The organism is Rhizobium sp. CRRU65 (assembly GCF_048551595.1).
Taxonomy (GTDB): Bacteria; Pseudomonadota; Alphaproteobacteria; order Rhizobiales; family Rhizobiaceae; genus Rhizobium; species Rhizobium leguminosarum_J.
This window is the reverse complement of sequence record NZ_JBLYZH010000024.1, coordinates 1-57,465: the sequence shown is the minus strand read 5'-3', so window position 1 is coordinate 57,465 and position 57,465 is coordinate 1. Positions and strand designations below refer to the sequence as shown.

General features: G+C 61.8%; 48 protein-coding genes, 1 tRNA gene and 1 riboswitch. Of the genes, 18 read left to right on the top strand and 31 right to left on the bottom strand.

Going from position 1 to position 57,465, the window contains the following annotated elements:
* Positions 1-146 precede the first annotated feature (146 nt).
* From ACM5SV_RS33460 to serA, 4 genes are all read left to right on the top strand, one after another.
* On the top strand, positions 147-386 hold the full coding sequence (locus ACM5SV_RS33460) for a hypothetical protein (protein ID WP_017995081.1): 240 nt from the start codon (positions 147-149) through the stop codon (positions 384-386).
* A 293-nt stretch (positions 387-679) separates the two neighbouring features.
* Complete coding sequence (locus ACM5SV_RS33455) at positions 680-1,516, top strand: outer membrane protein (RefSeq protein WP_012758844.1); 837 nt, start codon at positions 680-682, stop codon at positions 1,514-1,516.
* A 188-nt stretch (positions 1,517-1,704) separates the two neighbouring features.
* Positions 1,705-2,883, top strand: coding sequence for a phosphoserine transaminase (locus tag ACM5SV_RS33450; protein WP_017995079.1), 1,179 nt, complete (start codon positions 1,705-1,707; stop codon positions 2,881-2,883).
* Between the two features lie 84 nt (positions 2,884-2,967).
* Positions 2,968-4,563 (top strand): phosphoglycerate dehydrogenase, encoded by a 1,596-nt coding sequence (serA, locus tag ACM5SV_RS33445; protein WP_012758842.1) that lies wholly within the window; start codon positions 2,968-2,970, stop codon positions 4,561-4,563.
* Positions 4,564-4,634: 71 nt separating this feature from the next.
* Here serA and ACM5SV_RS33440 read toward each other — a convergent pair whose 3' ends face one another.
* Positions 4,635-4,898, bottom strand: coding sequence for a hypothetical protein (locus tag ACM5SV_RS33440; RefSeq protein ID WP_113548287.1), 264 nt, complete (start codon positions 4,896-4,898; stop codon positions 4,635-4,637).
* Between the two features lie 163 nt (positions 4,899-5,061).
* On the opposite strand from ACM5SV_RS33440, the gene ACM5SV_RS33435 reads away from it, so the two are divergent.
* The 3 genes from ACM5SV_RS33435 (at position 5,062) to ACM5SV_RS33425 (ending at position 9,075) form a co-directional block, all read left to right on the top strand.
* Positions 5,062-7,215 (top strand): putative bifunctional diguanylate cyclase/phosphodiesterase, encoded by a 2,154-nt coding sequence (locus ACM5SV_RS33435; protein ID WP_419425484.1) that lies wholly within the window; start codon positions 5,062-5,064, stop codon positions 7,213-7,215.
* Between the two features lie 448 nt (positions 7,216-7,663).
* A complete protein-coding gene (gene mnmA / locus ACM5SV_RS33430) occupies positions 7,664-8,863 on the top strand; it encodes a tRNA 2-thiouridine(34) synthase MnmA (protein ID WP_017995076.1) in 1,200 nt (399 codons plus the stop codon).
* A 135-nt stretch (positions 8,864-8,998) separates the two neighbouring features.
* A tRNA-Met gene (locus tag ACM5SV_RS33425) sits at positions 8,999-9,075 on the top strand.
* Between the two features lie 447 nt (positions 9,076-9,522).
* On the opposite strand, the gene ACM5SV_RS33420 is transcribed toward ACM5SV_RS33425, so the two are convergent.
* The 7 genes from ACM5SV_RS33420 to pobA form a co-directional block, all read right to left on the bottom strand.
* Complete coding sequence (locus ACM5SV_RS33420; RefSeq protein WP_280801296.1) at positions 9,523-10,371, bottom strand: VCBS domain-containing protein; 849 nt, start codon at positions 10,369-10,371, stop codon at positions 9,523-9,525.
* Positions 10,372-10,760: 389 nt separating this feature from the next.
* A complete protein-coding gene (locus ACM5SV_RS33415) occupies positions 10,761-11,477 on the bottom strand; it encodes an ABC transporter ATP-binding protein (protein WP_221968635.1) in 717 nt (238 codons plus the stop codon).
* A complete protein-coding gene (locus ACM5SV_RS33410) occupies positions 11,458-12,222 on the bottom strand; it encodes an ABC transporter ATP-binding protein (RefSeq protein WP_012758835.1) in 765 nt (254 codons plus the stop codon). Before ACM5SV_RS33410 ends, ACM5SV_RS33415 begins: the two co-directional genes overlap by 20 nt.
* Positions 12,222-13,223 (bottom strand): branched-chain amino acid ABC transporter permease, encoded by a 1,002-nt coding sequence (locus tag ACM5SV_RS33405; RefSeq protein WP_222014695.1) that lies wholly within the window; start codon positions 13,221-13,223, stop codon positions 12,222-12,224. Before ACM5SV_RS33405 ends, ACM5SV_RS33410 begins: the two co-directional genes overlap by 1 nt.
* Position 13,224: 1 nt before the next feature.
* Entirely contained in the window at positions 13,225-14,088 is an 864-nt protein-coding gene (locus ACM5SV_RS33400; RefSeq protein ID WP_128406034.1) for a branched-chain amino acid ABC transporter permease, read from the bottom strand.
* A 75-nt stretch (positions 14,089-14,163) separates the two neighbouring features.
* Complete coding sequence (locus tag ACM5SV_RS33395; RefSeq protein WP_221968633.1) at positions 14,164-15,336, bottom strand: ABC transporter substrate-binding protein; 1,173 nt, start codon at positions 15,334-15,336, stop codon at positions 14,164-14,166.
* A gap of 156 nt (positions 15,337-15,492) precedes the next feature.
* The gene (pobA, locus tag ACM5SV_RS33390) at positions 15,493-16,665 is read right to left on the bottom strand and encodes a 4-hydroxybenzoate 3-monooxygenase (protein WP_017995069.1); all 1,173 of its coding nucleotides are present in this window, start codon (positions 16,663-16,665) and stop codon (positions 15,493-15,495) included.
* Between the two features lie 127 nt (positions 16,666-16,792).
* Between pobA and ACM5SV_RS33385 the strand changes: the two genes are divergently transcribed.
* A complete protein-coding gene (locus ACM5SV_RS33385; RefSeq protein WP_017995068.1) occupies positions 16,793-17,683 on the top strand; it encodes a helix-turn-helix domain-containing protein in 891 nt (296 codons plus the stop codon).
* A 31-nt stretch (positions 17,684-17,714) separates the two neighbouring features.
* Here the strand turns inward: ACM5SV_RS33385 and ACM5SV_RS33380 are convergent, their stop codons facing one another.
* From ACM5SV_RS33380 to ACM5SV_RS33370, 3 genes are all read right to left on the bottom strand, one after another.
* Entirely contained in the window at positions 17,715-17,993 is a 279-nt protein-coding gene (locus tag ACM5SV_RS33380; protein WP_017995067.1) for a hypothetical protein, read from the bottom strand.
* A 79-nt stretch (positions 17,994-18,072) separates the two neighbouring features.
* Complete coding sequence (locus ACM5SV_RS33375) at positions 18,073-20,457, bottom strand: phosphoketolase (protein ID WP_222014694.1); 2,385 nt, start codon at positions 20,455-20,457, stop codon at positions 18,073-18,075.
* 71 nt (positions 20,458-20,528) lie between these two features.
* Complete coding sequence (locus tag ACM5SV_RS33370; protein WP_222014692.1) at positions 20,529-21,707, bottom strand: acetate/propionate family kinase; 1,179 nt, start codon at positions 21,705-21,707, stop codon at positions 20,529-20,531.
* A gap of 288 nt (positions 21,708-21,995) precedes the next feature.
* Between ACM5SV_RS33370 and ACM5SV_RS33365 the strand changes: the two genes are divergently transcribed.
* Complete coding sequence (locus ACM5SV_RS33365) at positions 21,996-23,597, top strand: inorganic phosphate transporter (protein WP_222014690.1); 1,602 nt, start codon at positions 21,996-21,998, stop codon at positions 23,595-23,597.
* Between the two features lie 70 nt (positions 23,598-23,667).
* On the opposite strand, the gene ACM5SV_RS33360 is transcribed toward ACM5SV_RS33365, so the two are convergent.
* The gene (locus tag ACM5SV_RS33360; RefSeq protein ID WP_012758825.1) at positions 23,668-25,239 is read right to left on the bottom strand and encodes a putative bifunctional diguanylate cyclase/phosphodiesterase; all 1,572 of its coding nucleotides are present in this window, start codon (positions 25,237-25,239) and stop codon (positions 23,668-23,670) included.
* A gap of 457 nt (positions 25,240-25,696) precedes the next feature.
* Entirely contained in the window at positions 25,697-26,251 is a 555-nt protein-coding gene (locus ACM5SV_RS33355; RefSeq protein WP_222014688.1) for a histidine phosphatase family protein, read from the bottom strand.
* Between the two features lie 77 nt (positions 26,252-26,328).
* Positions 26,329-26,483, top strand: a riboswitch (adenosylcobalamin (AdoCbl) riboswitch).
* 1 nt (position 26,484) lies between these two features.
* Between ACM5SV_RS33355 and ACM5SV_RS33350 the strand changes: the two genes are divergently transcribed.
* From ACM5SV_RS33350 to ACM5SV_RS33340, 3 genes are all read left to right on the top strand, one after another.
* Positions 26,485-26,694 carry a CbtB domain-containing protein gene (locus ACM5SV_RS33350; protein ID WP_003542661.1) on the top strand — a complete coding sequence of 70 codons (210 nt, stop codon included), beginning with the start codon at positions 26,485-26,487 and terminating at the stop codon, positions 26,692-26,694.
* 116 nt (positions 26,695-26,810) lie between these two features.
* Complete coding sequence (locus ACM5SV_RS33345) at positions 26,811-27,557, top strand: CbtA family protein (RefSeq protein ID WP_128438522.1); 747 nt, start codon at positions 26,811-26,813, stop codon at positions 27,555-27,557.
* A gap of 50 nt (positions 27,558-27,607) precedes the next feature.
* Positions 27,608-28,240: a hypothetical protein gene (locus ACM5SV_RS33340; RefSeq protein ID WP_012758821.1), complete on the top strand. Its 633-nt coding sequence runs from the start codon at positions 27,608-27,610 to the stop codon at positions 28,238-28,240.
* On the opposite strand, the gene ACM5SV_RS33335 is transcribed toward ACM5SV_RS33340, so the two are convergent.
* Complete coding sequence (locus ACM5SV_RS33335; protein WP_012758820.1) at positions 28,225-28,887, bottom strand: sulfite oxidase-like oxidoreductase; 663 nt, start codon at positions 28,885-28,887, stop codon at positions 28,225-28,227. The genes ACM5SV_RS33340 and ACM5SV_RS33335 overlap by 16 nt on opposite strands.
* Before the next feature lie 191 nt (positions 28,888-29,078).
* Here ACM5SV_RS33335 and ACM5SV_RS33330 point away from each other — a divergent pair, with 191 nt between their 5' ends.
* The 6 genes from ACM5SV_RS33330 (at position 29,079) to ACM5SV_RS33305 (ending at position 37,004) form a co-directional block, all read left to right on the top strand.
* On the top strand, positions 29,079-30,875 hold the full coding sequence (locus tag ACM5SV_RS33330) for a sensor histidine kinase (RefSeq protein WP_409936789.1): 1,797 nt from the start codon (positions 29,079-29,081) through the stop codon (positions 30,873-30,875).
* On the top strand, positions 30,872-32,206 hold the full coding sequence (locus ACM5SV_RS33325; RefSeq protein WP_222014684.1) for a sigma-54-dependent transcriptional regulator: 1,335 nt from the start codon (positions 30,872-30,874) through the stop codon (positions 32,204-32,206). Before ACM5SV_RS33330 ends, ACM5SV_RS33325 begins: the two co-directional genes overlap by 4 nt.
* Before the next feature lie 229 nt (positions 32,207-32,435).
* Positions 32,436-33,419 (top strand): tripartite tricarboxylate transporter substrate-binding protein, encoded by a 984-nt coding sequence (locus ACM5SV_RS33320; protein ID WP_128406041.1) that lies wholly within the window; start codon positions 32,436-32,438, stop codon positions 33,417-33,419.
* A 222-nt stretch (positions 33,420-33,641) separates the two neighbouring features.
* Positions 33,642-34,103: a tripartite tricarboxylate transporter TctB family protein gene (locus ACM5SV_RS33315; protein ID WP_012758816.1), complete on the top strand. Its 462-nt coding sequence runs from the start codon at positions 33,642-33,644 to the stop codon at positions 34,101-34,103.
* A gap of 9 nt (positions 34,104-34,112) precedes the next feature.
* Positions 34,113-35,618, top strand: a complete 1,506-nt coding sequence (locus ACM5SV_RS33310; protein ID WP_012758815.1) for a tripartite tricarboxylate transporter permease — start codon at positions 34,113-34,115, stop codon at positions 35,616-35,618.
* Between the two features lie 216 nt (positions 35,619-35,834).
* Positions 35,835-37,004, top strand: coding sequence for a M20 aminoacylase family protein (locus tag ACM5SV_RS33305; protein ID WP_222014683.1), 1,170 nt, complete (start codon positions 35,835-35,837; stop codon positions 37,002-37,004).
* Between the two features lie 137 nt (positions 37,005-37,141).
* Here ACM5SV_RS33305 and ACM5SV_RS33300 read toward each other — a convergent pair whose 3' ends face one another.
* The 17 genes from ACM5SV_RS33300 to ACM5SV_RS33220 all read right to left on the bottom strand — a co-directional run bounded on the left by ACM5SV_RS33300 (position 37,142) and on the right by ACM5SV_RS33220 (position 57,057).
* On the bottom strand, positions 37,142-37,987 hold the full coding sequence (locus ACM5SV_RS33300) for a metal ABC transporter permease (protein ID WP_222004475.1): 846 nt from the start codon (positions 37,985-37,987) through the stop codon (positions 37,142-37,144).
* Positions 37,984-38,844, bottom strand: a complete 861-nt coding sequence (sitC, locus tag ACM5SV_RS33295) for an iron/manganese ABC transporter permease subunit SitC (RefSeq protein ID WP_025395882.1) — start codon at positions 38,842-38,844, stop codon at positions 37,984-37,986. The genes ACM5SV_RS33300 and sitC overlap by 4 nt, the downstream gene beginning before the upstream one ends.
* The gene (locus ACM5SV_RS33290) at positions 38,841-39,746 is read right to left on the bottom strand and encodes a manganese/iron ABC transporter ATP-binding protein (RefSeq protein ID WP_003542638.1); all 906 of its coding nucleotides are present in this window, start codon (positions 39,744-39,746) and stop codon (positions 38,841-38,843) included. Before ACM5SV_RS33290 ends, sitC begins: the two co-directional genes overlap by 4 nt.
* On the bottom strand, positions 39,743-40,675 hold the full coding sequence (locus ACM5SV_RS33285) for a metal ABC transporter substrate-binding protein (protein ID WP_017995052.1): 933 nt from the start codon (positions 40,673-40,675) through the stop codon (positions 39,743-39,745). The genes ACM5SV_RS33290 and ACM5SV_RS33285 overlap by 4 nt, the downstream gene beginning before the upstream one ends.
* A gap of 315 nt (positions 40,676-40,990) precedes the next feature.
* Positions 40,991-42,778 (bottom strand): adenine deaminase, encoded by a 1,788-nt coding sequence (locus ACM5SV_RS33280; protein WP_419425483.1) that lies wholly within the window; start codon positions 42,776-42,778, stop codon positions 40,991-40,993.
* Positions 42,775-43,695: a nucleoside hydrolase gene (locus ACM5SV_RS33275; RefSeq protein ID WP_026157463.1), complete on the bottom strand. Its 921-nt coding sequence runs from the start codon at positions 43,693-43,695 to the stop codon at positions 42,775-42,777. Before ACM5SV_RS33275 ends, ACM5SV_RS33280 begins: the two co-directional genes overlap by 4 nt.
* Before the next feature lie 107 nt (positions 43,696-43,802).
* Complete coding sequence (locus ACM5SV_RS33270) at positions 43,803-44,846, bottom strand: LacI family DNA-binding transcriptional regulator (protein ID WP_012758806.1); 1,044 nt, start codon at positions 44,844-44,846, stop codon at positions 43,803-43,805.
* Between the two features lie 174 nt (positions 44,847-45,020).
* On the bottom strand, positions 45,021-46,454 hold the full coding sequence (locus ACM5SV_RS33265; protein ID WP_012758805.1) for an efflux transporter outer membrane subunit: 1,434 nt from the start codon (positions 46,452-46,454) through the stop codon (positions 45,021-45,023).
* 150 nt (positions 46,455-46,604) lie between these two features.
* Positions 46,605-49,715, bottom strand: a complete 3,111-nt coding sequence (locus ACM5SV_RS33260) for an efflux RND transporter permease subunit (RefSeq protein WP_017995047.1) — start codon at positions 49,713-49,715, stop codon at positions 46,605-46,607.
* Positions 49,716-49,763: 48 nt separating this feature from the next.
* A complete protein-coding gene (locus tag ACM5SV_RS33255; protein WP_222014678.1) occupies positions 49,764-50,975 on the bottom strand; it encodes an efflux RND transporter periplasmic adaptor subunit in 1,212 nt (403 codons plus the stop codon).
* Positions 50,976-51,144: 169 nt separating this feature from the next.
* Positions 51,145-51,747 (bottom strand): TetR family transcriptional regulator, encoded by a 603-nt coding sequence (locus ACM5SV_RS33250; protein WP_012758802.1) that lies wholly within the window; start codon positions 51,745-51,747, stop codon positions 51,145-51,147.
* A 96-nt stretch (positions 51,748-51,843) separates the two neighbouring features.
* The gene (locus ACM5SV_RS33245) at positions 51,844-52,788 is read right to left on the bottom strand and encodes a phosphoribosylaminoimidazolesuccinocarboxamide synthase (RefSeq protein WP_221991400.1); all 945 of its coding nucleotides are present in this window, start codon (positions 52,786-52,788) and stop codon (positions 51,844-51,846) included.
* A gap of 84 nt (positions 52,789-52,872) precedes the next feature.
* Entirely contained in the window at positions 52,873-54,618 is a 1,746-nt protein-coding gene (locus ACM5SV_RS33240) for an SLC13 family permease (protein ID WP_419425482.1), read from the bottom strand.
* 88 nt (positions 54,619-54,706) lie between these two features.
* Positions 54,707-55,393: a phosphoribosyltransferase gene (locus ACM5SV_RS33235; protein WP_222014842.1), complete on the bottom strand. Its 687-nt coding sequence runs from the start codon at positions 55,391-55,393 to the stop codon at positions 54,707-54,709.
* Positions 55,394-55,407: 14 nt separating this feature from the next.
* Positions 55,408-56,214: a pseudouridine synthase gene (locus ACM5SV_RS33230; RefSeq protein ID WP_222014676.1), complete on the bottom strand. Its 807-nt coding sequence runs from the start codon at positions 56,212-56,214 to the stop codon at positions 55,408-55,410.
* Positions 56,215-56,372: 158 nt separating this feature from the next.
* On the bottom strand, positions 56,373-56,579 hold the full coding sequence (locus ACM5SV_RS33225) for a hypothetical protein (protein WP_012758797.1): 207 nt from the start codon (positions 56,577-56,579) through the stop codon (positions 56,373-56,375).
* 139 nt (positions 56,580-56,718) lie between these two features.
* The gene (locus tag ACM5SV_RS33220; protein WP_011653302.1) at positions 56,719-57,057 is read right to left on the bottom strand and encodes a hypothetical protein; all 339 of its coding nucleotides are present in this window, start codon (positions 57,055-57,057) and stop codon (positions 56,719-56,721) included.
* Between the last annotated feature and the right edge of the window lie 408 nt (positions 57,058-57,465).

The window sequence follows — 57,465 nt, the reverse complement described above, 5'->3', positions numbered from 1 at the left end:
GGGAGCAAGCCTCGCAGCCGCGGCATGTCGGGGCGCAGTGGGCACTGAGACGGCATCCACGGAAATTTGCCGATGTCTTGGTGACGGCGCTGTCAACCTCCACATGCGGATGCTACACGGCGGCGTTTGCATTCAAAGGAAATATCATGAAAAAATTGGTGCGCCTGCTGCTGACGATCGCTCTCGCATTCGTCGTCTTTACCGGTTTCCGCTGGTATCGCTACATTACGAATACCGACAGCCCTTACGATGAAATCGGCATCACGCTCAACAATGCCATGCCAGGCCCGATCAATGCCTGGGGCTGCGCCAAGCTCAAAACGACCTTTGGCACTTCCTTGCCACCGTACGGCTGCGCCGCCGAAAACGCGACGCAATGGAGGTAACGGTAGGATTCGCCGAGTGAAGCCGACCGATTTGATGGCGAAGGAAACCGACTTGGCGATTTGACGGGGCGGGGTTGTTGGCGTTGCGGCTGGCGGTCTTCGGCAATTCCGGGGCTGCCAGCCTTTGGCCGAGCTTCACTATATCGAGGAACTTGCCGCCAATCTCTCTCTTAACGTTTCTTCCTATTTATAGTTAAGCAGCTTTTAACGTTTCCAATTCATTATCCATACGAAGCGTACCAGATTGGCGGCGATTGAGCCTGCCGACGCAACGAGATTTTGGAGTGGGATCCATGAAAAGAAGCTTGTCCGGCATCTTCGCCGCATTGTTGATCGCGACAAACGCCTATTCCGCGGACCTCGCCCCTGCCGAGCCTATCCCGGAGCAGCCGCCTGAGGTGACGGTCACCGAAGCGACCGGCTGGTACCTGCGCGGCGATGTCGGCTATGCCTTCACCGATCTGCGCGGCGCCCGCTATTTCCAGGGCAGCAACGCCACGGAAGTCGATTTCGACGACGCCGACCTGGACGACGCATGGACAGTCGGCGGCGGTGTCGGTTATCAGATCAACAGCTATCTGCGCACCGATCTGACCTTCGACTATCTTACCCAGGCGGATTTCAAGGGCTCGACAGTCGGGCAGTGCGGCTTCCCGCTGGTGGATTGCACCTCGAGCGACCGCTCCTCGCTGACCGCCTATACGCTGCTCGCCAACGCCTATGTCGATCTCGGCACCTACGGCTACGTCACGCCTTATGTCGGCGCCGGTATCGGCGGTTCCTACGTCAAGTGGAAGAACCTGCGCAACGTCGCCTGCGCCGATGACGGCAGCTTCTGCGACGACCAGGTCACCCATGGCGGCAAGGGCAACTGGCGCTTCACCTACGCCCTGATGGCAGGCGCCTCGATCGACGTGACCTGCAACATCAAGGCCGATGTCGGCTACCGCTACCTGCATATCGATGGCGGCAACATGTTCGGCTATGCCGAAAATGGCGGCCCGGGCCGCGACAAGGGTCTCACCGCCCACGAAGCCCGAGTCGGCGCCCGCTATCTCTTCGGCGGCTGCGCCCAGGCGAGCTACGAACCGCCGCCGGAAATCCCGCTGCAGCAGCCGATCTACAAGTAAGTCCGATCTCACTTACATCAGAAGCCGCCCTCCACAGGGCGGCTTTTCGTATTGCGGCCCTACCGCCCTGCGTCAAAATATGTTCCCCCCGCGACACTTCGATCTTGACTATGACGCGCCGGATCCATACACACGGCGGCGGGACACCCTTCCCCAACGAAGGGCTTTCTATCTGAGAGGATAGCATCATGGCGAAGACCGCAAAGCCGGACATCCGTCCGCACAATACCCATTTTTCTTCTGGCCCCTGCTCGAAGCGCCCCGGTTGGTCGCTCGAAGCCCTTTCCGACGCGGCCCTTGGCCGTTCGCACCGCGCGAAGGTCGGCAAGGCCAAGCTCAAGCAGGCCATCGACCTTACCCGTGAAATTCTCGAAGTGCCGGCGGATTACCGAATCGGCATCGTTCCGGCATCCGACACCGGCGCCGTCGAAATGGCGCTCTGGTCGCTGCTCGGCGAACGCGGCGTCGATATGCTCGCCTGGGAAAGCTTCGGCGCCGGCTGGGTCACCGATGTCGTCAAGCAGCTGAAGCTCAAGGATGTGCGCAAGCTCGAAGCCGGTTACGGCGAGCTTCCCGATCTCTCCGCCGTCGATTTCGACCGTGATGTCGTCTTCACCTGGAACGGCACCACCTCGGGCGTGCGCGTGCCGAACGCCGATTTCATCCCTGATAACCGCAAGGGCCTGACGATCTGCGACGCCACCTCGGCCGCTTTCGCACAGGAACTCGATTTCGCCAAGCTCGACGTCGTCACCTTCTCCTGGCAGAAGGTTCTGGGCGGCGAGGGTGCCCACGGTGTCATCATTCTTTCGCCGCGCGCCGTCGAGCGTCTGGTCACCTACACCCCGGCCTGGCCGCTGCCGAAGATCTTCCGCATGACCTCGGGCGGCAAGCTGACGGAAGGCATCTTCCAGGGCGAGACGATCAACACGCCGTCGATGCTCTGCGTCGAAGACTATATCGATGCGCTTGTCTGGGCCAAGCAACTCGGCGGCCTCAAGGGGCTGATCGCGCGTGCCGATGCCAATGCCAAGGTCATCCACGATTTCGTTGCGGCAAACGACTGGATCGCCAATCTCGCCGTCAAGGCGGAGACGGCCTCCAACACCTCCGTCTGCCTGAAGATCGTCGACAAGGACATCGCAGCGCTTGACGACGACGGCCAGGCGAATTTCGCCAAGGGTCTGGTCGGCCTGCTGGAAAAGGAAGGTGTCGCCTATGACGTCGGCCATTACCGCGACGCGCCATCCGGCCTGCGCATCTGGGCCGGCGCCACGATCGAGGCATCCGACATGCAGAAGCTGATGCCCTGGCTTTCCTGGGCCTTCGAAACGCAGAAGGCGCAGTTCACCCAGGCTGCTGCCTGAGGCGATCGCATCCGGCTCCGCCACAGGGCGGAGCCCAGCATTCCCGATTTTATTCATCGCTGAACACTTTTGAAGGAGGCCCTCATGGCACCTCGCGTTCTCGTATCCGACGAATTGTCGGAAACCGCCGTCCAGATTTTTCGCGACCGCGGCGTCGAAGTCGATTTCGAACCGCAGCTCGGCAAGGACAAAGACCGTCTGCTCGAAGTCATCGGCAAGTATGATGGCCTGGCCATCCGCTCCGCCACCAAGGTGACGGAAAAGATCATCGAGGGGGCGACGAACCTCAAGGTCGTCGGCCGTGCCGGCATAGGCGTCGACAATGTCGATATCCCGGCCGCCTCGCGCCGCGGCATCATCGTCATGAACACGCCCTTCGGCAACTCGATCACGACGGCCGAACACGCGATCGCGCTGATGTTCGCCGTCGCCCGCCAGCTACCGGCAGCCGATACCTCGACGCAGGCCGGCAAGTGGGAGAAGTCGAAGTTCATGGGTGTCGAGATCACCGGCAAGACGCTCGGCGTCATCGGCGCCGGCAATATCGGCTCGATCGTCTGCGCCCGCGCCATCGGCCTGAAGATGCACGTCGTCGCCTACGATCCGTTCCTCTCCAAGGAGCGCGCCGAGGAGATGGGCGTCACCAAGGTCGAGCTGGAAGAGCTTTTCGCCCGCGCCGACTTCATCACGCTGCATGTGCCGATGACCGACAAGACGCGGGGCATCCTCAACAAGGAAGCGCTGGCAAAGACCAAGCCCGGCGTGCGCATCATCAACTGCGCCCGCGGCGGCCTGGTCGATGAGGCAGCGCTTGCCGAAGCGATCAAGTCCGGCCATGTCGCGGGTGCCGCCTTCGACGTGTTCGAGGTCGAGCCCGCCAAGGAAAGCCCGCTCTTCGGCCTGCCGAACGTCGTCTGCACGCCGCATCTCGGCGCCTCGACGACCGAGGCGCAGGAGAACGTCGCTTTGCAGGTGGCCGAACAGATGGCGGATTACCTCGTCAATGGTGCGGTTTCCAACGCCATCAACATGCCGTCGATCACGGCTGAGGAAGCGCCGATCCTGAAGCCCTTCATCCGTCTTGCCGACGTTCTCGGCGCCTTCGTCGGCCAAGTCACCGAAGAGCCGATCAAGGAAATCGAAATCCTCTATGACGGCATTACCGCCAACATGAACACCCGGGCGCTGACGAGCGCCGCGCTCGCCGGCCTCATCCGCCCGCAGGTCGCCGACGTCAACATGGTTTCGGCGCCGATCATGATCAAGGAAAAGGGCATCGTGCTTTCCGAGGTCAAGCGCGACAAGACAGGCGTCTTCGATGGCTATATCAAGCTGACGGTGACCACCGAAAGCATGACACGCTCGGTCGCCGGCACGGTGTTTTCGGACGGCAAGCCGCGCTTCATCCAGATCAAGGGTATCAACCTTGATGCCGATGTCGGCTCGCACATGATCTACATCACCAATACCGATGTTCCCGGCATGATCGGCTTCATCGGCACGACGCTTGGTGCTGCCGGCGTCAACATCGCCAACTTCCAGCTCGGCCGTGACAAGCAGGGCGGCGACGCCATCGCGCTGCTCTATGTCGATGGTAAGGTTGATGACGCCGTGCTTGCTGAGTTGACCGCCCACCAGGCGGTTCGCCAGGCAAAGCCGCTGACCTTCAATATCGACTGAGTTTTTCCTCCCGAAGAAATGAAAAACCCGGCGTAGGAGACTGCGCCGGGTTTTTGCTGCGTCAAATGAATTTAGTGGTGCCGGCGTTTCCGGCGGAGGATTTTGCCGTAGCGGGCGACATCGTCTTCAGCCTTGGTGCGGTGAAGGAAGGCGAGCCTGCTGCCGTCGAGGCCCTGAAAGAATTCGTCCCAGGAAATCTCTTCCGGTTCCGAGGAAAAATCGACGCGGACGGTTTCGCTGTCCGGTGCGTTCTTGATCCGGGCGGGATGGCCGCCGCGTGCCTCGATCCAGTGTCTGATTCTGCTGTAATCCGTCGTCGTGCCGAACCTGCCCATGAAACCCTCCTCAGCAATTTCAATGCGACATCGATCACCCGCAACGCACGATCGACGGAATTGTTCCATGACGCCCAAATTATTTTATCGAGGGCCGAGATCGTGATGGCAGACCGCCGCTTTGCACATTCTGAAGGCGGAAGCCTAAAGTTTAACCCTGAGTATGATTCTGATTTTATTTAACTTTTCGCAGTATACCCCTGGCATCGGCATCAACGGCACGCGAAATTCCATGGCCCCCTTGCAGAAGACCGAGCAGACCGAAGCATTAAACGACGACTTCCGGTCATTGTTTGCAACGCATCCGTCGCCGATGCGGGTCTATGATCCGGCATCGCTGCATTTTCTCATCGTCAACGAGGCAGCGGTAGCACTTTACGGCTACGGCGCGGATGAATACCGGCGCATGACGGTTCTGGATATTCGCCCTGAGCATGAGCGGGAACGGATGAGCGACGCCGTCAGCGGCAGAACCGACATGGAAAAGGCGGAACGCTGGGTTCACCTCAAGGCGAGCGGCGAGACCTTCGAAGTGCTGACCTATGGCCGGGAAGTGCGTTTCGAGGGCCGGGCCGCAATCCTGGCGATCGTGCAGGACCGCACCGAGGTCAACGCCGCTAGACGCCAGATGAGCGATACGCGCTCGCTTCTCGACAGCATCGTCGACAACCTGCCGGTCGGCGTCTTCGTCAAGGACATGGAAGCGGACGGGCTTTACGTTCTCTTCAACGAGGCCTGCGGCGACATCGTCGGCATGAAGGCGGAGCATGTGGTCGGCCAAACCGACCGGGCGCTGTTTCCTCCCAGTCAGACAGACGCCTTTCGCGAGCAGGATCGCCGGGCCTTCGAAGCCAATGCGACGATCAGCTTCGAGGAGACCATGCTACGCGCCGATGGCGTGCCGCGCATCCTGCGCACCGTCAAACGCGCTCTGCCGACGCCCGAGGGTCATTCGCCGCGTTATCTGCTCGGCATCTCGCAGGACGTGACGGAGGAGCGCACCGTCGAGGCAAAGCTTGCCCATCTCGCCATGCACGATTCGCTCACCGGCCTGCCGAACCGGGCGGCATTTTCCAACCATATCAACCAGCGGGCGGTCGAAGCGACCGCCGACAGCGCGATCGCGCTGCTTTATATCGACGTCGATCACTTCAAGCATATCAACGACAGCAAGGGACATGCCGCCGGCGACGCGCTGCTTTGCCAGGTGTCGGAGCGGCTGCTGCAGCTGGCGGAGGAGGGTGATCTCGTCGCTCGTCTCGGCGGCGACGAATTCGCCGTCGTGCTGGAGCTCGACGAGCCGGAGCGGGCCGGGCGTTTTGCGCAACGGCTGCTCAAGGCGCTGAGCCATGCCTTCGATCTCGACGGCGCCCGGGAGCATGTCACCTGCAGTATCGGCATCGCCTTGGCGCCCGATCATGCAGGCGACGCGGATGTGCTGATGCGGCACGCGGATCTGGCGCTCTATGCCGCCAAGGAGAGTGGGCGCTCGACCTATCGTTTCTACGAGACGGAGATGCGGCTTGCCGCCGAGCGCCGGCACGTGATGACAGGCGAGCTGTGGGAGGCGCTGGAGAAGCGCCAGTTCGAGCTGCATTACCAGCCGATCGTGCAGCTCGACAATGACGGCATCGGCGGCTTCGAGGCGCTGATCCGCTGGCGCCACCCCAAGCGCGGGCTGGTGGCGCCGATGGAATTCATTCCGCTTGCCGAGGAAACCGGCCTCATCGTGCCGATCGGCGACTGGGTGATCCGGGAAGCCTGCCGCGCCGCCGCCGGCTGGCCCGCCCGTCTGAGGATCGCCGTCAATCTCTCCGTCAGCCAGTTTCGGCATGCGAGCCTGCTTTCGACAGTGGTCGCGGCGCTCGACGAGACGGGTCTCACTGCCGACCGCCTTGAAATCGAAATCACCGAGTCCGTATTCTTGACTGATGCCGACCAAAGCTTGCCGCGGCTCCGCGCATTGAAGGCGCTCGGCGTCCGCATCGCCATCGATGATTTCGGCACCGGTTATTCGTCGCTGAGCTATCTCAGATCCTTCCCCTTCGACAAGATCAAGCTCGACCGCAGCTTCGTTTCGGGCATCGAGACGGATGCCGGCAATCTCGCCATCGTGCGCGCCGTCGTCGGCATCGGTTCCGGCTTCAACGCGACGACGCTGGCCGAAGGGATCGAGACGGAAGAGCAGTTGCAGAAACTGCGTGCAGAAGGTTTCAGTGAGGTGCAGGGTTATCTGCTCGGCCGGCCGATGCCGCAGCACGAGGCGGAGGCGCTGATCGACGGCCGTGCGCTGAAGGCCGCTTCGTCTCGCAGATAGAAGCGCTTAAGCGACAGCTGGGAGTGGCGTCCGAGGAAAGGCATGCCGCCGGATGCCATCAAGCATTCGTCATTTTGAGAAAGGCGGGCGAAGCCGCATAATTGTCGTGGGCTGGAAAGGAGGATGTTTTATGAAACGCTTTTCATTCTCGATGATCGGACTGGCGCTCGTAACCGCCATCATCGCCAATCCGGGCATTGCATTCGCCTGCAACAAGCTGATCGGCACCTGAGCCGCACCCCCGCTCGAGGGCGCGGCCTCGGCTGCGCCTTCTCTTCACGCGGGAATGCGAAATATTGCTGCCTGAATGCTGCCCCTTGCGCCCAAGGGCAATCCTTTCTATATCGGTGCCTCATCGAGAGACGGCGGCCGATCCCGCCGGAGATCAGCAATCCGCCGCAATTGCAGCGCAAGGGCGGATCGTGACCGCGCAGAATTGGCACCATCGTTGAACACACTGGATTTTGACAAGAAGCCGGAAGAGACCCGCGTCGTCGTCGCCATGTCGGGCGGCGTCGATTCATCCGTCGTCGCCGGCCTTCTCAAACAGCAGGGTTATGATGTGCTCGGCATTACGCTGCAGCTTTACGATCATGGCGCCGCCGTTCACCGTGCCGGCTCCTGCTGCGCCGGCCAGGATATCGACGATGCGCGCCGCGTCTGTGAAACGCTCGGCATCCCGCATTACGTGCTCGATTACGAAAAGCGTTTCCGCGAGACGGTGATCAACCCCTTCGCCGAAAGCTATGTGGCGGGCGAAACGCCGATCCCTTGCGTTTCCTGCAACCAGACCGTCAAATTCGCCGATCTTCTGGCGACCGCCAAGGAGCTCGGCGCCGATGCGCTGGCGACCGGCCACTATATCCGCTCGGGCCTGAATCCTTCGCCCGAAAACCCCGGCCGCCGTGCGCTTTTCCGCCCGGCCGATGCCGACCGCGACCAGAGCTATTTCCTCTTCGCCACGACGCAGGAACAGATCGATTATCTTCGCTTTCCGCTGGGCGGCCTGCCGAAGGCCGAAACCCGCAGGCTTGCCGAAGAGATGGGCCTTGTCGTTGCCAAGAAGGCCGACAGCCAGGACATCTGCTTCGTGCCGCAGGGCAAATATTCCGACGTCATTACCAAGCTGAAGCCGAATGCGGCGCTCGCCGGTGAGATCGTCCATCTCGATGGCCGCGTGCTTGGAACCCATGAGGGTATCCTGCACTTCACGATCGGCCAGCGCCGCGGCATCGGCATCGCTACCGGCGAGCCGCTCTACGTCGTCTTTCTCGACGCCCGCTCGCGCCGCGTCATCGTCGGACCGAAGGAGGCGCTGGAAACGCACCGCGTCTACCTGCGCGACATCAACTGGCTGGGCGACGAGACGCTTGCGGAAGCCGCGTCCGGCAAGGGCTTTGCCTGCTACGCCAAGGTCCGCTCGACACGAGCGCCGGCGCCGGCCGTGCTGCATGTCGATGCAACAGGCACCTATGTCGACCTGACGGTCGGCGAGGCGGGCATTGCGCCCGGCCAGGCCTGCGCGCTTTATTCGGCGCCCGGCGACAACGCCCGCGTCTTCGGCGGCGGTTTCATCGAACGCTCCGAGCGTGAACCTTCGGCGGAAGCCTGCCTGAAGGCCCTTTTGGCCAGCCCCGTCGCCGCCTGAAACCCATAGGTAACGACGGCCGGCAAAGCCCACCGTTTTTCTCGATCATGCGCTTGACACAAAGCCGAAGCGCACCTTATAAGCCGCTCATCCCACGAACCGGCATCGCTTCGCGAGCGGGTATCGTTGACCAGTGGCGGAGTAGCTCAGTAGGTCAGAGCAGAGGAATCATAATCCTTGTGTCGGGGGTTCAAATCCCTCCTCCGCTACCATCTCCTCATTGCAGAATTGGCGATTTTTGCAGCTCGATTTTGAGCCGGTTCCGGCGGCCTTGGCAGCGCATTGGTCGCATCGCCAACCGTGGCGGCGAGGGGACAAAACCAGTCCGGCCCTGATCTGCAGGATTCCCGCCAACGCGAGGACAGGCCTATCTGTAGAGCGTCAGAAGCAACAGAGGCATCTTCGTCGCCCAAAGGTGGGATGCGACAGCGATAATAATAGCCCATACGGCGAGCGAGAACATGACCGCCGCTAACCTGATCCCGACTGGCTGCATCATTTCCTCCATCCCAGCATAACCGTGCCTCCTCGCACGATCCAATGCTAGCAAGATCCAGGCCCGTCAGCTATCGCAAGAAATTGGTACCCAGATAGGCGCCGCAGAGCGCAGTCGGTGAAGGCGCACAGATTTCGGTGATGCGGCGCCCTTTCCCCATCCATCAAACGATGAAATGAAAGTTGTCGTATTGCGCGCCGTAATAATCCGGGCCGCTCGTTTCGTTGATGACGGGTTCGGTGTCGAGCACGAGAGAGTCGATTTCGCCGTAGGCGCTGAGATCGATCACTTGCGGGTCATGAATGCTGTCGGCGGTGACGTTGACCGTGACCAAGAATACGGTATCGCCGTCCAGCTTACCTTCGATCGTCAGAACGTTGTCATAGTCCGATGTGCCGTTTGCGACACTGAATTGCTCGATCTGAAAGTTGCCGCCATCGGCGGCTTGGATGGGTGTCCAGAACACGCCTCCTCCCAGATAGTGGTTGCCATCCGCTTCCTCCCGCACAGAAGCGTCGTCACCATCGTACCAGGCGCCCCAATCGAAGCCTTTGTAACCAGTTGGGAAGTCACTTTGGCCAACATCCTCGAAGTTGGCGAACACATCGCCGCGTTCCGGCAGATCTATTGCGATACTGAACGCGCCGACGTCGGTGGCGCCTTTGCCGTCTGATATCTTGAAGGTGAATTTTTCGACCAGCTCATCTCCCGGTCCGAGCGCTGCGACCACCGGGTTGGAGTGATCGAGCGCGTAGGTGTAGCTGCCGTCGGAGTAAACGGTGAGCGTACCATACTCTCCTTCGATCGTCGTGCTTGTGGCCGGGGATCCATTGGCCGGTTGCGGAATGCGCTGTCCATTCACGAAATTGAGGCGTACCGCATCTCCGTCGATATCGGTGGAACTGGTATTTTCGAGGATGTCACCGCTAATCGGGTCGTTGATATCGAAAACAGGCAAGTATACGTCACCTGCGACCGGCTTGTGGTTTGCCATTTCTACCTCCCGTGTGATGTTCAATTCGACTATGCAACCCTATCGGGTATCTGGCAACCGAAATTGATGCAGCGGTAGAGCAATTCCGCCCGTCAATCCAACAGATTTCGATCGGGTACACCTCAAGCATTCAAGTAAAGAAAGCGGCTCGGACGTCGATCCTGTTTATGAACCAGGATTTGCGTCTGGTCTTACGTTGCTGCCGCTTCATCGATCATGGTGTTTCTCGCCTTTTCAGGCGATCCATCAATTCGGCCAGCGGAAAACTTTCGGGCATGATAATAATGACCGCTCAATCATGACGTCGTCATGACGATATACTGCATGAATTGCTCGGCGCGCCAAGAGCAACCTTGAAGACGGAATGGGACCGATCAGCAGAGCCTGAGCTTCTGCCGATCATCCCATCAATGCAGGCCGCCGACCCCGAGCAGGCTTTCGACAGCCTCGTGATCCCTGGTCAGATTTTCCGGCGTTCCGGTCCAGGCCAGTCTGCCGCGTTCGAGAATGACGACCTGATCGGCGAAATCGAGCGCGCTCTGGATGCGCTGCTCGACCAGCAGGATGGTCATGTCTCCCGTCTTGGCGAGGTCGGTGAAGGCCGCCATCAGTTGCTCGCAGATAACGGGTGCCAGGCCCTCCAGCGGTTCGTCGAGCAGCAGGACGGAGGGGCGACCGAGAATGGTGCGAGCCGTGGAGAGCATCTGCTGCTCGCCGCCGGAAAGCTGGCTGCTGAGGTTGCGGCGGCGCTCCTTCAGGCGCGGGAACATCGAATAGGCTTCCTCCAGCGCCGTCTTCGGTCGCGCCTTCAAGCCGACGAAGAGATTTTCTTCGACCGTCAGCGTCGGGAAGACGCAGCGTGCCTGCGGCACATATCCGAGGCCCTTGTGCGCGCGTGCAGCGCTCGGTGCCGTCGTGACATCCGAATCGCCGAGGCGGATGCTGCCCTCGTATCGCCTGGTCTGCCCGGCAAGCGTCGCGAGCAGCGTGGTCTTGCCCATGCCATTGCGGCCGAGCACGGCAAGCCGGGCGCCTGCCGGCACGGAGAAGGAAATGCCTTCGAGCACTCTCGTCGGCCCATATCCGGCCGACAGATTCTCGACCTCAAGCGACAGGGCTGGCATTGGCATAGCTCCCGAGATAGGCCTCGCGCACGCGCGCATCCTTGGTGACGTCTTCCGGCAGGCCATCGAAGATGATCGTGCCTGATGCAAGCACGATGACGCGTTTGGCAAAACGGAAGACGAGATCCATGTCGTGTTCGATCATCAGCACAGCGAGATCGGCGGGCAGATCGGCGAGCGCCTGCTCGATGCGGCCGGTATCGCTCTGCGGCACGCCGGCTGCCGGCTCGTCGAGCAACAGCACTTTCGGCTTCAGCGCCAGCGCCACGGCGATCTCGAGAAGTCGCTGCTGGCCATAGGCGATTTCGCTGACCTTGCGATGCATCAGGAAAGCCAGTCCGAGTTTTCCAAGGAGATCATCGACCTCGGCCATGACATCGGGCATGCGCAGGAAATTGCCGAACATGTGCCCGGTCTTTCCATCGCGCTGAAGGACGGCAAGTCCCACATGTTCGGCCGGCGTCATGTCCTGGAAGAGCCGCGTCACCTGAAAGGAGCGGACAAGGCCGCGTCTGACCCTGCCGATCGCATCGACCTTCGTCACCACCTCGCCGCCGAGACGAACCTCGCCGGAATCGGGCGATAGATTGCCGGTCACGAGGTTGACGAAGGTGGTCTTGCCGGCGCCGTTCGGGCCGATCAGCGCGATGCGATCGCCAGGCGACATCGTGAGCGAGACATTATTGGTGACGGCCAGGCCGCCGAAGGCTTTCTTGAGATTGGCGACTTCGAAGACCGGGCTCATCAGCGCTGCTCCCTGCGGCGGCCAACGAAGGCTGCGGCCGTGCCATAGAGACCTTTCGGCGCAAAGAGCACGACGGCGATCAGCAGCGCGCCGACCATGGTCAGCCAATGGAAGGGATTGGCGGCGGAGACATAGTCCTCGAAGAGCATGAAGATGAGAGTGCCGGAAAGTGCTCCGAAGAGAGAACCGGTGCCGCCGAGCACTAGCATGACCAGCGCTTCGGCCGACTGCGTGAAAGACAGGCTGTCGAGGCCGACGACCTGTGTCGAAATCGCGTTCAAGGCGCCGCCGACACCGGCAACGGCGCCGGAGATCGCGTACATCCTGATGAGAGCTGCCTTCGGCGAGGCGCCCATGGCGCGGATGCGCAGCGGGTCCTGCTTGATGGCGCGGCAGAGCATGCCGAAGGGCGAGCGAACCAGGACCCTCAGCAGCACGAAGACGATCAGCAGCAGCGCCATTCCGAAGAAGAAGGCGGTGTAACCGTAGAGATCGAATTCGAAGAGACCGAAGACCGGGTCCGGCGCGATGCCGGAAAGTCCGTCGCTGCCGCCTGTCCATGACGAGGCCTTGTTGGCGAATTCATGGAAGAGGTTGATCAGCGCAATCGACAGCACCAGCTGCGGCAGTCCATGCGCACGCAGGATGGTGGCGCCGCAGAGCAACCCGGCAACCGCGCCACCGGCAATGCCGGCCAGCATCATCAGCAGCGGGTCATTGATGCCGTAATGCGCCGACAGGATCCCGGCGGCATAGGCGCCGGAGCCGAAAAGTGCTGCATGGCCGAGCGTTGCGACGCCGCAATAACCGGTCACGAGATCGAGAGACAGGACGAGCAACGCGATCGTGATCATCCGGGTCAAAAGTGCGAGATTATCGGGGAAGGCGAAATAGCCGATCGCGGCAACGGCTAAGATGACCGCTATTCCGATAAGATCGCGGCCGATAAACCCGCGCCGATGCTGGAGACCTTCGTTTTCGTTGTTCATGACAAGCGCCATCTTATTTCGCCCTTCCGGCAAGGCCGCGCGGGAAGACGAAGATGATTGCGATCACGGCGAGATAGAAGAAGAATTCGCCGAATTCAGGCATCAGATACCGTCCTGTGGTATCGATCGCGCCCAGCAGCAGACAGGCGATCAGTGCACCTGGAATGGAGCCCGCGCCGCCGACGGAGACGACGACCAGGAAGGTCACCATGTAGCGCAGCGCGTAATAGGGTTCGACGGGCAGGAGTTCGGCGCCGACCACGCCACCGAAGGCGGCAAGCCCGACGGCAACGGCAAAGCTCACCGCATAGATGATCTCGGTGCGCACACCGAGTGCCGCAGCCATTGCCGCATCATCGACGGAGGCGCGCAGCTTGACGCCGAAGCTGGTCCTGTCGATCGCAAACCAGAGGGCGAGCGCCACGACCAAGCCGCAGAGGATGACGAAAAGCCGGTGAACGGGAATGGTGCGGAAGCCGAGATCGGCTGACCCCTGCAGTGCACCGGCAAGCGGTATGGTCTTCAGCGTCGGCCCCATGACATAATTGGCGATGCCGATGACGCAGAAGGTGATGCCGATGGTCATCAGCACCTGGGTCAGTTCCGGCGCGCCATAGATCCGGCGGTAGAGAAAACGCTCGATCGGAATGGCGACGATGATGGTGATGACAACGGCGGCGATGACCGCCGCGGCATAACCAAGGCCAAGGTCGCGGGCGACATAGGAGGCGATATAGCCGCCGATCATCGCGAAAGCGCCATGGGCGAGGTTGACGACACGCATCAGCCCCATGGTCACCGAAAGGCCAATCGAGATCACGAACAGCACCATGCCATAGGCAAGAGCGTCGACGGCTATGCTGAAGACTGTCTGCATGGAAATACCTTGCTTCCAAGCGACGGGCTCGGCCTGATCGCAGGCCAAGCCTGTCACCTGTCTTGACACTCGATGTTACTTGACGGCCGCCAGGCCCGGATCGCCCTGCTTCTCGAAAGTCTGGATCTCCTTGTTGATGTAGGTCCCGTCATCGGCTTTCGTCACTTCGCGCAGATAGATGTTCTGCGTGATGTGACGGCTTTCCGGATCGATCGAAACCGGGCCGCGCGGGCTCGTCCAGGCAAGGCCCTTGACCGCATCGACGGCCTTCTCAGCATCCTGTTTGCCGCCCGTCGCCTCGATCATCTTGTAGATGACATACATGCCGTCATAGGCGCTGACTGAGGGGAAGGAAAGTTCGGCCTTGTTGCCGATCGCTTTGGTCGCCGCCTCGACGAAAGCCTTGTTCTCGGGAGAATCGTGCGACACGGCATAGTGGAAGGTCGTCTGGATGCCGAGTGCGGCATCGCCGAGCGCCGGCAGATCGGATTCCTGCGTCAGGTCACCCGGCGCGAAGAACTTGATGCCGGCAGCCTTCAGGCCATTGTCGTTGTAAGCCTTGACGAAGCCGAGCGTCGTCGGACCGGAGGGCAGGAAGGCGAACACGCCCTCCGCTCCGGAATCCTTGATGCGCTGCATGATCGGGCTGAAGTCGTTGGTCGCAAGCGGCATGCGGATCGCCTCGACCACCTGGCCGCCGGCCTTTTCGAAGCCGGCCTTGAAAGCGTTCTCGGCGTCGATGCCGGGGCCGTAATCGCTGACGACGGAAATCACCTTCTTGACGCCGGCGTCGAAGGCGACCTTGGCAATCGGCGTCGAAGTTTGCCAGGTGGTAAACGAGGTGCGGACGACGAGCGGGCTCTTGGTGACGATCGCCGAGGTGGCGGCGTTCATGATGACCATCGGCACATTGCCCTGTTTCAGGATCGGCGTGACCGCCATGGCATCGGGCGTGAAGTAGAAGCCGGCAAGATACTGGACCTTTTCCTTGACGATCAGTTCCTGCGCCAGCGCCTTGGATTGGGCGGGGTCGGCCTGCGGCACGTCGCGATAGACGATCTCGACCGTATCGCTGCCGACCGTGTTGCCGTTGACCGCCATATAGGCGTCGATGCCGGCCTTGAAGTTCTTGCCCTGCAGCGCGAACGGACCGGAGAACGGGCCGATGACGCCGACCTTGATGGTGTCTGCATAGGCCGTGCCGCTGAGCACGACGGCCGCAACGGCGGCCAGAAATAGCTTCTTCATTCTCTCTCTCCCTTTTTGGCGCACTCCCGCGCCGTATTCGCTAGCCGCTCAAAATTGAGCGTTAGCTTGTCATGCGAAATGGTGATGTAAAATGAAATAAATGCCGTAATCCATGGCCAAACGATTATGAGTGTGGGATGCGGAACTATCCTCGTCTCAGAATGGCAATCCCACATAATTCTCCGCGAGCGCTGTCGAGGCGGCGCGGGAATGGGTGAGATAGTCGAGTTCCGCCTCCTGGATCTTCTGGTCGAAATCACCGGTATCCGGAAAACGATGCATCATCGTCGTCATCCACCAGGAAAACCGCACGGCTTTCCATACACGGGCGAGCGCCTTCTGCGAGTAAGCGTCGATGCCACTATTCGAGCCTTCTCGGTAATGCTCGATCAGCCCGGAGAAAAGATAATGGACGTCGCTGGCGGCGAGGTTCAATCCCTTGGCGCCGGTCGGCGGGACGATATGGGCGGCGTCGCCGACCAGGAAAAGCCGGCCGAAACGCATCGGTTCGGCGACGAAGGAGCGCAGCGGCGCAATCGATTTCTCGAAGGACGGCGCGGTCGCCAATGCTTCGGCATGATGCGTCGGCAGCCGCCGTCTCAACTCGTCCCAGAAACGGTCGTCGCTCCAGTCCCCGATCTTCTCGTCGAGCGCACATTGGATGTAGTAGCGGCTGCGGGTGGCCGAGCGCATCGAACAAAGCGCAAAGCCCCTTGGATGGTTGGCGTAGATCAGCTCATGGCTGACAGGCGCCACGTCGGCAAGGACCCCCAGCCAGCCGAAGGGATAGACCTTCTCGAAACTCCTGATCGCCCGCTCCGGAACGGCCTTGCGGCTGGCGCCGTGAAACCCGTCGCAGCCGGCGATGAAGTCACAATCGATGCGCTTGGCAACGCCGTCTTTCACATAGGTGACGAAAGGAGAATGGCCGTCGAAGTCATGCGGCGCGACATCGACGGCATCGTAGATCGACGGGGAGCCACTTTCTTCGCGCCGCTCCATGAGATCGCGCGTCACTTCGGTCTGTCCGTAGACGGTGACACGCCTGCCGCCGGTCAATTCGTGAAGGTCGATGCGATGGTCGCGTCCGTCGAAGGTCAGTGAGAAGCCGTCATGCGGCAGGCCTTCGGAATGCAGCCTCGCGCCTGATTTGGCCTGATCCAGCAGCCCGACGGTGCCTTCCTCCAGAACGCCGGCGCGAACCCGGCTGAGGATGTAATCCTTGTTCACACGATCGAGAATGACATTGTCGACGCCGGCTTCGGTCAGAAGCTGGCCGAGCAGCAGGCCGGATGGTCCCGAACCGATGATGGCGACCTGAGTTCGCAAATGCTTCCTCCCTGCATTTTTGCGTTTTGCCAGATTCTGCCTTGCCGCGCTTGCCGCAGCAATGGACATTCCAACCTAAAAATTGCACTAATCGAACATTGGATCGGGAGAATTCTCACGGAGCCCCATGAGCAAACATATCCCTACCTATGAACTCTACGGCGAAAAGACCGGGCGAGAGCCGGATTTTTGGGTGCATTGCGAAACTATTCGCTCCCGCAGCAGTTTGCATCAATGGGAGATTAGCCCGCATCGTCACGAGAGTTTCTTTCAGATATTGTACATCGAAAGCGGTTCGGGCGATGCGATCTTCGGCGAAAAGAGCCATGCCATCCTTCCGCCGGTGATCATCACCGTGCCGCCCGGGCTCAATCATGGTTTTCGTTTTTCACGCGATATCGACGGCCTGGTGATCACCCTGTTGAGATCCCATCTCAGCCATCCGCTCGGTGATCGAAGCCAGCTCGGCGAATGGCTGGCGGCGCCGCATCTGACGCCGCTCGATCCCGATAATGCCGAGGCAGTCTATGTCATGCAGACGTTGAAGCGGCTGGGCGATGAATTCGAAAACCGCCGCAGCGGCCGCAACGAGGCGTTGGCCGCCTATGTCGCCCTGGCGCTGCGGCTGACGGCGAGGATTTCCCATGAGGGAAATACGCGCGAGCTTCCGCCCAACGAGAACGAGCGGCGGATGGACATGCTGAGCGAGCTCATTCAGCAACATTTTCGATCCCACAAGCCCGCGTCTTTCTACGCCAGGGAGCTTGGGGTTTCGCCGACACATCTCACCCGCATCGTCCGGTCGATGACCGGCAACACTCCCCATGAACTGATCGCCGGCAAACTTGTCGAAGAGGCGAAACGCCAGCTGGTTTTTACGCTGGGCAGCGTTCAGGAGATCGGATTTCGGCTCGGCTTTGCCGACCCCGCCTATTTCTCGCGCTTCTTCGTTAAATACACCGGAGAAACGCCGCGGGTCTGGCGCATGAAGGAAAAGGTTCGGCTTGAAGGTGTATAGGCCACCCGCAAGGGTTGCTCGGTGCAACTTCTTACCAGGCTTCGGCACCCTCTTCCGTGTTGCGGGCGCGTTCGCCGGCGCGGGTCTCGTATGCGGCTCGTTGCTCAGCTGACTTGACGGCATCGTCTGAGCCATCGCGCTGGGCTTCGGGCGTCATGTAGAAGGCGAGCGCCTTTTCCAGCCGGGCGGCGGTAAGCGTGGCAGCGAAACTTTTCATGTCGTTTCCTCGGTCGACGGCCTTGAAGCTTGCTCGAGACACATAGCCTACGATGCGGTCTTCCAGGAACAGTGCGCCGATGGTTTTCACCAACTTTAGACTTTGCTTGACGATTGTTTCCGCCGGATGATCTCCGCCGACCAGTTCCGTGCGATTCAGTTTGGTTTTCGCTTCACGCCATCGGCCATGTCCAGTTCCGCACCTCCGGCATGTCCTCACCATATTCGCGGACATAGTCGTGATGTTCTGCAAGCTTGCCACGGAAGGCGGCGAGCGCTTCTCCTGCTTTTTCCTTCAGGCCCGGCACGCGCTCGATCGCTTCGATGGCGAGGTGGAAGCGGTCGAGTTCGTTGAGGACGGTCATGTCGAAGGGTGTGGTCGTCGTGCCTTCCTCGATGAAGCCGCGGACGTGGAAGTTGCGGTGGTTGGTGCGTTTATAAGTCAGGCGGTGGATGAGATAGGGATAGCCGTGATAGGCGAAAATGACTGGCTTGTCGGCGGTGAAGATCGCATCGAATGCCTCGTCGGTCAGGCCGTGCGGATGCTGATCCCTGGATTGCAGTGCGAGGAGATCGACGACGTTGACGGTGCGGATCTTCAGTTCCGGAATGGCCTTACGCAGCAGGTCGACGGCAGCAAGCGTCTCCATGGTCGGCACGTCGCCGGCGCAGGCCATGACGAGATCAGGCAGGATGGTGTCGTCCTCGTTGCTCGCCCAGTGCCAGATGCCGATGCCGGCCTCGCAATGTTTCACCGCCTCGTCCATCGATAGCCATTGCGGCTCCGGCTGCTTGCCGGCGACGATGACATTGATGCGGTCATAGGTGCGCAGGCAATGGTCGCCGACCCAGAGCAGGGTGTTGGCATCCGGCGGCAGGTAGATGCGGACGATATCGGCCTTCTTGTTGGCGACGAGGTCGACGAAACCGGGGTCCTGATGGCTGAAGCCGTTGTGGTCCTGACGCCAGACGTGAGAGGTCAGCAGGTAATTCAGCGACGAGATCGGCTTTCTCCACGCGAGTTCCCGCGTCACCTTCAGCCATTTGGCGTGCTGGTTGAACATGGAATCGATGATGTGGATGAAGGCCTCGTAGCAGGAGAACAGGCCGTGCCGGCCAGTCAGCAGGTAGCCTTCCAGCCAGCCCTGGCAGAGATGTTCGCTCAGCACCTCCATGACACGTCCATCCCGGGACAAGTGGACGTCGTAGGGTTCGATACCCTCCATCCAGACACGGTCGGTGACTTCGAAGACGCTGCCGAGACGGTTCGATTCTGTCTCGTCGGGGCCGAAGATACGGAAATTGGCAGCCTTCGTGTTGCGCTTCATCGTGTCGCGCAGGTAATGGCCGAGGATTTCCGTCGACTGCACCATGGCGCTGCCGTGCTTGCCGATATCGACCGCATAGTCGCGGATATCGGGAACGTCGAGCTCCCGGCGCAGCAAGCCGCCGTTGGCGTGCGGATTGGCGCCCATGCGGCGTTTGCCGACAGGGGCGAGCGCCCGCAGCTCGGGTTTCAGCCGGCCGTCGCTGCCGAACAGGTCTTTCGGATCATAGCTGCTCATCCAGTCCTCGAGGATCTTGCGATGCCCTTCATTCTCGCGGCAGTTGGAGACCGGCACCTGGTGGGCGCGCCAGAAGCCTTCGACCTTCTTGCCGTCGACTTCCTTCGGTCCTGTCCAGCCCTTCGGGCTGCGCAGCACGATCATCGGCCAGCGCGGGCAGATATCGGGCGCCCTACCATTGCGGGCTTCCTTCTGGATTTCGCGAATGCGGTCGAAGACCCTGTCGAAGGTTGCAGCCATCTGCTGGTGCATGTCGCGCGGCTCGTGACCCTCGACGAAGAAGGGCTCATAGCCATAGCCTTCAAAGAGGCTCTGCAAATCCTCGTGGCTGGCGCGGCCAAGAATGGTGGGGTTGGCGATCTTGTAGCCGTTCAGATGCAGGATCGGCAGAACGGCGCCATCGCGGGCAGGGTTCAGAAACTTGTTGGAATGCCAGCTCGCAGCCAAAGGCCCGGTTTCGGCTTCGCCGTCACCAACGACGCAGGCAACGATCAGACCGGGATTGTCGAAGGCGGCGCCATAGGCATGGACGAGGGCGTAGCCGAGTTCGCCACCCTCGTGGATCGAGCCCGGTGTTTCGGGTGCCGCGTGGCTCGGAATGCCGCCGGGGAAGGAGAATTGCCGGAAGAGCTTGCGCATGCCTTCGGCATCCTCGGAAATATCGGGATAGATCTCGCTGTAGATGCCTTCGAGATAGGTGTTGGCGACCATGCCCGGCCCGCCATGGCCGGGGCCGCACATATAGATGATGTCGAGATCGCGGGCGCGGATGAGACGGTTCAGATGTGCATAGATGAAGTTGAGGCCGGGTGTCGTGCCCCAATGGCCGAGCAGGCGGGGCTTGATGTGCTCTGGTTTCAGCGGCTCGCGCAACAGCGGATTGGTCAGCAGATAGATTTGGCCGATGGAGAGATAATTGGCGGCGCGCCAATAGCGGTCGATCAGGGTGAGTTCGGCATCGGTAAGGGCAGCGGTCGAGACATGCTTTTCCATGGGTTTCTCCCGTTCGAAAACGTCTTCAACGTCAATTCTACCGGCGGATGCCGGCAAGCTGTTGATCTGGATCAGTCACTGCGAAGAACGGACAGCGCCTCCTCGGCGATGGTCTGTTCCTCATCGGTGGCGATGACATGGGCGGCGATGCGGCTTTCCCGCGTGCTGATGGTGAAATCATTGGCAGCATTGGCCTTTTCGTCGGTTGCAAGGCCAAGCCAGGACAGCCGCTTGGTCACACCTGCGCGGATCTCCGGTTGATGCTCGCCGATGCCGGCAGTGAAGACGATGGCGTCAAGGCCACCAAGCGTTGCCGCCATGCGGCCGATTTCGCCGGCAATGCGCAGCGTGAAGAGCTCGATCGCCTGGCGCGCCTCCGGCCGGCTGTCCTTCAACAGCTCGCGCGTATCGGCAGTGATGCCGGAGACGCCGAGCAGGCCGCTGCGATGATAGAGCAGATCTTCGATCTCCTCGAAGGACTGCTTCCTCTGACCGGCCAGATGCAGGATGACGCCGGGATCGAGCCAGCCCGGACGCGTCGCCATCGGGATGCCGTCGAGCGTCGAAAAGCCCATGCTGCAATCGCGGCTGACGCCGTCATCCAGCGCACAGAGGCTGGCGCCGCTTCCGAGATGGGCGGCGACCACTTTTGCCGCGCGCGGCGCCTTGCGGCGAAGCTCTCCGGCGATGAATTTATAGGACAGGCCGTGGAAGCCGTAACGCTTGATGCCTTCGTCATGCAGCGTACGGGGAATGGCGAAGCGGCGAACGAGATCGTCCTGCGTGGCGTGGAAGGCCGTATCGAAGGAGCCGGTCTGGGCAAGATGCGGTTTCAGATGCTTGAGCGCGCGGATGAAACGCAGCGCCTGCGGCTGGTGCAAGGGCGCAAGCGGGGTCAGCGCATCGATGGCATCGATTGCGGCGGCGTCGAGCGCGATCGCTTTGGTAAACCGGTCGCCGCCATGGACGACGCGGTGGCCGGCGGCGCGCGCGGCGGTCATGTCGAAATGATCGGCGAGAAGCGCGAAGGTCTCATCGATGACGCCGTGCAGATCTTCGGTCACCGCGGCCTTCAACGGCATCTCGACTATCTGCGATGCTTTCGTCAGGCCGAGCGACAGCGGTTCGGCGCGGAAATCGATCACGCCCTTGCCGATGCGCCGCGCCTTGGGGCCGTCTATCGCGAAGATGCCGATCTTAACGGTCGAGGAGCCGGTGTTGAAGGTCAGCAGCAGGTCGGTCGATGACATGTCTTCCAAGACTCCGCGCGGGTGTGAGATGACCGAACTTAGCGTCGGATGTCCAGGCGGGAAGGATTTATTCGCTCGGGGCGCGCTTTTGTCATTGCGTAGACAACCATCGTCAGCCGCTTGGGATCGCAACGCGGCATCTATTATGGAGGCGACCCAGGCGCATCACCGTCAATATCGCCCAGCATCAGTGGCTTACGGGCGGTTCAGTCGGGGCGTCATGAGAGCTTCACGCGGCGGATTTATTAACAAAAGGCAAATTTGCAAAACGGAATAAGGAACTATGCCATGGCCGATATTGCCCCCAGCCAGGTTCATAGCGACGCTTCCCACCCGCTCCACAGTTCGAATTCGGCCAACAAGTGGTTCTTGCCGCTGTTCGCGCTCGTTCTGGTCTGCGGCCTTGGATATGTCGCTTATGCACTCGGCCGCGACCTGACAACCGCAGTCGCCGTTCCCTGGATTCTCCTAGGCCTTGCACTGCTCATCGCGCTCGGCTTCGAGTTCGTCAACGGTTTCCATGATACGGCCAATGCCGTCGCAACCGTGATCTACACCCGTTCCATGCCGGCGGAATTCGCCGTTATCTGGTCCGGCTTCTTCAACTTCCTCGGCGTGCTGACCTCGAGCGGCGCCGTCGCCTTTGGTATTCTGGCGCTGCTGCCGGTGGAATTGATCCTGCAGGTCGGTTCCGGCTCCGGCCTTGCCATGGTCGTCGCGCTGCTGATTGCCGCGATCGTCTGGAATCTCGGCACCTGGTATCTCGGCCTGCCGTCGTCGAGTTCGCATACGCTGGTCGGCTCGATCATCGGCGTCGGCCTTGCCAACCAGTTCCTGGCGCCGGCAGGCACAGCGACCAGCGGTGTCGACTGGTCGCAAGCGACCAATATCGGCCTGTCGCTTTTGATCTCGCCGCTCATCGGCTTCGGTCTTTCCGCTGTCCTCCTGCTGGTCATGAAGCTTCTGGTGCGCAACAAGGCGCTCTACGCAGAGCCGAAGGGCAACCAGCCGCCGCCGCCCTGGATCCGTGCGATCCTGATCTTCACCTGCACCGGCGTCAGCTTCGCCCACGGCTCCAACGACGGGCAGAAGGGCATGGGCCTCATCATGCTGATCCTGATCGGCCTGGTGCCGACGGCTTTCGCGCTGAACCGCACGCCGGATGTCAACTATCTCGAAGCCTACAAGTCAGCATCAGCCCATGTGGAAACCGCACTCGGCAAATATGTGAAGCCGGGCGTTACGGTTGCGGACTACAAGGCCGAAGTCGGCAACGCCGTCAAGAACAAGACCTGGACGGATGCGACGACGCCGGCCCTGCAGCAATATATCCACCAGACAAGTGCTGAAGTCGCCGGCTTCCCGACGCTCGAAGCGGTGCCGACCAATCTCGTCGGCAACGTCCGCAACGACATCTATCTGATCGGCGAGGCGCTGAAGTTGATCGACAAGCAGAAGCTGCTGCCGATGGATGCCGGCGACCTCAGCGCGGTGACGAGCTACCACAAGGCGGTCGACAACGCGACGAAGTTCATCCCGCTCTGGGTGAAAGTGGCGGTCGCGATCGCGCTCGGCCTCGGTACGATGGTGGGCTGGAAGCGCATCGTCGTCACCGTCGGCGAAAAGATCGGCAAGACGCATCTGACCTATGGTCAGGGCGCGGCAGCCGAAGTCGTGGCGATGGTCACTATCGCCTCGGCCGACCATCTCGGCCTGCCGGTCTCGACCACCCATGTGCTGTCATCAGGCGTTGCCGGCACTATGGCGGCCAACGGTTCCGGCCTGCAATGGTCGACCGTGCGTAACATGCTGATGGCCTGGGTGCTGACGCTGCCGGCCTCGATCGCGATCGCCTTCGTGCTGTTCGTGATCATGCGCCAGGTTTTTTAAAGCAAATTCCCGGCAAAGCGCGAAGCGGTTTTGCCGGGAATTGCGTCAAAACAAAAGGTAGAGCGTTCCGTCAGCCCGTCGAGGCCAATTTGGTATTGCGATCGCTGATGAAGATGCCCGCCTCGGCGGCGGGCATAGCCTTGCCGAAAAGATAGCCCTGGCCGATGTCGCAGCCAAGCTGCAGCAGGAAGGCGAGCTGGCCGTGCTCCTCGATACCTTCCGCCGTCGTCTTGATGTTGAGGCTCCTGCCGAGGCCGAGCATGGCGCGGACGATCTTTTCCTGCCGCTCGTCGTCGCGATAGGTGGCGATGAAGCTTTTGTCGATCTTGATCTTGTCGAAACGATAGCGGGAAAGCTGGGCGAGGCTCGAATAGCCCGTGCCGAAATCGTCGAGTGCGATCTGGATGCCGGCGGCGTGCAGCTCGTCGAGAATGAGGGCGGCGATGGCGGGATCCTGGATCAGCGCGTTTTCGGTGATCTCCACTTCCAGGCGCTGCGGCGGCAGCCGGCTTGCCGAAAGGACCTTGAGAATACGCGATGTCAGCAATCTGTCTTCCATCTGCACCGGCGAGACGTTGAAGGACAACGTCACATGATCCGGCCAGGCGAGTGCGTCGCTGCAGGCCTGGGTGAGGAGATCCTCGAATAATGCCGTGATCATGCCGGTTTCCTCGGCGATATCGATGAAGACCGGCGGCGGGATGTTGACGCCGTCGTCGCCGATCCAGCGCGCCAGCGCCTCGAAGCCGCAGAGCTGGCCGGTCTTGAGGTCGATCAGCGGCTGATAGAAGGGCTTGATCGCCTTGTTGGAGATCGCGGCGCGCAGCCTGGTTTCCAGCGCGGCGCGTTCCGTTACCTTGTCCTGCATCGAAGGTTCGAAGACGAAATAGTGGTTGGGTCCGCGTGATTTCGCCTCGTACATGGCGAGGTCGGCACGGTGGGCGGCATCTTCCAGCGGCTCGGCTCCCTCGGCCCAGCGGTCATAGCCGACGCTGGCGCCGACTTCGACGGCAAAGCCATCGATATGGATCGGCCGGGTGACGGCCTGGATCAGCAGCTTGGCAAAACGCTCCTCGCGCTGCGCCGTCAGGGCGAAGGCGACGATGATGAATTCGTCGCCGCCGAAGCGATAGACGCAATCGGCATTGCCGAGCGCGCAGATGCGTCTGGCAACCTCGATCAACAGGATGTCGCCGCCCTTGTGGCCGACGAGGTCATTGACCTTCTTGAAGCCGTCGAGGTCAACGGAGAAGATGGTGACGTTGCGGTCCCACTCCTCGATCTCGGCCTCGTCGTCCTTGATCGGCCGGGAGAGGATCTTGCGCTCGAAGGCGTAGCGGTTCGGCAGCTTGGTGAGATGGTCGTGGGTTGCGGTCCAATCGGCTTTTGCCTGGGCGGCCGCGCGCAGTTCCATTTCCTTACGCAGGTCGGCGATGCGCAGCACCGAATAGACGAAGCTCATGGCGCCGGCGATGCCGAGCGCCAGAACGAGCTTGTCGGCGCCGTACTCGCCGAAGCCGGTCATGAAGGCGACCAGGCTGTCGTCGAGCTGTAGCAGCGTGCCGAGAAGCCAGAGGGTCACTCCAGACACCACGATCGACACGCATTGCCGTCCGGCCCTGCTTTGGAAAAACACCGGCATTATGCCTTCTCCATCTCCACCTTCGCGGAAATATCACGAAAGTCTGAAATGTTTGTTGAAACCAGAAGGCGAATTATCAGAGGCGGCAGCCTGTTGCTGTGCCGCAGAGAGACCCGACGGGGCCTGTGGGGAACCAGGGCGTCGTTATCAGCGCGATCGCCTTCGTGGTTCGGGAGACCGGCTGATGCGGGAAAAGAACGAAGGCGAGCGTGCTAATGCATCGCTCGCCCTTTCTCGTGCTTCAGGCGGTGACGATCAGCAGCGGAACGCTGAAGATGAGACCGACCAGAACCGTGACTGTGGCGACACGCATAAAACGCAGGCGTCGCGTGCGCTCGCCACTCCAATCATATGTCATTCTTCCATCTCCTTGGGACAAGGAAGTAGTCCCCGCAAAGCCGGGTTCAACATAGATGACGCGATTTGCTTGTGCAAAGCTGGATAAGATCAGCAGTCTCTAATGCTGGAAGCGCAGAGACCAGCGCTGTCCGTTGCTGGTCATGCGGATGACGGAAAGCGGCTCGACGTCACTCAGCCAGAAGGAGGAGAGCGGCGCCTGCAGTACATGCACGATCGCTGCCCGGATGACGGCCGCGTGGCTAACGGCGATCACATGGCCGCCGAGGCTCGATTGCTCATCCATCCAGCCGGCGATGCGCGTGCGCAGATCAACAAGGCTCTCGCCGCCATGCGGGGCCGCTTCCGGATCGCTCATCCAGCCCATGAGGTTTTCCGGCTCTTCGGTCCCGATCGTCGTGATCGACCTGCCGGCCCAGCGGCCATGGTCGCAGTCGCGAAGTGCGAGGTCTATGCGGGCTTCGAGGCGGAGCGCTTCCGCGGTCTGGCGGGCACGCAAAGCCGGGCTCATGGCAATTCGATCGGCGCGGGGCGGGGCGATCATCCTGCCGGCCTCCTCCACTGCCTTATCCTCGAGCGGTTCGTCGAGCGGGAACAGGGCCTTGCGGCTTGCTGCCGTCGCGCCGTGGCAGATCCAGGTGAGGCGCGTGTTCACGGTCGTTCTTGTCTCCCGGAATGCGGCGACAGCGTCCTTCGCCGGCTTGTGAAGTTTCGTTGACAGTCTCTTCGGCGTGCAGATATAACCGTGCAGTTGCGGGTTTGGAAGCCGGTGTAAGTCCGGCGCGGTCGCGCCACTGTGACCAGCGTGTCGAAAGCTCTTCGCGCTGGAAGTCAGACCCTACTGCACAAGCACTCTTTCGACTGAACGCGTCATTCCCGGAGGAATACATGTCTGACACCACTTTCGCGCCCGTTGCGGTACCGGCGCCGATCCCTGTAGGCGAGATCCTGCCCTGGGCGATCTTCGGCGGCCTGCTGATGCTCATCGTCCTCTATTTCGTCGGCACCGAGGAAGGCGCAATGGCGCTGTTCAACGGCATGTATGTGCACGAATTCGTGCATGACGGCCGCCATCTCCTCGGCTTTCCCTGCCACTAAAGCGCGTCGCGATCTTTCAGATTCGCTCATCGCGCTATAGGTTTTTGTTTTACGCATGTCTTTATCGCAAAACCGCGGCACACTTTTGCGCGACGTGCCTTAAGGGAGTTCCGGACATGGTTGGAAACCTTTTGCTTCGCGGCATGCTCGCGGGCCTGATTGCTGGCATCCTGGTTTTCGCTTTCGCCCATACGTTCGGCGAGCCGCTGGTCGATGCGGCGATCGCCTTCGAGGAGGCGAGCGCCCAGGCGGCCGGCGAAGCTGCCGAACCCGAAATCGTCAGCCGCGCCACACAGGCCGGTCTCGGCCTTTTCACCGGCGTCATGGCCTACAGCGCCGCCGTCGGCGGGCTCTTCGCGCTCGCTTTCGCTTTCGTGCACGGCCGCTTCAGCAGCCTTTCGCCGCGCGGCACCTCGGCCGTCATCGCCATTGCCGCCTTCGTGGCGGTCGTCCTCGTTCCCGGGATCAAGTATCCGGCCAACCCGCCGGCAGTCGGCAATCCCGATACGATCGGCGCCAGGACCGAGCTGTTCTTCCTGATGATCGTCGTCTCGCTTGCGGCGCTGATTGCCGCAGTGGCGCTGTCGCGCCGCCTGTCCGAGCGTTTCGGTCTCTGGAACGGCGCGATCATCGCCGGCATCGCCTATCTCGTCTTCATCGGCGTGGTGCTCTATCTGCTGCCGCCGATCAACGAGGTGCCGGAGAACTTCTCGGCGATGGTGCTCTGGCGTTTCCGCACCACTTCGCTCGGAATGCATGTGATCCTCTGGGCAACGCTCGGCCTCGGCTTCGGAGCGCTGGCGGAAAAGCGGCTTGCGGTCGGGGGCGGGGAACGCGGCCGGCCGGCCACGGCATTGCACTGAACGCATCGAAGGACGCCGCTTTGCCGGCGCCCTGAACTTTTCGGGCGAGTATGAAAAACGACAGAGCCAGACCACTGCTGTTGACGGCGTTCTCTGCCGTCGCGTTTTTTTGTGTGGTCGCTGGAAGCGCTTTTGCCCATAGCCGCAGCGACGGCGGCAGCCATGCGGGTCTGGATATCCCGCAAATTTCCCACGGCGAGATGGCTGTCATGTCTGACTATCGCAGTGGGATTGTCGATCTTGCATCCCGTGCTGTCGATACGAACGAGCCGTTCCGCCGCGTGCTGAACTATGCAGAGATCCAGTATTCCTACTGTCTGTGGGGCCGGATGCCGGGCAGCGTGACGGATGAGGAAAGCCCGTTCAACGAATGCGCTCATGCCTATCTCGCCGCGACCAAGGCGGTCTTGCTTTCGATGCGCGAGATGCCGCGGGAGGCTGCCGCGGCGGGTGAAATCATTTCCGCGGTCGACGCCGACATGGTGCGGCGCGGGCTTGCGCTGATCAGCTGCCGGTTCAGCGACGAAGCCTTCAACACCGCCGATATCGTCAAGCCGCGCTGGAGCGAGATCCCATTCCATGCCGCCAGCATGGCGTCGCTGACGGGGCTTGCCGCGTTGTTCGGACTTGGCGTGTTTGCGCTTCGTCGCTTCTCGCGACCGAAAGCTCAGTCGTCGGAATAGCGCTGCTCGCGCCACGGATCGCCGTAGATGTGGTAGCCGTTCTTTTCCCAGAAGCCGGCCTGGTCGGCAGGCATCAGCTCGATGCGGCGCAGCCATTTGGCGCTTTTCCAGAAATAGAGATGCGGCACGACGAGGCGCATCGGGCCGCCGTGCTCCGGTGTCAGCGGCAGGCCTTCCCAGGCGGTGGCGAGGATCGCATCCTCGGCAGCGAAATCGGAGAGCGGCAGGTTGGTGGTATAGCCGTCATAACTCGTCAGCATGACGTAAGCGGCTTCAGGCTTCGGCATGGCGAGGTCGAGCAGATTGCGCGTCGAAACGCCCTTCCATTTGTTGTCGTAGCGCGACCAGGTGGTGACGCAGTGGATATCGCTCACCCCCGTGCTCTGTTCGATCGCCTGGAAGTCGGCCCAGGTGAGGGTGCGCGTCGTTTCGACGAGGCCGCGCACCTCGAGCCGCCAGGTCTCGGTCGAGATGACAGGCTGCTGGCCGAGATCGAGCACCGGCCAGTTCTTGACGAGGTGCTGGCCGGGCGGCAGGCGCTCGGCTTCGGGACGGCTGATACGGCCGGTCAGGAACTTGCCCTCTGCCGCCCAGCGGCGCTTGGATGTGGTGAGTTTGTTATCGGCGGGCGTCTGGTCGTCGCTCATGGGCGGGGGCCTCCTTGCGGTGCAGCAATAGGACATCCACCCCTGCCGGGTGTCAAGTTTCGACGGCCCCTTGGAATTCCCTACCCACCCCTCTAAACTCGGTCCGTCGGGTATGCCTCGCTGGGGAGTGGAGGCAGAAAGGGGAGGAGCCGGTTCTGTCTTCGAAATATCGTGCGATAGCGGCGTTGCTGGTGGTGCCGCTGATCATCTTCTCCTTCTTCACCTATGGGAGCGCGATTGCGACGCGCGCCTATATGGAGGAAGCCTCGGCGCAGGCAGGAACGGCGTTGCGCCTTGCCGTTTCGGCACTCAGCGGCCATCTCAACCGCTACGAGGCGCTGCCGGCGCTGATCGCCGATCACGACGACATCAAGGAACTGGTGAGCGCGCCTGAGGATGTGGCGCTGCGCGATGCGGCCAATCTCTATCTCAAGGAGATCAACGGACTGCTGAAATCCTCCGATATCTATGTGGTCAAGCCAGACGGAGAGACGATCGCGGCCAGCAATTACGATGGGCCTGCAAGCTTCGTCGGACAGAACTTTAGCTACCGGCCCTATTTCCAGGATGCAATCGAAGGCCGGCAGGCACGGTTTTACGCGCTCGGCACCACCTCGCTGAAGCGCGGCTATTATTTTGCCGCGCCGATCCGGATCGGTGCGGATATTCGCGGCGTCATCGTCTTCAAGGTCGATATAGACACGATCGAATCCTCCTGGGGCGGCGGCGAATACAGGATTTTCGTCTCCGATCCGGAGGGCATCATCTTCATGTCCGGCAGCCCGGAATGGCTCTACGGCGCGATCCTGCCGCTGACGGCCGACCGCGTCGCCCGCACCGAGGCCTCGCGGCGTTATGCCAATGCCAGGCTGGCGGCGTTGCCGGTGACGCGTCACCACTTCGAGCAGCATGAGCTGATGACGCTGGCCAGCGAGCGCGGTTCGAGCGAATATCTGGTGCTCTCGCATTACATGCCGGCCGAGGACTGGACGGTGAACGTGCTGATGGAGACGAGTTCCATCCGCGCCCAGGCGCGCACGGCGCTTGCTGCCGTGTTTCTCATCCTCTGCATTGCCGGGCTTACGGTGGCCGTCCTTCGCCAGCGGCGGGCGCGGCTTGCCGAGCGCATGCAGATGCAGGCCGAGGCCCGCAACGAGCTGGAGCGGCGCGTCGATGAGCGCACGGCCGATCTTGCCCGCGTCAACAGCCGCATCGAAGAGGAGATCGCCGAGCGGCGGCTGACCGAGCAGCAGCTTCGACAGACGCAAGCGGACCTCATCCAGGCGGGCAAGCTTGCCGGGCTGGGGCAGATGTCGGCTGCGCTTTCGCACGAGTTCAACCAGCCGCTCGCCGCTGCCAAGACCTATACGGACAGCGCCTCCGTTCTCATCGACCGTGGGCGGACGGAGGAGGCGCGAGACAATATCCGCCGTATCGGCGGGCTGATCGACCGTATGGCTGCGATCAGCCGGCACCTGCGCAACTTCGCCCGCAAGCCGAACGAGAAGCTCGGTCCCGTTTCCCTCGACGAGGCGATGCGCGACACGCTCGAGATCGTCGCCTGGCGGCTGAAGGCGGCGGATGCCGAACTGCTGCTCGCTCTCGGGCCGCGTCCACCGGTGGTGCGCGCCGGTTCGGTGCGTCTGCAGCAGGTGCTGGTGAACGTGATCTCGAATGCGGCCGATGCGGTGGAAGGGCTGAATGATCGGCGCATCGAGGTTTCGGCCTTCGAGGAGGCCGGAAAGGTGGTGCTGACGGTGCGGGATCATGGACCGGGCGTGCCGGCGGCGATCGCCGAGCGTATCTTCGATCCGTTCTTCACGACGAAGGGCGTCGGCAAGGGGCTCGGCCTCGGGCTTTCGATCTCCTACAACATCATCAAGGATTTCGGCGGCAGCCTGACTGCTGCCAATCATCCCGAAGGAGGCGCGGTGTTCCGCATCGAGCTGCAATCGGCGGCAGGATTGATGCCGGAGGCAGCGGAATGAACGATGCAAAGATCCTGCTGGTCGACGACGAGGAGGAACTGCGCCGCTCGACGGCGCAGGCGCTGGAGCTCTCCGGCTTCAGCGTCGAGACCTATTCGAACGGCGACCACGTGCTGGAGCTGATCGGCTACAGCTTTCCCGGCGTCGTTGTCAGCGATATCCGCATGCCCGGCATCGACGGCATGACGCTGATGCAGAAGATCCGCGAGCTCGACCCGGAGGTACCGGTCATTCTCGTCACCGGCCACGGCGACGTTCAGCTTGCGGTGAAGGCGATGCGCGAAGGCGCTTATGATTTCATCGAGAAGCCGTTCACGCCGGAGATGCTTGCCGGCGTCATCCGCCGGGCGATGGAGCGGCGCAGCCTGGTGCTCGAAAACCGGCTGCTGAAGGCAGTCGCCGGCAAGCGCGACGATATCGAGGCGCGGCTGCCGGGGCGCACGCAGGTGATGGTGGATCTGCGCTACCACATCCGGGCGATCGGGGCGAGCGATGCCGATACGCTGATCGTCGGCGAGACCGGGGCCGGCAAGGAGGTGGTGGCGCGGGCGCTCCACGACATCAGCGCCCGGGCGAGCCGGCCGTTCATCGCGATCAATTGTGCCGCACTGCCGGCGAACCTGATCGAGAGCGAGCTCTTCGGCCATGAGGTGGGGGCATTTCCGGGTGCGGTAAGGCCGCGTTATGGAAAGTTCGAACACGGGCGCGGCGGCACGATCCTGCTCGACGAGATCGGCTCCATGCCCTTCGACCTGCAGGCGAAGTTCCTGCGGGTGCTGCAGGAGCGGGTCATCTCCAGGCTCGGATCGAACGAGGTCGTGGCGCTCGACGTGCGCTTCATCGCGACAAGCAAGGTCGATCTGGAAGCGGAGGTGGCGGCCGGGCGTTTCCGCGCCGACCTCTTCTATCGGCTGAACGTCGCGACGCTGCACGTGCCGTCTCTGTCGCAGCGGCGGGCGGATGTTCCGCTGCTTTTCCTGCAGCTGGTGCGGGAAGCGGCTGCTCGCTACGGCCGCGACGAGATGGTCGTTCCGCCGGACGTGATTTCCGACATCGCTCAGCGCGACTGGCCCGGCAATGTGCGTGAATTGAGGAATGCCGCCGACCGTCTGGTCCTCGGGCTCGACAATGGCGGGCGCCAAGCCGAGGAGGCGACCGGACTTGCAGAGCGCGTCGCCGAATTCGAGCGAGGGGTCATTGCCAGCGCGCTGGTGGCGCATGGCGGCAGCCTCAGGCCGGTCTATGAGTCGCTCGGCATTTCTCGGAAGACACTCTACGAAAAGATGCAGAAATACGGTCTCGACAAGCGGATGCTGACTACCGAAGGCTAGCTCGGAGCTGGGGCGGCGCTGCAATCTCGCGGTGCGATGGGTGGATTTCCACCCACCGCCAGAGCCGTTTGTTTCCGAATCGACCCATGCTGCATCGCACTGTGGCAAAATCGTCTTTCGAAAGCGGCTGCAATGATTGCGGGTCGATTTTTCCCAGCGACAAATAGGTGATCCGAACCGGCGCGGAGGATGTGTCGGCGGGCTTGCTTATTTCATCAGGGAGGAAACGATGAAAATTCTAAAGGCCATGCTCGGCCTGACCGCGGCTGCTGCGGTCTCACTTCTCGCCAGCGTCGCTTCGGCGCAGACCTATCCCGAACGCACCATCACCATGGTCGTGCCGTTTGCGGCCGGCGGCCCGACGGATACCGTTGCGCGCCTGGTCGCCGAATCCATGTCGAAGGATCTCGGCCAGCAGATCGTCGTCGAAAATGTCGGCGGCGCCGGCGGCACGCTCGGCGCCGGCCGCGTGGCGAGTGCCGATCCCGACGGCTACACCATCCTGCTGCACCATATCGGCATGGCGACCAGCGCCACGCTCTACCGCAAGCTCGCTTACGACACGCTCGGCGCCTTCGACTATGTCGGCCTCGTCACCGAGGTGCCGATGACGATCGTTGCCCGCAAGGACATGGAGCCGACCGACCTCAAGGGGCTGATCGACTACATCAAGGCCAACAAGGACAAGGTGACGGTGGCCAATGCCGGCATCGGTGCGGCTTCGCACCTCTGCGGCATGATGTTCATGAGCGCCATCCAGACGCCGCTGACGACCGTTCCCTACAAGGGCACAGGGCCTGCCATGACCGATCTGCTCGGCGGTCAGGTCGACGTCATGTGCGACCAGACGACCAACACGACGAAGCAGATCCAGGGCGGCACGATCAAGGCCTATGCCGTGACCTCGCCCAAACGGCTCGACGTGATGAAGGACATTCCGACGGCCGTCGAAGCCGGGCTGCCGGGTTTTGAAGTCGGAATCTGGCACGGCATCTATACGCCGAAGGGCACGCCGGCTGAGATCAACGAACGTCTGTCGAAGTCGCTGCAGGTGGCGCTGAAGGATCCGAATGTCGGCGCCCGCTTCGCCGAGCTCGGTACGGCGCCATCCTCTGACGCCGATGCGACGCCGGCGGCGCTGAAGGCCAAGCTCGAAAGCGAGATCACCCGCTGGAAAACGGTGATCGAGGCCGCCGGCGAATATGCTGACTGAGGCTTGTCCTCGTCCAGGATATGCCGAAAGAGCCCCTCACCCCAACCCTCTCCCCCATGAACGGCGAGAGGGGACTTGCGTCACCCAACGGCGGCAAGGGGCGAAGGGCTTGCAGCATTTTTCCTTCTGCCCGTTTGTGGGGAGAAGGTGCCGGCAGGCGGATGAGGGGCTAGCTCCTTTGTGACGGCGTTACACGAACAATCTCCAACCCCAGGAGACACCATGAAGTCCATCAGTTTCGATACGACCAATGCGATCTGCGGCGCGCTTTTCGTCGCGACCGGTGCTTTCTTCGCCATCCAGTCGCTGGGGCTCGACCTCGGCACGGCAGTGCGCATGGGCCCCGGTTATTTTCCGCTGGTGCTTGCCGGCGTGCTCGTGCTTCTCGGCGCGATCATCTTCATTCAGGCGCTGCGGGTCGAGGGCGAGCCGATCGACCCGTTTGCCTGGCGCGGCATGCTCTTCATCCTGCCGGCACCGGTATTCTTCGGGCTGACGGTGCGCGGTCTCGGATTTGCACCGTCACTGTTCCTCACCGCCTTCATCGCCTGCTTCGCATCGCAAAAGATGAACGTGTTCCTCGCGATCGTGCTGTCGCTGCTGCTGACGATCTTTTCGGTTGGGGTCTTCAGCTACGGGCTCGGCCTGCCTTTCGAGCGCTTCGGCCCCTGGGTCCGGTTCTAGGAGACGATGATGGATCTTTTCAGCAATCTCGCGCTCGGCTTTGCAACAGCCGGCACTCCGGAAAACCTGTTCTTCTGCCTGATCGGCGTGCTGCTCGGCACGCTGATCGGCGTGCTGCCCGGGATCGGCGCCACGGCGACGATCGCCATGCTTTTGCCGATCACCTTCCAGCTTGAACCGGTCTCCTCGCTGATCATGCTCGCCGGCATCTATTATGGCGCCCAGTATGGCGGCTCGACGACGGCGATCCTGATCAACATGCCGGGCGAATCCTCCTCTGCCGTCACCGCGATCGACGGCTACCAGATGGCCCGCAAGGGCAGGGCAGGCGCAGCGCTTGCCATCGCAGCATTGGGTTCGTTCTTTGCCGGCACTGTGTCAACCTTTCTCGTGGCGATCTTCGCACCGCCGCTGACCGCAATCGCGCTGCAATTTGGTTCGGCGGAATATTTCTCGCTGATGATCGTCGGTCTCGTTTCCTCGATCGCTCTCGCGCACGGTTCTGTCGTGAAGGCGCTGGCGATGGTGGCGCTGGGGCTGCTGCTCGGTCTCGTCGGCACCGACATCTATACCGGCACGCCGCGCTTCACGCTCGGCATCCGCGAATATGCTGACGGGCTGAACTTCGTGGCGCTTGCCGTCGGCGTGTTCGGAGTGGCGGAAATCCTGCGCAACCTCGAGGGCGAGTCGACACGCACGGTGCTGATGGCCAAGGTCACCGGCCTTTTGCCGTCCCGCCAGGAATTCAAGGAGATGATCGCACCGGTCATTCGCGGTACGGCGATCGGTTCGGCGCTTGGCATCCTGCCGGGCGGTGGCGCCATTCTTGCCTCCTTCGCCTCCTATACGGTGGAAAAGCGGATGTCGAAGACGCCGGAGGAGTTCGGAAAGGGCGCGGTTGCCGGCGTCGCAGGACCGGAATCGGCCAACAATGCCGGTGCGCAGACCTCGTTCATTCCGCTCTTGACGCTCGGCATTCCCGCCAACCCCGTCATGGCGCTGATGGTCGGGGCGATGATCATCCAGGGTATCGTGCCCGGTCCGAACGTCGCCACCGAGCAGCCGGCGCTGTTCTGGGGCATCATCGCCTCCATGTGGATCGGCAACCTAATGCTGGTCATCCTCAACCTGCCGCTGATCGGGCTCTGGGTGAAACTCCTGACCGTGCCTTACTACGTACTCTTCCCGATCATCATGGCCTTCTGCTCGATCGGGGTCTACAGCGTCAACGCCAACGTCTACGATCTCTACGCCGTCGCCTTCTTCGGGCTCATCGGCTATGTGCTGGCAAAGCTTCGTTGCGAGCCGGCGCCGCTTCTGCTCGGTTTCGTGCTCGGGCCGCTGCTCGAGGAAAACCTCCGGCGCGCCATGATCCTGTCGCGCGGCGATCCGACGACCTTCGTCACGCGGCCGATCAGCGCCACTCTTCTCGCCATTGCTGTCGCCGTGCTGATCGTCGTCTTCCTGCCGAGCGTCAAGAAGAAGCGCGAGGAGGTGTTCGTCGAAGAAACCTAGAGCATGATGCCGAAAAGTGTGCGCGGTTTTCGGACGACATCATGCTCTAACTCATTAATTGAGAACAGTATTCAGATTTTAGTCCTAGCCAAAAATCATCCCGTTCCGGGGGTTGAACTTACGGTCTGGTTGATGAACAACAGATAATCTGACGCGGGCGCCAGTTGGGCGCCCGTTTCGCTTGACAGGATATCCAGGCCCCAGGAGCATTGCCCAATGAGCATTCCCGCCCGGATCAGCGACGATCTGCCGTTTCTCACTGCCCTGCGCCGCGACCTGCACGCCTATCCCGAACTCGGTTTCGAGGAGGAGCGCACCGCCGGTATCGTCGCGAGGCTTCTCGAAGAGGCTGGTATTGCGGTGCATCGCGGGCTTGGCGGCACCGGCGTGGTCGGTACGCTGCAGATCGGCAACGGCACGCGCAGGATCGGGCTGCGCGCCGACATGGATGCGCTCGCCATGCCTGAAACGGCGGAGCGATCCTATAAATCGACCGTGCCCGGAAAGATGCATGCCTGCGGCCATGACGGCCATACGGCGATGCTGCTTGGCGCCGCGCGACATCTTGCGGCAACGCGGGATTTTTCCGGCACGGTGCATTTCATCTTCCAGCCGGCCGAAGAAGGGCGAGGCGGAGCAAGGCGCATGGTCGAGGAGGGGCTGTTCACGCTTTTTCCCTGCGATGCCGTCTACGGGCTGCATAACATGCCTGGGCTTGCGGTGGATGAGATCGCCGTGGTCGAGGGACCGCAGCTTGCCTCCTCCGACAGCTGGCGCATGACCTTCCGCGGGGCCGGCACGCATGGCGCCAAGCCGCATCTCGGCCGCGATCCGATCACAGCCGCCGGCACCTTCCTGTCATCGCTGCAGACGATCGTCGGACGGGTGGTCGATCCGCTGCAGCCGGCCGTCGTCAGCGCCTGTTTCCTGCAGGCGGGCGACCCGAAGGCTCTGAACGTCATTCCTGACATCGTCGAGATCGGTGGCACGGCGCGGGCCTATTCGCCCGATGTGCGCGACCAGTTGGAGACCGAGATCGGACGATTGGCGCATGGCACGGCGGCCATGTACAGTATCGCTGTGGACTATGCATTCGAACGGCGGATTCCGCCTGTCATCAACGACGCGGATGCGACCGCACGGGCGTTGGCAGTGGCCGGCTCGGTCTTCGGCGGGAAGGTGCAGACAAGCTTTCCGCCGTCGATGGCAGGCGACGATTTTGCCTTCTTCGCCCAGAATGCGCCGGGTTGCTACGTCTGGCTCGGCAACGGTCCGGCGGTGGATGGGGCGCTGCATCACAACACGGCCTATGACTTCAACGATGAAGCGCTTGGATATGGGGCGGCCTATTGGGTGGCGTTGGTCGAGCGGGAGTTGAAGGTTTGATTATCTGCTGCCTAATTGCCCAAACCGGAATCGATTTTAGGGATTAGGCAGCAATTCAAAAGCGCCCGTTGCGCGCCTCTCTGCATTCTGCGTTGGTCAACAACTGCCTTCCGTGCAGCGACATTCGCCAATGTCCATCAGTCTACCGGCGATTCTTCAACCCGGGCCGTCCCGCGCGTGGCATGGATGAAGGCGAGCACGAAGCCGATCGCCAGCACAAGCACGATGGTCGGCGCCGGCGCGCTGTCGATGAAGAAGGACAGGTAGACGCCGACAAAGGAACCGATCACGGCGATGGCGACGGAGAGGAGCAGCATCGTGCTGAACTTGCGGGTGAGCAGGAAGGCGATGGCTCCCGGCGCAATCAGCATGGCGATCGAAAGGATGATGCCTACCGCCTGCAAAGCACCGACGATCGTCAGCGAGATGAGGGCGAGAAGGCCGTAATGCAGTAGGTTGATCCTGAGGCCCACCGCTCTCGCCTGGGCGGGGTCGAAGGCGTGCAGCAGGAAGTCCTTCCATTTCACACCAAGAATGGCGGCCGTGATCGCAGCGATGACGGCCGATTGCCCGATGTCGCGCCAGGAGACACCGAGCATGTCGCCGAACAGGATGTGGTCGAGATGCACGTCGGACTGGATCTTGACATAAAGAACCAGGCCGAGCCCGAACATGCCGGAGAAAACGATGCCCATCACCGTATCCTGTTTGATACGGCTGTTATCTTTCAGGAAACCGGTGGCGAGAGCGCAAAACATGCCGGCCGCGAAGGCGCCGACCGCGAAGGGTATGCCGACGATATAGGCGATGACCACGCCGGGGAAGACGGCGTGGCTGATGGCGTCTCCCATCAGAGACCAGCCTTTCAGAACCAGGAAGCAGGACAACAGCGCCATCGGAATTGCGACCAGCACCGAGATCACTAGCGCATTGACCATGAAGCCGAACTGGAAAGGCAAAAGAAGCGTCTCGACCATGTTCATGGCGCTGCCTCCAGCGCCTGCGCAGCGCGTCTACGTGCCGCCAGCATGCCGTGTTTGGGTGCGAAGAAGAACGCGATCAGGAAGATTGCCGTCTGCAGCACGACGATGATGCCGCCGGTTGCGCCATCGAGGAAGTAGCTTGCATAAGCGCCGACGAAACTGGTCATCGATCCGATGATGACCGCGATCACAAGCAGCCGCGGGAAGCGGTCGGTCAGCAGATAGGCAGTTGCCCCGGGCGTTACCACCATGCAGATGACGAGGAATGCACCGACGGTCTGCAGCGCCGCGACGGTTGAGGCAGACAGCAGCGTGAAGAAAATGACCTTGAGAACGGTCGGATTGAGACCGATCGATCGGGCATGGCTCTCATCGAAGAAAGTGACCATCAGGTCCTTCCATTTGACGAGCAGGACGGCGAGCGACACGAAGCCGATGATGGCGAGTTGCAGCGTATCCTCGGGCGTGATGGCGAGAATGTTGCCGAGTACGATCGTCTGGATGTTGACCGCCATAGGCTTGAGCGAAACCATGAACAGGCCCAGCCCGAAGAAGGAGGAGAAGATCAGGCCGATGATGGCATCTTCCTTCAGCTTGGTGCGCTGGTTGAGGAAAAGCATCGCTGCGGCAGCGAGCCCTCCGGAAAAGAAGGCTCCGATCGAAAAGGGAAGTCCGAGCATATAGGCGCCGGCAACGCCGGGAACGATCGCGTGCGAGAGCGCGTCGCCGATCAGCGACCAGCCTTTAAGCATCAGATAACAGGAGAGGAAAGCGCAGACGCCGCCGACAAGGGCGGACACCCACATGGCATTGAGCATGTATTCATAGGTGAAGGGCTGCAGGAGGTCGGCTATCATTCCCGGCCCCCATTGCCACTATCGGACCTCCGGGCGGTCGCTTTGCCACCCTGCATGATCAGGGGGCGCTCATCATCGGTTATGACGCCGATCGACGTTGGCCTGCCGCTCTGCGCTTCGCTGAACACGAAATGACGCAGCACGCCGCCAAAGGTCTTTTCCAGATTTTCCTGCGTAAAAGTCTCGACGGTCGGGCCGTAGGCAAGCACCGTGCCCTTGATCAGAATGGTCCGGTCGCAGAACTCCGGCACGGAGCCGAGATTGTGGGTGGAGACCAGCATGACCCGGCCTTCATCCCGCAGTTCGCGCAGGAGCTTGGTGATCTGGTCCTCGGTCTTTACGTCGACGCCGGTAAAGGGTTCATCGAGCAGAATGACCCGGCCGTCCTGTGCCAGGGCTCGCGCCAAGAAGACCCGCTTCCGCTGGCCGCCGGAGAGCTCGCCGATCTGGCGCTTGCGGAACTCGCTCATGGCGACGCGGGCGAGCGCGGAGGCCACTGCCTCGTGGTCCGCGGCCTTCGGGATGCGCATCATGCCCATGTGGCCGTAGCGCCCCATCATCACGACATCCTCGACCAGCACCGGGAAATTCCAGTCGACTTCTTCCGATTGCGGCACATAGGCGACGAGGTTCTTGCGCAGCGCCTCTTCGACCGGCATGCCAAGCACGCGAATGTGGCCCCTGGCGAGACGCACGAAACCCATGATCGACTTGAAGAGCGTCGACTTGCCGGAACCGTTGACACCGACCAGCGCGGCGATCGTGCCCGTGGGGATCTGGAAACTCGCGTCCCTCAGGGCCGTATGTCCGTTGCGGTAAGTGACGGTCGCATCCTTTACCGTGATCCCCGATCCCGCATCCGAGGATGCGGGACGGACAAGATTGCCAAGCAGCACGGTCATTGCGACAACCCATCGGCAAGACCCTTCGCGACGGTATCGGAGGTCACGCGCAGAAGATCGATATAGGTTGGCACCGGGCCGTCGGCTTCGCTCAGCGAGTCGACATAAAGCACACCGCCATAATGCGCGCCGGTTTCGCGCGCCACCTGCCGGGCTGGTTTATCGGAAACGGTGCTTTCGCTGAAGACGGTTGGAATCTGGTTTTCCTTCACCGCATCGATCACCTTGCGGACCTGCTGGGGCGTGCCCTGCTGGTCGGCGTTGATTGGCCAGAGATAGAGTTCCTTCAGCCCGAAATCGCGTGCGAGATAGGAAAAGGCGCCCTCGCTTGAAACCAGCCAGCGCTTGTCCTCGGGAATTTTTTCGAGGGTGGCGCGGATCGGAGTGATCGTCGCTTCGATCTTCTGCTTGTAGGCCTCGGCGTTGGCCTTGTAGGTCTCCGCATTCGCCGGATCATACTGTGCGAAAGCATCACGGATATTGTCGACGTAGATCAGGGCGTTCTTCGGCGACATCCAGGCGTGGGGATTGGGCTTGCCTTCATAGGGGCCTTCCGAGATGCCCATCGGTTCGATGCCATCGGAGACGACGGCACCGGGGACGTCGTGCAGGTTCTGGAAGAACTTTTCGAACCAGCGCTCCAGATTGAGGCCGTTCCAGAGAATGAGTTGTGCACCTTGTGCCCGCTGGATGTCACCCGGCGTCGGCGCATAGTTGTGGATCTCCGCGCCCGGCTTGGTGATCGATTCCACGATCGCGGCATCACCGGCCACGTTTTTTGCCATGTCGGCAATCACCGTGAAGGTCGTCACCACCTTGAACTTCGAATTGGTTGTCTGTTGGGCAGCGGCGGGAAAGGCAACCAGCACGGCTGCGAATGCCACCCCTATCATTCCGGCCAAAATCGACCGTCTTTCCCTATAGAGCATATATTTCTCCTCTTGCTGCTATTGCGACCGAATTGCAAAAGCTGCGGAAAGTCGAACAAGTTGCGATTCAGAATGATTTGCAAAAAAAAGCTTGATGACCCTTGCTTCGACTATTGTGCAATTAAGAATGAATTGCAACATTGATCCGAACTGGAGGCCGAAAAAGATGACAGCAGGCCCCGACGGGCTGGCTGGGGTCAACCTCATGTCGAACAACGCATACCGGGATTTGCCGCAACGGCGCATGGTTCGATCGGTTAGGCGTTTGAGGGGCACACGGCACGCTCTCATGACGGAGCTTGCGGCCCCCGGCCTTTACAAGACCTTCAGCACGGGGTTTTCCAGCACCTTGCCCGTTACCACATCGGCAATCCCCCGATCGGTCTGATGCGGGCCGACATTGCAGGCGAGCGTGGCGCCGAAGCAGGCCTTGAAGACCAGATAGGGCGGCTTCCACGTGACGATCTTTTCCATCGCCTTGCGGATGCCGGCAAAGGCCAGCGCCGTGTCCTTCAGCGATGCATCCGTCACCAGGCCGGAGAGCGGCAGCGGCAGCATCGCCTCGATCCGGCCGTCCTTGGCGACGGCCATGCCGCCGCCGGCTGATATGACGGCGTTGGCGGCGAGCGCCATGTCGCCGGCATTGCCGCCGAAGACGGTGAGGTTGTGGCTGTCATGCGAGACGGTGGTGCAGAAGGCGCCATTCCATTTGCCCCAGCCGGTGAGGAAGCCGACGCGCGGGGCGCTGTCGGCCTTGCCGTGGCGATGGGCGACTGAAATCAGGGCGCTGCCGGCCGGCGGCACGATGAAACCATTCCTGACCTCGGTTTCGGCCTCGCCCCATTGCGTGAAGCGCGGGCGGTCGATGGTGGCGACGCGGACGCGCTCGCCCTGCGCCGGAATGCGGAAATCATTCTCGGTCAGCCGCGGCAGCTTCACCGAATTGACAAGCGGCGCCGTATCAATCTGCTTGACGGCCACCTGCATGCTGCCGTTGCGGGCGACGAGGCGGCCGCATGATATCACCTGCCGCGCCCGGAATTCCGCGAGGTCTTCGAAGAGCACGATATCGGCGCGGCGGCCGGCAGCGAGGAGGCCGAGATCGGAGCGCTTCAGACGTTGTGCAGCGTTGAAGGTCGCGGCACGGATGGCCCATTCCGGCTTCATGCCGTAGCGCACCAGGCGCCTGATGACGTCGTCGAGGCCGCCGCCTTCCTGGAGTTCGTCCGGAAAGACGTCGTCGGTGCAGAGCGTGACGGTCGGAGGCAGGTGGCCGAGACCGTTCAGCACCTCGACGAACTCCTTCAGCAGATGGTCGTGAGAGCCGCGCAGCTCGATCGTCAGGCCGGCGGAAAGTTTGGCGAGGAGATCGGCGCCGGAGGTCAGTTCGTGGTCGGAGGTGATGCCCGAGGCCATGAAGGCGTTGAGATCGGCGCCTTCGAGGCCGCGGGCATGGCCGCAGACGAGCTTGCCGGCGGCTAGCCCGGCATTGACGATGGCAGTCATGCGCGGATCGCCGTCGATGACGCCGCGCATGTTCATGACTTCGGCGACGCCGCCGATGGCGGAGGAGTGCAGCATCTCGGTGATCATGGAGGCATCGAAATCGGCGCCGGCAAGTTCCAGGCCCGGCGCGGAGGGCACGCAGGAGGGCGCGAGAAGGATCATACGCAGCGGCAGGCTGCGCGCCGCCTCGATCGCCCAGCGCACGCCGTCGAGCCCATGGACGTTGCCGAATTCATGCGGATCCCAGACGATCGTGGTGACGCCGCGTGGCAAGACGGCGTTCGCATATTCGGCGGGTGTCACCATCGAACTTTCGACATGCATGTGCGTGTCGATCAGGCCGGGCGTCAGGATACTGCCCGCCGCATCGATGATCTCGATAGCATCCGTGCGGCTTGCCTGGGCATGGACGCTTGATATCAGCGCGCCGACGAGGCCGATATCGGCTTGTCGGATCAGGCCCGTCACTGCATCGAGCAGCCGTCCGCCGGTGATCAGCATGTCGAAGGGGGCATCGCCGCGCGCAGCAGTGACGGCGCGGGCCCGCAAGGCGGGATCGTTGAGATCGGCGGGTTCTTGACGCGGGATGACGTTCATTTGCGGGCCTCGTTGACCAGGGCAGCGAGAATGATGACACGCGCCATGTCGGCATCGATGTCGGCGGCGAATTGAGCATTGAAGGTCGCATGCGTGGCGCGGGTCTCGACGACGGTGCGGCCACGGGTCAAGGCGCCCTGCAACTCGACATCGATGCGCGCGGGGCGGAAGCTGACGATATCTGGAGCGACGAAGGCGACGGCGGCGCAAGGATCGTAAATTGCCATAGCCGGGCGGCCGCGGCTGGTGCCGATGCGGATATAACCCGAAAACATATCGGCGATCAGCTCGGCATTGGCGCCGCCGGCATTGCGCACCGGCTCGGCGTCTTCGGGCTTGGCCAGTACCTTGCGGCATAGGTCGAGATCGACCATGCGCAGCGGCAGGCCATGGGCGATGATGATCGACAGGGCCTCGGGATCGGCGAGCGCGTTGAACTCGGCGGAGGCCGTATGGTTGCCTGACGTGACACCGCCACCCATCCAGACGAGTTCGGTGATGCGGGCAGCAAGATCCGGCCGGGCAAGCGCCACAGCGGCGATGTTGGTCAGCGGGCCAAGCGCCAGGATGCGGTGCTCGCCTTGGCGCTCCAGCCAGCGGCAGAGTGCCGCGAAGGCATCGCTTTCGGCAAGGGCGGGAGCCTTGGGCAGGCTCCTACCTAATGTCGGGATGCCGGTTTCGCCGAGGATCGCCTGAGCAGTTTCGAGCTTGCCGAGCACGGGCGTGGCGCGGCCAGTGTGAATGGGGAATTTCCAGCCGAAGGCGCTGGCGGCGCCGGCGGCGTTTATCCTCACCTGCGCCAGCGGCGTATTGCCGAAGACCAGCGATAAGCCGTCGATCTCGAATTCAGACTGTGCCACCACCATAATGGCGGCGATGTCGTCGAAGCCCATGTCCGTGTCGATCCAGACGCCCATGATTTCACCCGAACTGTTTGAGGCTTGCCGCGCCGGCAACCGGCAGATCGAAGGCGAGCGCGGTATCGAGGAGGGGGGCTGCCCAGGCAATGAAAGCTTTTTTCATCTTACATGTTCTCCATCTCTGAAGTCTTTTGTGCCGGTTTCGCAGGCCCGGATGATTGGCGGACGACTAGCTGCATGGCGACGCGTTCGATCTTCGCGGTAACGAGCACGCCCTCCCGGATGCTGCTTGTTCTTATGGTATCCACCAGCGCCGACACCGCAATTTCGGCAATTCTATCCATGTCCATCCGGACCGTCGTCAGCGACGGCGTAACAACAGGCGACCAGATGAGGTCATCGAAGCCGGCGACACTGACGTCAGTGGGAATGTTGATGCCCGCCTGCTGCAACTCCGTCAGCGCCCGCAGCGCCTGCAGGTCGGAGAGGGCTGCGAAGGCGGTGAAACCTTGGCCGACTTTTTCGGCGAGGCCGAGCGGGCAGCCGCTGCCGTTCTCCTGCTCCAACCTGTCGATCCACAGCGTTTCCGAATGCATGCCCGGGCGCATGCCGGAGCGAATGCCGCCGGCACGGTCGTTCTGGACGTTGGATTCCTGATTGTTGCCGATGATGAGGATACGGCGATGGCCGAGGCCTGCGAGATGGCCGGCGATTTCATGGCCGCCCTGCCAATGGTCGGCGGCAACGGTGTTGCCGGGCGTCGAGGGAGTGTCGATGACGGCGACCGGACAGGCGGCGGACGAAATGCGGGTGGCGCGGCGGGGAATGACGACCATGCCATCGACGCCGCGCTCGACCAGCCGGTTGATAGCCTCGGTCTGGGCGGCGACATCACCGCGGGAATCGGCGATCAGCACGCCGTAACCTGCGGCGGAGGCAGCGAATTCGATCGCCTGCGCAATCTTCGGGAACAGCGGATTGGCGATATCGGGCAGCACCAGGCCGAGAACGCCGCTGCGGCCGGTCCGCAGCGCCCGCCCGGCCTGGCTCGGGACGTAACCGAGCTCGGCTGCATGCTCGCGGATTCTTTCAACCAGTTGGCCGGAAACCCGGCCCTTGCCGGAAAGCGCATTGGAGACGGTGGCGACGGAGACGCCGAGCGACGTTGCTATCCTGCTGAGGTTCGGTCCCGGGCGCGGTGCTGCCATGATTGACGATCACCTTGATTAATCGTTTAATCAAAGTGATAGCTCAGCTTATCCCGCCTGTCGAATCCGAATTCATCTTATCCGCAGTTATTCGGCTACGGCACGCGGCGGATAAGAAAAAGCCCCGCGAGACAATCGCGAGGCCTTGTACTTTCAGATCGATTGAAGAAGTTGTCAGCCCTTGACAGCCACAACCTTCACCGCCGGTGCGGTGGTCTTGCCGCCGGGGGCGAAGCCGCCGCCGACTGCGATGTTCAGCGACACGTAGTCCTTTGCCATCTGCTGGACGGCTGCGGCAAGGCTTGCCTGGGCGAGCGAAACCTGGCGCTGGGCGTCTAGAACGTCGAGCAGCGAAGAAGCGCCGTCCTTGTAGGATGCGGTCGAAAGTTCGAGCGTTTCCTGTGTGGTCTTCACCTGGGCTTGAAGCGCCGAAACCGTGCGGGCGTCGCGCCGGACAGCCGAAAGTGCATTCTCGACCTGTTCGATCGCGGTCAGTACCGTCGACTTCCAGTTGAGATAGGCCGCTGCGGCATTGGACTGCGCCGTCTTGACGCCGGCGCGCAGGGTACCGCCATCGAAGATCGGCAGGTTGAGGGTGGGGCCGAAGGACCAGGGCGTCAGGCCGCCGTGGATGCCACGCTGGTTGATGTAGGCCGGCGAGATCGAGCCGCTGAGCGAGATGCTCGGATAGAGCTGCGCCTGGGCGACGCCGATCTGGGCCGTTGCAGCTGCGAGGTCGCGTTCCGCCACACGGATGTCGGGACGGTTGCGGATCAGGTCGGCCGGGATGCCGGAGGTGATGCCGCCGCGGAATACCGGCTGGCCATAGCCCTTCAGCAGATCATCGACAAGGGTTGCAGCCGGCAGGCCGAGCAGCGTGGCGATGTGATGGGCCGAAATGCGGATGTTGGTTTCGAGGCCGGGAATTTCGGCGAGCGTCGACTGCACCAGGCCTTCGGCCTGAACGACGTCGAGACGCGAGGCGGCGCCGGCTTCCAGCTGGAACTTGGTCAGTTCGTAGGTTTCCTGACGGGACTTCAGGTTGGCCTTCGAAAGCGCCAGGCGCTGCTGATAATAACGAACGTCGATATAGCTGGAGACGAGGTCCTGCACGAGGGTCAGCTTGGCAACGTCTGCCGATGCGTAAGCAGAATCGAGCGAAGCGAGAGCGCTCTCGGTGTTGCGCTTGTAGAGGCCGAAAATATCGAGCAGCCAGGTCAGCTGTGCTTCGCCGCCGCTGGTGTTGCGCGTGTCGAACTGCGTGCGCAGCTCGCCCTTCTGGCCGCTGACCGTGTGCGAGGCGCCGACGGTCAGGTTCGGCAGGGCGCCGGCTCCTGCGACGGTGACGTTGGCGGAAGCCGCATTGATGCGTTCGATCGCCTGCTGGACTGACAGGTTCTGGTCGAGGCCGGACTGGACGAGGCCGTCCAGCTTGCGGTCTCTGAAGGCGCTCCACCAGGCCACGGTGGTAACATCGCCATCACTCTTGGTTCCACCCTCTCCGAATTTGGCGGGCAGCGGCATCTCAGGAGGAACATGATCCGGGCCCACAACGCAGCCCGACAACAATAACAATAATGCCGGTGTGGCAAAACGAAGAGATACCATTCATTTCATCCTGTACTCGAGCAAGTCAATTCTTGTCCAAAGCTTCATGCTTCACTATCGGCCGCCGCGCCTCGTTCTACCAAAAACACCATTCCGAAGCAGTCGGGCGCAATGTAGCAACGGGAACTGCATTATCACAGTGCATTTATATCACAGTCCTGCCGCATTTTTGCCGCGTGTGGCAAAGATGCGTCGGATGACGACGAAAAACGACGGCACGAAGAAAATTCCGAGCATTGTCGCCGCCAGCATGCCGCCGAGAACGCCGATGCCGATGGCATTCTGTGCCGCCGAGCCCGCGCCTGTCGCGATCGCCAGCGGCACGACGCCGAGAATGAAGGCAAGCGAGGTCATGATGATCGGCCGCAGGCGCAATCTCGCCGCTTCCAATGTCGCCTCGTAGAGCCCCATGCCGCTTTCCATGCGGTCCTTGGCGAATTCGACGATCAGGATGGCGTTCTTCGCCGCCAGCCCGATAGTGGTCAGCAAGCCGACCTTGAAATAGACGTCGTTCGCCTGGCCGAAGAGGGTTGCCGCCGTCAGCGCCCCGAGGATGCCGACAGGCACCGCCATGATCACCGAGAAGGGGATCGACCAGCTTTCGTAAAGCGCTGCCAGGCAGAGGAAGACGACCAGTACCGAGATCGCGTAGAGCATCGGCGCCTGCGAACCGGACAGCCGCTCCTGATAGGAGATGCCCTGCCAGGCGACCGTATAACCGCCGCCGAGCTGATTGGTCAGTGCTTCCATTTCGTTCATCGCATCGCCGGAAGAAACCCCGGGTGCGGAAGCGCCGTCGAGCGGAATGGCGCTGACGGCGTTGAAGCGGGCAAGCGAGGGCGCGCCCTTCACCCATTCCGTGCGGGTAAAGGCGGAGAAGGGCACCATTTCGCCGTCATTGTTGCGGGCGTACCAGTGGTTGAGGTCGCTCGGCTGCATGCGGAAGGGCGCATCGCCCTCGACGTAGACCGGCTTGATCTCGCCGTTCAGCGTGAAGTCGTTGACGTCACGGCCGGTGAAGATGATCGACAGCATCGAATTGACCGAGGCGATGTCGACGCCCATGGCGCCGATCTTTTCCTGATCGAGCACGATGCGCATCTGCGGCTCGACTTCCTTGTTGCTGCTGCGCAGCGCCACGATCTTGCCTGAGCTATTGCCCATCTGGATCAGCCGCTTGGAGGCGGCCGTCAGGGCGTCATTGCCGTGGCCGCCGGTGTCGACGAGATACATGGAGAAGCCGCTCGACACCCCGAGACCCTGGATCGCCGGCGGCAGCAACGCGAAGACCTGCGCCTCGCGGATCGCAAAGAAATTGCCAAGCGCACGGTTGACGACTGACTGGGCGCTCAGCGTCGGATCGGTGCGCAGCGAGAAATCCTTGAGTTTGGTGAAGACGATGGCGCTGTTCTGGCCGGAACCGCTGAAGCCGAAGCCGAGCGCGCCGAACACGGAATCGACGGCGTCCTTCTCGTTTTCACGATAGTATTTCTCGACCTTTTCGACGACTGCCTGGGTCTGCTGCGTGGTCGAGCCCGGCGGCGTGGTGACGATGGTCAGCAGCACGCCCTGGTCTTCCTGCGGCAGGAAGGAGCTCGGCAGGCGGGTGAAGAGATAGGCGCAGCCGGCGCCGACCAGAAGGAAGACCAGCATGACGCGGATCGGACGCTTCAGCAGATAGCCGATGGTGCTGATATAGCCGTTGGTCGAGCGCGTGAAGTTGCGGTTGAACCAGTCGCCGACGCGGTGCTTCCTGTGTTCGCCGACCGGCTTCAGCATCGTGGCGCAAAGTGCGGGCGTCAGCACGAGGGCGACGAGCGCCGACAGCAGCATGGCCGAGACGATGGTGATCGAGAACTGGCGATAGATGATGCCGGTCGAACCGCCGAAGAAGGCCATCGGAATGAAGACGGCGGTGAGGACGAGCGCGATGCCGACGATGGCGCCGGTGATCTCGCCCATCGATTTTTCCGTTGCCTCGAGCGGCGAAAGCTTTTCTTCGGACATGATGCGTTCGACGTTTTCGACGACGACGATGGCATCGTCGACGAGAAGGCCGATCGCCAGCACCATGGCGAACATCGTCAAGGTATTGATCGAATAGCCGGTGACCGCCAGCACCCCGAAGGTGCCGAGCAGCACCACGGGAACCGCAATCGTCGGGATCAGCGTCGCCCGGAGATTCTGCAGGAAGACGAGCAGCACCACGAAGACGAGCACGATCGCCTCGATCAGCGTGTGCACGACCTTCTCGATCGACAGTTCCACGAAGGGCGTGGTGTCGTAGGGATAGGTGATCTCGACACCTGCCGGCAGGCCGCGGCCGATAACCTCGAGCGCGGAGCGCACACGGGCGGCGGTATCGATGGCGTTGGCGCCAATTGCAAGATTGACGGCGAAACCGGTCGACGGCTGGCCGTTGTAGCGCGAACTGCCGCCGTAGCTTTCCTGCCCGATCTCGATGCGCGAGACGTCGCTCAAGCGCACCGTCGCGCCGTCCTTTTCGACCTTCAGGATGATGTGCTCGAAATCGGCGACGGTGGTCAGCTGGCTTTGGGCGGTGATGGTGACGTTGATCTGCTGGCCGGGGATCGTCGGCTGGGCACCGAGCGAACCGACGGAGACCTGGGTGTTCTGCGCCTGGATGGCTGACGTCACGTCGCTCGGCGTCAACTGGTATTTCAGCAGCTTGAACGGATCGAGCCAGACGCGCATGGCGTATCCCGAACCGAAGACATTGATGCTGCCGACGCCTTCCAGGCGCTGGATCTGATCCTCGATCGAGGTCGACATGATATTGCCGAGGTCGACAGAATTGCGCTTGCCGTCGGTCGAAACGAGCGAGCCGACGAGAAGGATGCTCGAGGTCGAGCGGGTGACGCTGATGCCGGCATCGATGACGTCGCTTGGAAGCTGCGACTGAACCAGCTGCAGCTTGTTCTGCACCTGCACCTGGGCGATATCGGGGTCGGCGCTCGTTCCGAAGGTGAGCTGGATGCTGGCCGAACCCGTCGATGAGGTCGAGGTCATGTAGGTGAGGTCGTCGAGGCCGGTCATGCCGTCCTCGATGATCGTCGTCACCGATTTCTCGACAGTCTCGGCGCTGGCGCCGCGATAGGTGGCGTTGATGCGAACCGTCGTCGGGGCGATGTCGGGATATTGCGAGATCGACAGCGTGAAGATCGCCAGCAGGCCGGCGAGCATGATGGTGATCGCAATGACCCAGGCGAAAATCGGACGTCGGATGAAAAACTTGGCCATCGGTTATTCCTGTGCGGCTGAGACGGTGACGATGCGGGCCTGCGGCGATTACTTCGCTGCGGGCTTCTGCGCGTCACCGGCCGCGGGCTGCTCGGCAGGCATGACCACGCCGGTGTCGTTGATCTTCATCGGGACCGGCTTCACCGGCATGCCTGAAGTGATCGATTGCAGGCCGCTGACGATCAGCTGATCGCCGTCCTTGATGCCTTCGGTCACGAGCCAGGAATTGTTGGAGGGCGAGCTGTTCTCGAAGGCGCGGGTTTCGACCTTGCCGTCGGCGGAAACGAATTGTGCCGTCAGCCGGCCGTTGGCGTCACGGCTCGTCGCCAGCTGCGGCAGCGCATAACCGGCCTCGGCGCCGAGCTCGACGGTTGCGCGGACATACATGCCGGGCAGCACGATACGGTCAGGATTGGGAAAGAGCACACGAATGATGAAGGTGCCTGTGGTCTCACTGACCACCTGCTTCGACATGTCGAGCTTGCCCTGCTGGTTGTATTCCTTGCCGTTTTCGAGGATCAGATGGAAGACGACATTGGCTTCGCCCTTGATGTCGCCGGCGGCCATCGCATCGCGCAGCTTCAGCAGGTTGGTGCTCGATTCCGTCAGCGAGATGTAGATCGGATCGAGCTGGCGGATCGTCGTCAGCGCCGTCGTCTGGTTGGCAGAGACGACATTGCCGACATTAACGGCCGTCTGGTCGATGATGCCGTCGAAAGGGGCGACGATCCTGGTGTGGTCGAGGTCGATCTGTGCAGCGGACAGCGAGGCCTTCGCCGACTCGACTTCGGCCTTGGCCTGGAGCAGCGTCGTCTTGGCCGTTTCGAATTCGATCTGGGTGGCGCCGCTGCCGACGAGGCGCTGGTAGCGGTCGAGATTGCTTTCAGCGCTCGGCACGCTCGCCTGCGCCTTGGAAATCGCCGCCTTGGCCTGCTCGACGGCAGCGATATAGGGAGCATCCTCGATCTGGTAGAGAAGGTCGCCCTTCTTGATCTCGCCGCCGTCCTTAAAGGCGACCTCGCGGATCAGGCCGCTGACCTGCGGCCGGATATCGGCGGTCTGAAATGTCTCGGCGCGGCCGGGCAGGATCGTGGTGATCGGGAAGCTGCCCTTGGTCAGCGTGATGACGCCGACGGGGGCAGCCTGCTGCGCCGCGCCTGCACCCGCATTGCCGGCGGGCTTGGAGCCACTGTCGCTGCAGGCGGCGAGAAGGGCTGCGAATGCCAGGGCCGAGGAGATGAGGAGGGCACGCCGTATCATGCTGAATTCCTGTGCGGTGGCAATCGCCGTTCAATCCACGAGTTCGGGCCTGCGGGCTCGGCTTGATCGAGCGCAGGCATATATAAGCGTCAGGATTGGGTTGGCTTCAAATGCCGTCATCCGAATTTAAGAAAAGCTTTACGAAGTGACGTAATTCAGCAATCATCACTTAGCAAGCGCTATTTTGCAGTGCGGCATGGACGAAACACACGATTTTTTCGGCGCGGTGCACGAGTGTCTCCTTGTCGTCGCGAGCGATCAGGACAGGGTGCAGCACGCAGGCCAGGACGTCTGCAACGGTATGCGCCGCGCTCTCGGGATCGCGGCAATGATAACTTCCCTCCGCCATGCCCTCGCGGATGATCTCGCCGAGCTTTGCCTCGATGCGGGCGCGATAACGATTGCCGGCCTCGAGTTTGGCTTCGATCGTCGAAAGCACCATTTCGAAGATATAAGGGTTCTTCTGGATGTCCTGCAGGTGGCTTTCCAGCAGGCGCAGGATGAAGCGGAGCAGTTGTTCCTTTGGCGGCAGCTTCTCATCGAAGGCGGCGAAGCGCTCGGCGGCATCGTCGAGATGGCGTCCGGCGATCGCATCGACGAGTGCCACCTTCGAACGGAAATGCTTGAAGACATTGGCGGGCGACATGTGGAGCGCGCCGGCGATATCGGCGATCGACACCGCGACGAAGCCGCGCTCACGAAACAGCATCTCCGCCATGGAGAGAATGTCTTCCCGCGTTTCCTCGGCCTTGCGTCTTGGCCTTCTTACCATCTGTTCCCCGCCGGGCTGAGCCCGATACCCCTTTTTGCCAATGCTAGCGCGATTGGGCGAAACGCCGCAAGCCGAGCGGCCCTCGCGTTCGCCTTTTCAGGGAAAATAGCGGGTGAGGTTGGTTCGGACACGGGCAAGCGGCGTCTCGCCGCTATCGTCGGGAACGAAGCGCTCACCGGTGATCGCCTCGTAGGCCTTGATGTAGACGGCCGATGTCTGCTCGATCAGTTCGGCGGGGATTTCCGGGATCTCGTCCTTATAGGGATCGCAGCGCTCCGCCACCCAGGCGCGGACGAAATCCTTGTCGAAACTCTCCGGGCGTTTTCCGGCGGCAAAGCTTGCCGGATAGCTTTCGGCAAGCCAGTAGCGGCTGCTGTCCGGCGTGTGGATCTCGTCGGCGAGGATAATGTTGCCGTCACCATCGGTTCCGAACTCGTATTTGGTATCGACCAGGATCAGCCCGTTGTTCGCCGCCATCTCCTGGCCACGGGCAAAGAGGGCGAGCGCATATGTCGACAGCGTCTGCCATTGTTCATTGGTGAGAAGGCCACGCGTGACGATTTCGGTGGGTGTCAGCGGTTCATCGTGGCCGCCGTCGAATTCCTTGCTGGTCGGCGTGATGACGGGTTCCGGCAGGATCTGGTTGTCGCGCATACCGTCGGGCAGACGCATGCCGTACATCTCGCGTTCGCCCTTTTTATAAAGCGTCAGGATCGAGGTGCCGGTGGTGCCGGCGAGATAACCGCGCACGACGATCTCGACCGGCAGGATGTCGAGCCGCTTGCCGATGACGACATTCGGGTCGGGATAGTCGAGAACGTGGTTCGGGCAGATGTCCTTCGTCGCCTCGAACCAGTAGCGCGCCGTCTGCGTCAGCACCTCGCCCTTATAGGGGATGCAGGTGAGGATGCGGTCGAAAGCGCTCAGCCGGTCGGTGCTGATAATAATGCGTCGTCCGTCCGGAAGATCGTAATTCTCGCGCACCTTGCCGCGATAATAGTTCGGCAATTCCGGGAAATGGGCTTCGGAAAGAATTCGCACGGTGCTCGACTGTCCTTAATTATTGGGTGAAGACTTCCTGCTCTAGTTTCATTGCTGGGGAAGTCAAGCCGATCGGGTATCGCGTCACAGCCAGAACAGACCGGTAAGAAGCAGGGCGAGGCCGTAACTTGTGACGGCAAGCGGCCAGCCGGCACGCAGGAAATCGCCGAAGCGGTAACCGCCGATGCCCATTGCCAGCGTGTTGTTGTGATGGCCGAAGGGCGTCAGGAAATCGAGCGACGCGCCGGCGGCAACCGCGATCAGATAGGCGTCCGGCGCATGCCTGGCGGCTCTTGCGAATTCCAGTGCGATCGGGGTCAGGACGATTGCGACTGTCGCGTTGTTGACAAAAGGCGTCAATGCCATGGCCAGGAAAAGGATGAGGGCGATGCCGAAGAGCGGATGGGTGATCGGCACGACGAGGCTGAGCCAGCCGGCAATGGTTTCGGCCGCTCCGGTGGTCGCCACCGCCTGGCCGATCGGGATCATCGCCGCCAGCATGATGATGATCGGCCAGTTGAGATCGGCCATCGCCTGACGGATGTTGAGGTGATTGAGCAGAGCGAGCACGAGCACGACGCCGGCAAAAGCGACGTCGGGACGCAGGCCGGCCGCCGAGGCGGCGACGCCGCAGGCAAAGAGCGCAAAGGGCCGCCAGGATAGGAGCGGCGCCGGTTCGCTCGGTGCCGTCGAGGCGAGCGGCAGGCTCTCGCTTTCCTCCAACGCTTCGCCGATTGCAATGCGCGGCCCCTCCAGCGTCAAAATATCGCCGATCGACAATTGCAGGTCGAGGAAGCGGCCCTCGATGCGTGGCGCGCGCATGGAAAGGGCGGCGACGGCGATGCCGCGATGGTGGAAGACTTCGAGCGAACGGACACGCGAACCGACCAACGTGCTCTCCGGCATCACGACGGCTTCGACACGGGTGAAATCCGGCTGCAGGCCATGCGGATGGGCATCGGCGATCAGCGCCTGCGTGGCGGCAAGGCCGGCAAAGACTGTATCGGCGCCTTCGGCAAGCAGCACGTCGCCGGGTTCGATTATCGACTGGTCGAGCGGACCGAAGACGAAACTGTCGCCGCGGATCAGCGCATGCGGCTTGATGCCGAAACGCACCGGACAATCGGAAAGTCGCACGCCGATCAGCGGCGAGACGTCAGGGATGCGACGCTCGACGACGATGCGGCGCGCGGCCGGAGAGATCTTTACCGGTGTTTCGTCGGGTTCCGGAAACAGGCGCTGCACGCGAAAGGCGATGAGCAGAATGCCGGCGATGGCGACCGGCAGGCCGACATAGGCGAAATCGAAGAAGTGAAAGCCGGTTCCGGTCGCCTTGGCGAGCGCATCGCTGACGAGCAGGTTGGCCGGCGTGCCGATCAGCGAAACGAGGCCGCCGAGCAGGGCCGCGAACGAGACCGGCATGACGAGCTGGCGGCGGGGGATCGCCAGGACCGTGCCGAGACGTAGCGCGACCGGTACGGTGATCGCAAAGGCGCCGATATTGTTCATGAAGATGGACATGAAGCCGGCAAGCGCGGACGTGCCGGCGATGACGGTGAAGTCCCCGGGTCTTGCGGCCGCGAAACGGGCGGCGAGACTGTCGAAGAGCCTGGCGCGCGCCAGCACCTGGACGATCAGCAGGATCTCGACGACGGTGATGACGACGGGACTGGCGAAGCCCGTGAAGGTCTGCTCGGCGGGATAAAGGCCGAGCGCATAGCCGCCAAGCAAGCCGGCGATCGAGACCACCTCGATGCGGATGCGATCGAGCGAGAAGAGAATGAGCATCGCCAGCAGAAGGATCAGCAGGGATGCTTGCTCGAACGACATGGGCAGGTCCGTTGTTTCATCGATCAGGCGGGACTGTAATCGTTAGAGGCGCCTTCAGGCAAAGATTGAACAATCCTCATATCTCGCGTCAGGCTGGTGGTGCCTGCCACTGGCCTCTGGCGTTCCGCTGCAGAATGGGGGTTGCGAAGACGCCGATGGTGCGGGGGCTCCATTGCGGCCCGGCGGCTGCGAGGCTTTCGCGCCAGCGCTCCGATTGCAGCATGGCGGCACCGATGACGACGGGTTCGATGCCGCAGCCTGTCAGCAGATGAAGACCGGCGGCGATCGAGGCGCCGCTGGAAATGACGTCATCGATGAGTGCGACGCGCTGTCCCTGAAGCAGCGGCAGCATGCGCGGATCGATATAGAGACGTTTCTGCTGTGTCGGCGTAGTGATCGAAGACAGGGCGACGGAGAGCTCGTCGCGATACCAGAATTTACGCGAGGTGCCGAGCGGAACGTAGCGGCCATGGCCGAGCTTCTGCGCCACGGCGGCGGCCAGCGTCAGGCCGAGCGTCGGCAGGCCGGCGACGACGTCGATGCGCATGGGCCTGATCTTTTCGGCAAGGCTTTCGGCCAGTGCATCGAGGACGGCGAAGCTCGCCTGGTTGACGATCAGCGAGGCGAGGGCGTGGGCGCCATCCGCCAGCTCACGGATCGGCAGGCGAAGCTGGCGGCCGTCTTCGAGCGTGGCGACATAGAAGGAGGTGAACTCCCCATCGCCGGCAAAGGTGCCCGGCGGGTGAAGCTCCTGCCAGAAATCGTGCGGCGCCATCTCCGTCACAGCGGTCAATTGCGTCTCGTCCTCTCCATGCCGGTTTTCCGGCGTAGCGCCTGCAATTCCGGTTCGCTCAGCGCACGCACGGCGCCTTTCGGCAGTTCGCCGAGTTCGAGCCCGCCGATTGCCACGCGCACGAGGCGCAAGCATTCGGTTCCGAGCGCCTCCAGCATGCGGCGGATCTGGCGGTTGCGGCCCTCGTCGAGCTCGACCTCGATCCATGAATTCCTGTCGCCCTGGCGCAGGCGCCGCGCGGCGGTCGCCGTCAGCAGCTCGCCGTCGTGGCGGATGCCCGCTGTCATCGCGGCAATGTCCTCGTCGTCCATGATGCGGTCGATCTGGACATGATAGGTCTTCGTCACATGCGTGACCGGATCGAGCAGGATCTGGGCGAATTCAGTGTCGTTGGTGAAAAGCAGCAGGCCCTCGCTCGCCTTGTCGAGCCGGCCGACCGGAGAGAGATGCGGGATGTCGAAATCCCTGAGGCAATCATAGACCGTCGGCCTGCCTTCCGGATCGTGGCGGGTGGTGACGAGACCGCGGGGCTTGTTGAGCATCAGATAGATTTTCGTTTCGGCAGCGATGACAAGGCCGTCGATGCTGATGCTTGCTGTGGCAAGATCGACCCATGCGGAGGTATCGCTGACAGTTCGGCCGTCAACCGCAACGCGATTTTCGGCGATCAGGCGTTCGGCCTGCGTGCGGGAGCAATAACCGAGCTTGGAAAGGGCGCGGGGAAGGGTGACCCGTTTGGCCGCGGCGTTATCGGTGGGCTTTGTCCGTTCACGCGTCTTGTGCGGTGGGCGCCGCTCCCTCATCTGCCATCCTTATCCTGCTTCCGATGCCGTTTTCTTGGCATGAACGACAGAAGGATGCCAGCAGCGTGAATAAAAAACGAGGGGAATAACAGGCGCTGCAAAAAGGTCTCAGCGCTTTGGATAAAGCGCCGTCGCGGCTTTGTTAGGGTGGCGCTGCCTCAGCGGCAGACCATGAAGCCGGCCAGTTCCTTGCGGCTGACGACGATACCGGCGGCGGCCTTGACCGGGTCCGGATGCGTGTAGGACAGACTAGGCATTTCCGGCAGATCGAGTGCCTGGCGCATATTCATAATGCCGACCGCATAGCGACCATCGGCGCTGTCGACACTGACTTCGATAATGCAGTTGGCCCTCTTGTTTTCCATGGTAGTCCTCCCTTCGTTTTTTATGTTCCCATAGCTGGCATTAAAAATTGGTTTTTCTAAGACATAAGCATTTACGCACCCTGCCGAAAACGGATCGGCGGGTGCGCAAAAAACTGGTTTATGAGTGGATATGGCGTGTTCAGCGCCACCAATGGCGAGGCTGCGGCTGCGGACTGCCGGAAAGCAGGTATCCGGCAAGGAAGCCAATGGCGCCTGCAAGCACCAGGGCAGTGGTCGTTGCAGTCGGATGCTCGCGGGCAGCGTCGGCGGCAGCCACACCTTCGGCCCGGATCTGGGCGACGGCGTTCTTTGCCCGGGGCAGGGCTTCGTCATAGACCTTGCCGGCGCGGCCACGCACTTCGTAATAGGCTTCAGCGCCCTGAGCGGAAATCATCTTCTGCAGGCGCGAGACTTCCTGTTGGAGTGCGGCGATGTCCTTACTGACAGATGCTCTGATATCATCGGTATTGGCAGCCATGTCGGTCTCCTTCCTTCAATGGGAAAGACAACACCCAACTCGGTGATAGGTTCCGAAATCTCAGCCGCTGATTTGTGACGGAAATTTAAAGCTTGCCGGTCGGAGGCGCTTTAATCCTCCGTTAACCATAATTTCGCGCAAGATCCTGTTTTCTTATGATCTTTCGGGGGTCGAGAACGACTTTCCGATGGATTTTTGACCAACTGATAAAGGAATTTTCGGGAATCCGTCCCGAAAGGGCGCCCTGTGGATAATATCGACCGGCAAAAATGCCAGCCGAATCAACCTGTTACAAAAATGTCAAAAAACTTTGGTTGGGTGTGTTGACTGTTCTCCTGGGTTAGTTCTATAAGCCCACTCACTGAACGAGGGCGGCGGCGCTGCTGGCGACGAAGTCTTTCGTTCTAG

What these genes read in the sequence shown, in the direction of transcription:
- ACM5SV_RS33460 (WP_017995081.1), top strand. Translation starts at nt 147, where the DNA reads ATGAAAAAATTGGTGCGCCTGCTGCTGACGATCGCTCTCGCATTCGTC.
- ACM5SV_RS33235 (WP_222014842.1), bottom strand. Translation starts at nt 55,393, where the DNA reads ATGGCGCCGCACGATTTCTGGCAGGAGCTTCACCCGCCGGGCACCTTT.
- ACM5SV_RS33375 (WP_222014694.1), bottom strand. Translation starts at nt 20,457, where the DNA reads ATGGAAAAGCATGTCTCGACCGCTGCCCTTACCGATGCCGAACTCACC.
- ACM5SV_RS33435 (WP_419425484.1), top strand. Translation starts at nt 5,062, where the DNA reads ATGATTCTGATTTTATTTAACTTTTCGCAGTATACCCCTGGCATCGGC.
- ACM5SV_RS33310 (WP_012758815.1), top strand. Translation starts at nt 34,113, where the DNA reads ATGGATCTTTTCAGCAATCTCGCGCTCGGCTTTGCAACAGCCGGCACT.
- ACM5SV_RS33440 (WP_113548287.1), bottom strand. Translation starts at nt 4,898, where the DNA reads ATGGGCAGGTTCGGCACGACGACGGATTACAGCAGAATCAGACACTGG.
- ACM5SV_RS33240 (WP_419425482.1), bottom strand. Translation starts at nt 54,618, where the DNA reads ATGTCGTTCGAGCAAGCATCCCTGCTGATCCTTCTGCTGGCGATGCTC.
- ACM5SV_RS33220 (WP_011653302.1), bottom strand. Translation starts at nt 57,057, where the DNA reads ATGGCTGCCAATACCGATGATATCAGAGCATCTGTCAGTAAGGACATC.
- ACM5SV_RS33255 (WP_222014678.1), bottom strand. Translation starts at nt 50,975, where the DNA reads ATGATACGGCGTGCCCTCCTCATCTCCTCGGCCCTGGCATTCGCAGCC.
- ACM5SV_RS33385 (WP_017995068.1), top strand. Translation starts at nt 16,793, where the DNA reads ATGAGCAAACATATCCCTACCTATGAACTCTACGGCGAAAAGACCGGG.
- ACM5SV_RS33300 (WP_222004475.1), bottom strand. Translation starts at nt 37,987, where the DNA reads ATGAACATGGTCGAGACGCTTCTTTTGCCTTTCCAGTTCGGCTTCATG.
- ACM5SV_RS33345 (WP_128438522.1), top strand. Translation starts at nt 26,811, where the DNA reads ATGGTTGGAAACCTTTTGCTTCGCGGCATGCTCGCGGGCCTGATTGCT.
- ACM5SV_RS33260 (WP_017995047.1), bottom strand. Translation starts at nt 49,715, where the DNA reads ATGGCCAAGTTTTTCATCCGACGTCCGATTTTCGCCTGGGTCATTGCG.
- ACM5SV_RS33325 (WP_222014684.1), top strand. Translation starts at nt 30,872, where the DNA reads ATGAACGATGCAAAGATCCTGCTGGTCGACGACGAGGAGGAACTGCGC.
- sitC (WP_025395882.1), bottom strand. Translation starts at nt 38,844, where the DNA reads ATGATAGCCGACCTCCTGCAGCCCTTCACCTATGAATACATGCTCAAT.
- ACM5SV_RS33265 (WP_012758805.1), bottom strand. Translation starts at nt 46,454, where the DNA reads ATGGTATCTCTTCGTTTTGCCACACCGGCATTATTGTTATTGTTGTCG.
- ACM5SV_RS33335 (WP_012758820.1), bottom strand. Translation starts at nt 28,887, where the DNA reads ATGAGCGACGACCAGACGCCCGCCGATAACAAACTCACCACATCCAAG.
- ACM5SV_RS33225 (WP_012758797.1), bottom strand. Translation starts at nt 56,579, where the DNA reads ATGGAAAACAAGAGGGCCAACTGCATTATCGAAGTCAGTGTCGACAGC.
- ACM5SV_RS33280 (WP_419425483.1), bottom strand. Translation starts at nt 42,778, where the DNA reads ATGAACGTCATCCCGCGTCAAGAACCCGCCGATCTCAACGATCCCGCC.
- ACM5SV_RS33320 (WP_128406041.1), top strand. Translation starts at nt 32,436, where the DNA reads ATGAAAATTCTAAAGGCCATGCTCGGCCTGACCGCGGCTGCTGCGGTC.
- ACM5SV_RS33410 (WP_012758835.1), bottom strand. Translation starts at nt 12,222, where the DNA reads ATGAGCCCGGTCTTCGAAGTCGCCAATCTCAAGAAAGCCTTCGGCGGC.
- ACM5SV_RS33365 (WP_222014690.1), top strand. Translation starts at nt 21,996, where the DNA reads ATGGCCGATATTGCCCCCAGCCAGGTTCATAGCGACGCTTCCCACCCG.
- ACM5SV_RS33400 (WP_128406034.1), bottom strand. Translation starts at nt 14,088, where the DNA reads ATGCAGACAGTCTTCAGCATAGCCGTCGACGCTCTTGCCTATGGCATG.
- ACM5SV_RS33340 (WP_012758821.1), top strand. Translation starts at nt 27,608, where the DNA reads ATGAAAAACGACAGAGCCAGACCACTGCTGTTGACGGCGTTCTCTGCC.
- ACM5SV_RS33415 (WP_221968635.1), bottom strand. Translation starts at nt 11,477, where the DNA reads ATGCCAGCCCTGTCGCTTGAGGTCGAGAATCTGTCGGCCGGATATGGG.
- ACM5SV_RS33405 (WP_222014695.1), bottom strand. Translation starts at nt 13,223, where the DNA reads ATGGCGCTTGTCATGAACAACGAAAACGAAGGTCTCCAGCATCGGCGC.
- ACM5SV_RS33230 (WP_222014676.1), bottom strand. Translation starts at nt 56,214, where the DNA reads ATGAGGGAGCGGCGCCCACCGCACAAGACGCGTGAACGGACAAAGCCC.
- ACM5SV_RS33305 (WP_222014683.1), top strand. Translation starts at nt 35,835, where the DNA reads ATGAGCATTCCCGCCCGGATCAGCGACGATCTGCCGTTTCTCACTGCC.
- ACM5SV_RS33315 (WP_012758816.1), top strand. Translation starts at nt 33,642, where the DNA reads ATGAAGTCCATCAGTTTCGATACGACCAATGCGATCTGCGGCGCGCTT.
- ACM5SV_RS33360 (WP_012758825.1), bottom strand. Translation starts at nt 25,239, where the DNA reads ATGCCGGTGTTTTTCCAAAGCAGGGCCGGACGGCAATGCGTGTCGATC.
- ACM5SV_RS33450 (WP_017995079.1), top strand. Translation starts at nt 1,705, where the DNA reads ATGGCGAAGACCGCAAAGCCGGACATCCGTCCGCACAATACCCATTTT.
- ACM5SV_RS33290 (WP_003542638.1), bottom strand. Translation starts at nt 39,746, where the DNA reads ATGACCGTGCTGCTTGGCAATCTTGTCCGTCCCGCATCCTCGGATGCG.
- ACM5SV_RS33455 (WP_012758844.1), top strand. Translation starts at nt 680, where the DNA reads ATGAAAAGAAGCTTGTCCGGCATCTTCGCCGCATTGTTGATCGCGACA.
- ACM5SV_RS33285 (WP_017995052.1), bottom strand. Translation starts at nt 40,675, where the DNA reads ATGCTCTATAGGGAAAGACGGTCGATTTTGGCCGGAATGATAGGGGTG.
- ACM5SV_RS33250 (WP_012758802.1), bottom strand. Translation starts at nt 51,747, where the DNA reads ATGGTAAGAAGGCCAAGACGCAAGGCCGAGGAAACGCGGGAAGACATT.
- ACM5SV_RS33370 (WP_222014692.1), bottom strand. Translation starts at nt 21,707, where the DNA reads ATGTCATCGACCGACCTGCTGCTGACCTTCAACACCGGCTCCTCGACC.
- ACM5SV_RS33350 (WP_003542661.1), top strand. Translation starts at nt 26,485, where the DNA reads ATGTCTGACACCACTTTCGCGCCCGTTGCGGTACCGGCGCCGATCCCT.
- ACM5SV_RS33275 (WP_026157463.1), bottom strand. Translation starts at nt 43,695, where the DNA reads ATGGGCGTCTGGATCGACACGGACATGGGCTTCGACGACATCGCCGCC.
- serA (WP_012758842.1), top strand. Translation starts at nt 2,968, where the DNA reads ATGGCACCTCGCGTTCTCGTATCCGACGAATTGTCGGAAACCGCCGTC.
- ACM5SV_RS33395 (WP_221968633.1), bottom strand. Translation starts at nt 15,336, where the DNA reads ATGAAGAAGCTATTTCTGGCCGCCGTTGCGGCCGTCGTGCTCAGCGGC.
- ACM5SV_RS33270 (WP_012758806.1), bottom strand. Translation starts at nt 44,846, where the DNA reads ATGGCAGCACCGCGCCCGGGACCGAACCTCAGCAGGATAGCAACGTCG.